The sequence below is a fragment of the Sorangium sp. So ce726 genome (assembly GCF_051521405.1).
In the GTDB taxonomy this organism is placed as follows: Bacteria; Myxococcota_A; Polyangia; order Polyangiales; family Polyangiaceae; genus Sorangium.
The window spans coordinates 5,604,684-5,661,169 of sequence record NZ_CP150349.1 but is presented as its reverse complement, the minus strand read 5'-3'; the positions used below and the strand labels follow the sequence as shown (position 1 = coordinate 5,661,169).

Below are 56,486 nucleotides of genomic sequence, written 5' to 3'. Positions count from 1 at the left end.
TCCGCGAACGTCGTGAGGAGCACCCCGGCGCGCGACGCGCCGATGCCCTTCGCGTAGGCGAGCGCCTGGGCCTCCGCCTTGCCGCTCGCGTCCTGGTGGACGGCGAGGAGCGCCGGGACGCCGCCGCCGGCCTCGAACGTCTCGCGCACCCGGTGGCCAGGGCCCTTCGGGGCGATCATCGACACGTCGACCGACGGGGGGGGCGTGATCGTGTTGAAGCGGATGTTGAACCCGTGCGCGAACATGAGCGTCTTGCCCGGGCCGAGGTGCGGCGCGATCTGCTCGTTGTAGATGCGCGCCTGCGACGTGTCGGGGGCGAGGATCATGATGACGTCGGCGGCCTTCGCGGCCTCGGACACCGTGGCCACCTGCAGCCCCGCGGCCTGCGCCTTGGGCCGGCTCTTGCTGCCCTCGGGCAGGGCGACGATCACCGTGACGCCGCTGTCGCGCAGGTTCAGCGCGTGCGCGTGCCCCTGGGAGCCATAGCCCACGATCGCGACCTTCTTGCTCTGGATGAGCGAAAGATCCGCGTCGTTATCGTAAAAAATCTTAGCCATCTCTCTCTCCTTACAACCGGGACCCGCACCTCGCGGCTCCCGTCCTTCACATCTCGCGCGCGCTCTTTACACCGTCGCTACACCGTCGTCATACCGTCAGGAGGCGCCGTTCTCGGCCGTGCGCACGGGGATCGAGTCGAACCTGGCCTCTGCCTCCTCGGCGCCGCGGGTCATCACGATCATCCCGGTCCGCACCATCTCGATGATCCCGAACGGGCGGAGCACCTCGAGCAGGCCCTCGATCTTGTCGCCGGTCCCGGTGATCTCGATGGTCAGCGCCTCGGGGGCGACATCGACGGTGCGCGCGCGGAACACCTCGCAGAGCTGGAGCACCTGCGCCCGGCTCGTCGCGTCCGCCTTCACCTTGATGAGCGCGAGGTCGCGCGCGACAGAGGCGGTGTGGGTGACGTCCCGGACCCAGAGGGTGTTGACCAGCTTGTAGAGGTTCGCCTCGAGGCGCCGCGCCCCGTCCTCGTCCGCCTCGAGGACCAGGGTCAGGCGCGAGATCCCGGCGATGTGGGTGCGTCCGACGCTCAGCGACTCGATGTTGTAGGCGCGCCGCCGGAAGAGGGACGCGACGCGGTTGAGCACGCCGGGGCGGTCTTCGACGTAGGCGATGAACGTGCGCAGGATGGGTCGATCCATGGATGCCTCTTGAAAGTCCCTCTTGTCAGTGGTGCGCCCGGCTCCGGCCGCGGCGCGCTCGGGCGCGCCCCGCCCGTCCGACGGGCGCACGCTCACGCTGGAGCGCGCGCCCAGGGCGCGTGGGTCTGCTGGCGCGTTCACGGGTCCTCCCCGGTCTCCACGATGGGGCTCGGGCGCCGGATCATGTCGTTCAGGTCGGCGCCGGCGGGGACCATCGGATAGACGCTATCCTCCTGCTCCACGCGGAAGTCGACGACCACGGTGCCCGGCGTGGCGCGGGCGCGCTCCACGGCCCCGGCGATCTCCTCGCGCTTCGTGACGCGGATGCCGGTCAGCCCGTGGGCCTCGGCGAGCTTCACGAAATCCGGGCTGCGCATCGGGGTCGCCGAGTAGCGCCGGTTGTAGAAGAACTCCTGCCACTGCCGCACCATGCCGAGGTAGCCGTTGTTGATGACGGCCACGTGGACCTTGAGCCCCTCCTGCGCGCAGGTCGAGAGCTCACACGCGGTCATCTGGAAGCCGCCGTCGCCCACGACCACCCAGATCTCGTCCTCCGGCTTCGCGAAGCGCGCGCCGATCGCCGCCGGCAGGGAGAAGCCCATCGTGCCGAGCCCGCCGGAGGTGATGAGCTTCCGCGGGTAATCGTGCTTGTAGTACTGCGCTTCCCACATCTGGTGCTGGCCGACGTCGGTTACCACAAGCGCCTTGCCGTCGGTGAGCCGCCAGAGGTCGTGCATCACGTGCGCGGCGTACAATTTATCGTTGTACGGCAATTGTTGAATGTCACGGACCGCCGAGTCGCCCTTCAGCAGGTTGATGCGGTCGACCCACGGGCCCCGGTTGCGCTGCTTGCACCCGGGGATGAGCGACAGCAGCGTGTCCCGGACGTCGCCGATGAGGCCCACATCGACCTTGACATTCTTGTTGATCTCCGACCGGTCGATCTCGACGTGGATCTTCTTCGCCTTCACGGCGTAGGTCTTGAGGTTGCCGGTCACGCGGTCGTCGAAGCGCATCCCGAGCGCGATGAGGAGGTCGGCCTCCTGGATGGCGTTGTTCACCCACGCCTCGCCGTGCATCCCCATCATGCCGAGGCTGAGGGGGTGCTTCGCCGGGAAGCCGCCGAGGCCGAGCAGCGTGGAGGCGACGGGGATCCCCGTCTTCTCCACAAAGGCGAGGAGCTCGCGCGTCGCCTCGGCCCTGACGATGCCCTGACCGGCCAGGATGAGCGGCCGCTCGGCCTCGTCGATGAGGTCGATCGCCTTCTCGATGTCCGTCTGGACGGCGTGCTGCGAGGGGCGGTAGCCGGGCAAGCGGACCTCGCCCTTCGGCGGCTCGAAATCGATCGACGCCTGCTGGGCGTCCTTGGTGATGTCCACGAGCACGGGGCCCGGGCGGCCCGAGCGCGCGATATAGAACGCCTCGCGGAGGGCGGGGGCGATGTCCTCCACGTCGGTCACGAGGTAGTTGTGCTTGGTGATGGGCAGGGTGACGCCCGTGATGTCCGTCTCCTGGAACGCGTCGGTCCCGAGCAGCTTGGAGGACACCTGCCCGGTGATACAGACGATCGGCGAGGAGTCGAGCATCGCTGTCGCGATCCCGGTGACGAGGTTCGTCGCGCCCGGCCCCGAGGTGGCGACGCACACGCCGACCTTGCCCGAGGCGCGGGCGTAGCCGTCCGCCATGTGCGCCGCGCCCTGCTCGTGCCGGACGAGCACATGGCGGATCGGGTAACCGAGGATCGTGTCGTAGGCGGGCATGATCGCGCCGCCCGGATAGCCAAAGACCACGTCCACGCCTTCGCGGACGAGGACTTCCCAGATAATCTGTGCACCGGTTCGTTTCATAATTCCCGACTCCATCGAGTCACGCGGGTGAAGGTGGGGCCCGTGGGGGCGCCTTGGCCGCGGGGTTCCGCCGTTTCTCAGAGGCTCAGCAACTTAGGCGATCGCGCGCTGCAGATCCTCCCGAGGGCCGCCGCCGCTGCTCTCCTCACGGCGGATCGCGTCGAGCACCCTGCGCGCGTCGTCGAGCGACACGACGCGCGAGCTGCTGGGTGCGCTCGCCGGCTTGGCGCGCTGATCCGCGTTGGAGCGCGTGGAGGGCGGGTCAGCATGGAACTCGAACGATGCCTCCGCGGCGTCGCCGTGCGGGCGCGCGCCCTTGAGGTGCGTCGAGGAGCGCTGGGGCGCGCGGACGGCGCCCCCGCTGGCTCGGGCGCGGATCTCGTCGACGAGCGCCTCGAACTCCTCTCGCACGGCGCTCGACGCGACGGGCCCCCCACATCCCGCGGCGACGAGCTCTGCGAGCTCCGCGATGCGCTGGCCGACGGCCTCGACAGAGGCGTCCTCCCGATTCTTCCTCGAATGTTCCTTGCTCACCTGATCCTCCTTCGACGACGGCTGCTCTCCGTGAACCCTCAGGCCGAAAAAACGAAAGCCCCCGGACCATCTCGGTGCGGGGGCCAATCTCCATGCTGTGTCTCAGCTCAGAGCGGCGGCCCGCAACCGTTCCCGACGCGAATCAGCCCGACGACGTCAACTAGGCTGATGAGCGTAGGAATGGCTAGGCCCGCTAGGAGCCCGACGGACACGCCGCCTTCGACGACGACGAACGAACGCGCCGCCGAGGACGCCAACGAAGCGTGGTGCACAACCTTCTCAGCGAGGGTCCCATCGCCGGAGGCGTGGGCGCTGGCGGTGCACATCGGCTTCTGCATGGCGTAGATGCTTCTACCCTACAGAGCTGCTGCGTCGCGTCAAGTTGTTTCTTTACAGATCGCTTGTTTCTGCGGCATTTCGTGCAGTTTTTTGTTCGAGCGCGCGCACGTGAACCGCGTGATGTTCAGCACGAACCGGCGGTGTCCGGGAGCTCGGTCTGCGGTGGCTCGAACGGCGATGCGCTGCGCTCGATGTGCACGAATGCGTCGCTCGAGCGCGACGCCGGGCGAGTCGAGCGAGGCGCGCAAAGCCCGTCACGTGGAGCGCGCGGAGGTGAGGACGCGGTCAGGATGCTGCGGCGCCGGGGGATAGGTGCGCAAACACCGGACGTCGGCTCATGCGCGCCCGAAGTGCAGACTGCTGTCTTGAACTGACTGCCGCCAGATCGCGCGACACACCCATGAACCCGGCATGCAAGCGCATCGCGTCGCGCAGGCGCGCCCTGCCGGTCGAACGGTCTCGCCTTGTGGTCAGCAGCGCCGCCGCGTGGCCTCTCTCGGCACGGTCGGGCTCCTCGCGCTGAGCGGCGCCGCCGCGGCCCGCGCCGATCCTGCGCACCCAGGGGATCCCACGGCGCTCGCCGGCGCACAGCCCGCGCGGCCGTCGCTTCCACCCGCGCCGCCCGCGCAGCCACCTGCTGCGCCGGAGCGGCCCGCCGCTGCGGCGCCCCGGACGCAACCGAGGGCGGCCGCCAACTTCAGCACGTTCCTCGAGCTCCGGAACGATTACTCGAGCGGCAGGAACGGCTTCTTCAACGCAGCCGTGCTCCGGGGGGACTACGCCTTCACCAGGACCTTCTCGCTGCGCGCCGACCTGCCGCTCGCGTACGCGGGCGACATCGAGGGCCAGCGCGACGTGGGGCTCGGCGACATCCTGATCCGGCCGCTCGTCCGCGTGGTCGGCACGCCGCGGTTCGCGCTGGTCCTGGGCACGGATCTCGTCCTCGACTCGGCGACGAAGCGCGCGCTCGGGGCGGGGAAGAACCAGGTGGCGCCCCTCGTGCAGGCGTACGTCCGCGTGGCGCGGCCCGCGCGGCTCGGGGCCCAGCTGCAGCACGCCGTGTCGTTCGGCGGCGATCCGGAACGGAACGCCATCCAGAAGTCAACCATAAGGGAATTCGCGATCATCGAGCTGCCGCACGGGTTCTGGGTGAGCCCGGACCAGGCGTTCACGATCGACCACCGCGGCGCTCACCGCGTCGTGTCGACGAGCGTGCTCGAGGTCGGCGCAGAGCTCAGCGAACGGGTGCAGGTGTACGTCGATCCCGGCATCCAGGTCGACGACCGGGGGGCGGTCGACTGGCTGGTCACCGGGGCGGTGCGGTGGGCCTTCCCGCAGCGAGCGCGGGCGCGCGCAGTCGCGGTCGCACCGGTGCAGCGCGCGGGCACGGAGCAGGCCGCGGGCCCGAGGCAGGCCGCGGGCGCGGAGCAGGCTGCGGGCGCGGGGCAGGCCGCGGGCGCGAGGCAGGCCGCGGGCGCGAGGCAGACCGCGGGGGAGTAGGCGGCTAGCGCCTCCGGCGCCCAAGAGGACGCCCGGCGAGGGCCGCGCGCGTCTCGCGCCCGGGATGGGGTGGGGGCGATCGACGGATCCGGGGTGGCGGACCCTTGACCTGGGTCGTCGTCCCGAGCCTGATCCTCGGTCGCACGCATGCTGTCACGAGATCCGCTGCTCCTGCTCTCCGCGACCCGGCTCGCCGCGCTGATCCGCGAACGCGCCGTGACGTCGGCCGAGGTCGTGGAGGCCCATATCCGGCACATCGAGCGCGTGAACCCGACGCTCAACGCGATGGTGGCGGACCGGTTCGAGGCCGCCCGCGCCGAGGCGCGCGCGGTCGACGCTCTCCTCGATCAGCGCGGGGCCGCGGGCGCGCCGCCGTTCCTCGGCGTCCCGTGCTCCATCAAGGAGAGCTTCGCCGTCGCCGGCATGCCGAACTCCGCGGGGCTCGTCGCCCGCGCCGGCCTGCGCGCGGAGGAGGACGCCGTGACGGTCACGCGCCTGCGCGCCGCCGGCTTCATCCCGCTCGGCGTCACGAACGTGTCCGAGCTCTGCATGTGGATGGAGACGAACAACCGGCTCTACGGCCGGACGAACAACCCCTACGACCCGGCGCGCACCGCGGGCGGCAGCTCGGGCGGGGAGGCTGCGGTGGTCGGCGCGGGCGGCGCGCCGGTCGGGCTCGGCTCGGACATCGGCGGATCCATCCGCATGCCCGCGTTCTTCAATGGCGTCTTCGGCCACAAGCCGACCGGCGGGCTCGTGCCGACCTCGGGCCAGTTCCCGCTGCCGGGCGAGCGAGGGCTCCGCTTCATGACGACGGGGCCGATCGCCCGGCGCGCCGAGGATCTCATGCCGGTGCTCCGCATCCTCGCCGGCCCCGACGCGCGCGATCCGGGCTGTGCGCCGCTGCCGCTCGGCGATCCTGCCTCGGTCGATCTCGGCAGGCTGACGGTGCTCTCCGTCGAGCACGACGGCGTGCGCCGGGTGAGCGCCGATCTCGTGGCCGCGCAGCGGAGGGCGGCGGAGGCGCTCGCCGCCTGCGGGGCGACGGTGATCGAGGCGAAGGTCGACCTCCTCGCACGGGCGCTCGATATCTGGACGGCGATGGTGGGCACGTCCGGGGGCGTCACGTTCCGGGCGTTGCTCGGTGATGGCCGCCCGGTCAGCCTGCCGCGCGAGCTCGCCCGCTGGTCGGTCCGCCGCTCGGCGCACACGTTGCCCGCGCTGGGGCTCACGTTGCTGGAGGCCGTCGGCGGGCTGCTGCCGGCGCGCGTCGAGCGCGCCCTGGAGCTCGGCAAGGCGCTGCGCGCCGAGCTCGTGTCGCGCATCGGCGAGCAGGGCGTGATGCTCTACCCGTCCTATCCGAGCCCCGCGCCGCGGCACTACGCGCCGCTCCTGCCGCCCTTCCGGTGGACATACACCGCGGTGCTCAACGTCATGGAGATGCCGGCGACGCAGGTGCCGCTGGGCCTCAACGGCGAGGGGCTGCCGCTCGGCGTCCAGGTGGCGGCGATCCACGGCAACGATCATGTGACGATCGCCGTGGCGGAGCACCTGGAGCGCTCGTTCGGTGGCTGGGTGCCGCCGTCTCTCTCGTGGTGCCGGCGCTGACGTTCCTGCCCGCGGTCGTGGTATCAAGGCTGCCCCCATGACCAGCGACCGCGCGTACGACGTGATCGTCTTCGGAGCGACCGGCTTCACCGGTCGCCTCGTCGCCGAGTATCTCGCCACCAAGGGCAAGGACGCCTCTGCCCGTGGCGCAGAAGAGCGGCCCATCCGCTGGGCGATCGCTGGCCGGAACGCGGGGCGCCTCGCCGAGGTGAAGGCGGCGATGGAGGCGATCGATCCGGCGTGCTCCTCGCTGGGCGTCATCGAGGCGGCGTCGGACGACGCGGCGTCGCTCGAGCGCATGGCGCGCCAGGCGCGCGTCGTCATCACGACGGTCGGTCCCTACACGGCGCTCGGCGAGCCGCTCGTCGAGGCGTGTATCCGCGCGGGTACCGACTACGTGGATCTCACCGGCGAGCCTGGGTTCGTCGACCGCCTCATCGAGCGCCACCACGAGGCCGCCCGCGCGCGGGGCGTGCGGATCGTCAACTGCTGCGGCTTCGACAGCATCCCGCACGACCTCGGGGTGCTCTTCACGGTGACGAAGCTCCCCGCGGGCGAGCCGATCATGGTGGAGGGCATCGTGCGCGTGCACGGCAGCTTCTCCGGCGGCACCTGGCAGTCGCTGCTCGAGATCATGGCGCACCCCAGCCCCAGGAAGGGCGCCGCGCGCGGGGAGGACGCGTACGGGGCTCGGAAGGTGCGGGGCCTCAAGACGCGCATCCGCTACGAGAAGGGGCTGCGCGCGTGGCTCTGTCCGATGCCCAGCATCGATCCGCTCGTCGTGCTGCGGAGCGCGCGGGAGCTCGACGCCTACGGCCCCGACTTCCAGTACAGCCACAACGTGCAGGTCAAGTCCGGGCTGCAGCTCGTGATGGGGATCGCCGGCTTCGGCGCGGTCACGGCGCTGGCCAAGGTGGGACCGACGCGGGAGCTGCTCCGCAAGGTGCGGAGTCCGGGGGAGGGGCCGAGCGCAGAGGAGCGGGCCCGCAGCTGGTTCCAGGTGACCTTCCAGGGGAAGAGCGCCTCGCGCAAGGTGGTGACGCGGGTGAGCGGCGGCGATCCCGGTTACTCGGAGACGGCCAAGATGGTGGCGGAGTCGGCGCTTTGCATGGCGTTCGACCGCGAGCGGCTGCCGGCGCGCGCCGGGGTCATCACGCCGGTCGTCGCGATGGGGGAGCGGCTCATCGAGCGGCTTCAGGCGGCGGGGATCCGGTTCGAGCTGCTCGAGGGGTGAGCGGCGGCTGGCGGCCGGCGCGGTTTGGTACAATCGCCCCGTGGACCGCGAGACGTGGATCTTCGGTTACGGCTCGTTGATCTGGCGGCCGGCCTTCCGCTTCGAGCAGATGGTGCCCGGGTACATCATGGGGTGGGCCCGCCGCTTCTGGCAGGGGTCCACCGATCATCGGGGCGTCCCCGGGGCTCCCGGGCGGGTGGTCACGCTCATCCCGTCGCCTGGCGCGCGCTGCTGGGGGATGGCCTATCGGGTTGCCGAGGCCGAGCTCGACGAGGTGCTCGGCGCGCTGGACCACCGCGAGAAGGGCGGATATGCGCGCCACGACGTGCCGCTCCACCTAGCGGACGGGGCGGCGGTGCGCGCGGAGATCACGGCGCGGTCGGCCATCGTGTACCTGGCCACGCCGGATAACCCCGATTACCTGGGCGCTGCGCCGCTCCCCGAGATCGCCACGCAGGTGCTCGCGTCGCACGGCCCGAGCGGCTCGAACGTCGAGTACGTCCTGCGGCTCGCCGACGCGCTCGTGACGATGGGCGCCCAGGACGAGCACGTGACCGAGTTAGCGGTCCTCGTCGGCCATCGAGCTCCGCGCCCGGTCGACGTCTAGTTGACCTCGCTGCTCCCGTTCCCGCCCGCGTGATCCGCGACCCCGTTGGTCCCGTCCGCGCCCGCTCCCGGCGGCGTCGAGCCGCCCTCCTCGGCCTCGGTCGCGTCCGCCGCGAACGCCTCGACGGCGACGACCCGCTCGTCCTGGCCGACGTGCATGATCCGCACGCCCTGCGCATTGCGCCCCGTCTCGCGGATCTCGCTCGTCTTGGTGCGGATCATCTGCCCGCGATCGGTCACGATCAGCACCTCGTCGCTCGGGCTCACCATGGCGACGCCCACGACCGGCCCGTTCCGCTCGCTCGCGTCGATGAGGATCACGCCCTTGCCGCCGCGGCTCTGGAGCCGGAACTCATCGAGCGGCGTCTGCTTGCCATACCCGCGCTCGCACACCGCGAGCACCCGGTCGCGCCCGTCGCCGCTCACGCCGAGGCCGACCACCACGTCGCCCTCGTCGAGCTCGATGCCCTTCACGCCCATCGTCGCGCGGCCCGTCGGGCGCACCTGGTCCTCGGGGAAGCGGATGCTCATCCCGCTCCGCGTCGCGATCACGAGCTCGCGCTTGCCGTCGGTGAGCGCCGCCGTGAAGAGCTGATCGCCCTCCTCGATCCGCACGCCGATGATCCCCTTGTCCCGGTAGTTCTCGTACTCGTTGAGCGCCGTCTTCTTGATCTGCCCGCGGCGGGTCAACGTCACCACGAACGTCTCGCCGTCGAAGCTTGGCACCGGCGTGATCGCCGCGACCTTCTCCCCGGGCTCCATCCCGACGAAGTTCACGATCGCCCGGCCCTTCGCGTTCCGAGGCGCCTGCGGGATCTCGTAGACCTTCTTGACGAAGACCTTGCCCTTGTCGCTGAAGAAGAAGACGTACGAGTGCGTCGACGCCACGAAGAGCTGGCTCACCCAGTCCTCCTCGCGCGCCTCCATCCCCACCATCCCCTTGCCGCCGCGGCGCTGCGCCCGGTACGTCGAGGTCGGCGTCCGCTTCAGGTAGCCGGCGTGCGAGATGGTCACGACCATGTCCTCTTCCTGGATCAGGTCCTCCATCTGGATCTCGGCCTCGGCCGGCACGATCTCGGTCCGTCGCTTGTCGCCGAAGCGCGCCTTGATCTCCTCGAGCTCCATCACGATCACGTTCATGAGCAGCCCCATGTCGGCCAGGATCGCCCGGAGTCGCTCGATGGTCTGCGACAGCTCGCCGTACTCCTTCGCGAGCTTCTCCCGCTCGAGGCCGGTCAGGCGCGACAGCCGCATCTCGAGGATCGCCTTGGCCTGCCGCTCCGACAGGAAGTAGTCGCCGCGCGTGTCGGCCTCGGCGCACTCGGGCTCCGGCCGGCCGGCGCGCCGGAGGAACTCGCCGAGCCCCCGGAGCGGCAGCTTCTGCAGGTTCTCCCGCGCGTCGTCCGGATCGCTCGAGGCCCGGATCGTCGCGACGATGCGATCGATGTCGCTCGTCGCCATCCCGAGCCCCTCGACGAGCTCGCGCTGCGACTCGGCCTGCCGGAGCTCGAACCGACAGCGCCGCGTCACGACCTCGCGCCGGTGCTCGATGAAGTGCGAGAGCGTGTCCTTGAGGCTCAACACCGCGGGGCGGCCGTTCGCGATCGACAGGTTGATGACGCCGAACGTCGCCTGGAGATCCGTCAGCCGGTAGAGCTGGTTCAGGACCACCTGCGGGAAGATGTCCTTCTTCAGCTCGACGACGATCCGCATCCCCTCGCGGTCGCTCTCGTCGCGCACCTCGCTGATCCCCTCGATGCGCTTCTCCTTCATGCACTCGGCGATCTTCGCGACCAACCGGGCCTTGTTCACCTGGTAGGGGATCTCGGTGAAGACGAGCTGCTCGCGGTCGCCCTTCATCGTCTTCTCGACCTGGCTGCGCCCGCGCATCGTGATCGAGCCGCGGCCGGTCGTGTACGCCTGCACGATCCCGCTCTTGCCGTAGATGAGGCCGCCGGTCGGGAAATCGGGGCCCGGGACGAGGTGGAGTAGCTCTTCCAGCGTGACGTCGGGGTTGCGGATGATCGCGATCGTCGCGTCGATGATCTCGCCGAGGTTGTGCGGCGGGATGTTCGTCGCCATGCCGACGGCGATGCCGCCGGAGCCGTTCACGAGGAGCTGCGGGAACTTCGCCGGCAGGACGCTCGGCTCGAGCTCCGAGTCGTCGTAGTTCGGGACGAAGTCGACAGTGTCCTTGTCGAGATCCGCCAGCAGCTCGACGGCCATCCGCGACAGGCGCGACTCCGTGTACCGCATGGCCGCGGGCGAGTCGCCGTCGACCGAGCCGTAGTTGCCCTGCCCGTCGATGAGCGGGTAGCGCAGGCTGAAGGTCTGCCCCATCCGGACGAGCGCGTCGTAGACCGCGAGATCGCCGTGCGGGTGGTACTTGCCGAGGACGTCTCCGACGACGCGCGCGCACTTCTTGTGCGCCCCGCCGGGGCCGATCTTCTGCTCGTTCATCGAGTAGAGGATCCGGCGGTGCACCGGCTTCAGGCCGTCGCGCACGTCCGGGATCGCGCGGCCGATGATCACGCTCATCGCGTAGTCGAGGTAGCTCGTCCGGAGCTCGTCCTGGATGCTGACCGGAACCTTCTGCTGGATGTTCGACGTCTCTTCCATGGGGGACCTGCACCCGAGGCGCGGGGGGCGGGCGCGGCGCGCGCTCGGCCCCCGTCGTAGATGCCCATTCCAGCGCGGCTCGAGCGTCGAGCGGAGCGGCAGAACCGGCCCTGGTCTCGATCGACGAGCGACGAGGTGGAATCCGGCCTTCGCCGCCCGCCCTATGACCCACGCTGTTCAGGGGATGCGACGGATGCGTTCAGGTACTCCAAGGGGCAGGCCGGCGCAAAGGGTTTGCCGGCCTTAGAGGGCGTTCCTTCCCGCGCGCGGCGGGCGTGGATCGCGGCCTGCCGCCGGCTCCTCGGCGGACGTCGCGAGGCGCCGGCGAGGGGGCATCAGGGGTGCCGGACAGCGCGGCGGGAGCGCTTGAGCGTCCTGGGCGGGGGGCGCTGGGCAGCGCGGCGCGATCGTGAGGCGGCGTGACGGGGCGCCGGAAGGATCAGGGCTCGACGGAGGTGGGCGGGACGCACGTCCGGACGACGATTTCTACGTCCTTCTCCGCCACGATCGAGCCGGCGCCGTTCGGGGCGTCGGGGCCTGGGCACTCCCACGTCCAGCTCGGAGCGACCGGTTGGCCGTTGGAGCCCAGCATGACGGGGCTCCCGGAGGTCTCGCCGTCTTTGGGCGTGAGCGTCCCGGCGAGCTCCTTGTAGCCATCGATCGTGGCCGTGTACTTGTGCCCCTCGACGACGGACGTGAACGACACGCTCCACGCACAGGAGATCGGCGGCGACGAGGCAAGGGGGGACGGCCCGCCCTCCGCGCTCTCGTCGGTGAGCGTGGCGACATAGCTGCCCATGTCCCCCTTCGCGCACTGGACGTCGCCCAGGAAGGCGAGCGGGTCGATGGTCACCGACGTCCCGAGCTGCAGGTCGTCGTCGCCGTTGGAACCATCGGCGCAGGCCGCGAGCGTGAGCACGGCGAGCGTCAGGGCGCACCGGCCGGACCGGGGTCGCGGGGAGCGCCCGCGCGTGCGATCCGCAGCGAACAACGTTCCGAAACCAGCTCGAGCTCGGCCCATCGGCAGGGGGCACTAGTCCAAGCCGGGGAACGGCGCCACATGAAACGCGGCCCCGCGGCCCGCGGCCAAGCGAGGCCCGCGGGAGGAGGACCCCGGGGACGGAGGCGCCCGCGGGCGAGCTGCCGGACGCGCCGCTCCAGGTTGTGCGAGGCGGCGCCGCGGCTGCGCCCGGAGGCCAGAGCCTGGCCGTTGCAAGGCCTGAAGCCGCCGTGAGTGCGCGGAGTATCGCGCGGCGCCGCGGTGATGAGCTCGCGGAAGCAGCGGGCGCCTGCCCTCTAGGGGAACCGACCCCGCCACGCCTCTTCACGTCGAATCTCGATGACGAGAGGCCGATTCATTCGGAGCAGCGCGACCGTGGCGCGGCCTGTCGGTGTCTTCCCGGCGATCAACAGCTCGCTCGTGACGTCGGAGTGGTCTTCCCAGCGACCCCAGCGAGGGTGGAAGAGGCTTGCGTGGTCGCCCGTGGTCGGATCCTCTCCATGGGTCCTCGCTCCCTTGCGCAGGGAGCACGACACACAGGCGAGCGCCAGGTTCTCCAGGGTGGTCAGGCCACCTGCGTGCCGCGGCTGGATGTGATCGACATGGAACGTGGCCTCCTGGCTGACCTGGGAGAGCCGGCAATACTCGCATCGATCGGCGGCACGCTTGCGGACGCGACGCTGAAGCGCCGCGGGCACGCTGTCGCCGCTCATCGCGTCAGCGCAGGCTCCTTCCGCGATGCGCGGAGGCGCAGCAAGCTGAGCAGCTCGGCGAGATCGACGAGCCCCTCGGCTTCGACGGCCTCATCCGCCGACAGCTTCTCCCCGCGATCCTGCTTGTCCAGGAGCGCCTGCAGCCTGCGATCGACCCCCGCCGGGAGGCGGAGCTGTGCGAGATCGGAAGGGAGCTCCACATCAACGTGGACTGTTGCCGGCGTAGCCATCGTCGAACTCCTCCCTGAACCTAGCAGGTTGGTGCGAGGTCGGCGATCTGCATGAGAGCGGTCCAGGGGAGCTTCCCGCAGCTGTATTAGGGCCCGTCGGAGCCGCCGTTGCCGCCGCTGGAGCCACCGCTGCCGGCGCTGCCGCCTCCGGAGCCGCCGCTGCCGTCGCCGGAGCCGCCGCTACCCGCGCTGCCGCTGTCGGCGCTGCCGCCGCCGGAGCCACCGCTGCCAGCGCTGCCGCTGCCGGAGCCACCGCTGCCGGCGCTGCCGCCGCCGTTCGGGGCGGCCACGAACGCACAGGCCTCGAGCGCCTCCGCCTGTGCGGTGATCACCTTGCAGGGGGTGATCGCGCGGTCCACGCCTTCGGCGAGCGGCGAAGCAGAGCACTCCGCCATGGACGCGACCTTCGCGCTGGCGCAGGCGCGCGCCTCGCCGACGGCGGCGACGCAGGCATCGACCTGGGTAGTCTTCGGGTCTTCAGCGGCCTGGCCGCCGCCGGCGCCGTTCTGGATGCCGTGCAGGCACTGGTCCCAGTAGAACTCGATGCAGGTGTTCACCCGCTCTTCGGCGTCCCCGGAGCCGATCCACTCCGGGCACACGGCGGCCGCCTCACACCGGGCCTGCTCGATCCGCCGGCAGGCGTCGACGCCCACAGCGTCGTTGCCGCAGCTCGGCGCTGTGATGAGGGTCACGGCGCCGAGGCCGAGCAACGCGGCCGCGACCCAGGGCGCGGAGCTCCGCCTCACGGCGGAGAGGACGGCGAGCGCATACGAACCCACCCGGCGGAGCTACCACGCGGCCGCCGGAGGCGTCGAGTTTTCCGGCACACCAGCTGCCCACCCCACCTCATCCGGGGGCGCGAACGGCGACCGGATAAGGCCCGGTCCGATCTATGCTCCCAGGGCCGCGATCACCCTATGGATCCGCCGAGCCTCGCGCAGCTCCGACCCGACACGCCTTTCCATGGGCGGTACCGCGTCGTGCGCCCCATCAAGACGGGCGGGATGGGGGCGGTGTACGAGGTCGTGGACGAGGTCACGGACCGCCGCCGAGCGCTCAAGGTGATGCTCCCCGGCTCCATCCAGGACCCGGCCCAGCGCGCCCGGTTCGCCCAGGAAGCCAAGATCACGGGCGGGATCGAGAGCGACCACATCGTTCACATCTCCGATGCCGGCATCGACGCCGACTCGGGGATGCCGTTCCTCGTCATGGACCTGCTCCAGGGCGAGGAGCTCGCGAGCCTGTCGGCGCGCCGCGGCCCGCTGCCGCCGGCCGAGGTGGTGCTCTACCTGGGCCAGGTCGCGCGCGCGCTCGACAAGATGCACGCGGCCGCCATCATCCACCGAGACCTCAAGCCGGCGAACCTCTTCCTGACGAGGCGGGATGACGGCTCCCCTTGCGTGAAGGTCCTGGATTTCGGGCTGGCGAAGGTCGTGGCGCACCGCAGCATGGCGGACCGCACGGCGATGGTCGGGACGCCCCTCTACATGGCGCCCGAGCAGATCCGCGGCGACGTCGCCGTCGGGCCGAAGACCGACATCCATGCGCTCGCGCATGTCGCCTTCGCGCTGCTCGTGGGCACCCCGTACTGGCTGACCGAGGCCAACGTCCTGCCGTCGGTCTACGCGCTCCTCCAGCGAATGGTGGCGGGGTTGCCTGAGCCGCCGAGCGTCCGCGCCGCGCGGCGCCGCAGCAGCATCCGGTTGCCACCCGCCTTCGACGCGTGGTTCCAGCAGGCGACCGCGATCGACCCGAAGGACCGCTTCGAGCGCGCCACGGCGGCCGTCACGCTGATGGCGGAGGCGCTCGGCGCGCCCGCCCCGTCGACCCCGCCTCCGGCGCCCGAGCGGCCCACGAACCCGCCGCCGTCGTCCCGCCGCGGGGTCGAGAGCCGCGGGGGCGAGACGGACGACCGGCGCGCCAGCTCGCCGTCGGACCCGGGGCCCAAGCCTCCGGAGCCGGGGCCCAAGGCCGGCGAGTCGCGCCATCGTGACGAGGATCTCGCCGCGGTCGTCCACGAGGAGCGGCTCCGGGCTTTCCTGAAGAAGGAGGTGCAGCGCGCCAAGGAGCAGCGGACGAGGCGGCTCTCGCTGCTGCTGCTCAGTGTGGAGGGGCTCCAGGGCGTCGAGGAGGCGCAGGGCCGAGCCGGGGTCGATCGCATCCTCGGCGACCTCGCGCGCATCGTCAGGATCTACGTGCCGGAAGGCGGGCTGCTAGGGCGCTATCGCCGCGACACCCTCGCGATCGTCTGCCCCGGGATCGGCCGGACGCGGTCGTCCGCGTTCGCGAAGGTGCTCGGCGAGAAGGTGCGCCAGCACCGCTTCCGACGAGCGGCCACGACGCCCTTCCGGATGACCCTCCGCATCGGCGTCGCGCACATCGAGGAGGGGGACGCGACGGGGCACGAACTGCTCGAGCGCGCGGCGCGCGGGCTGCTCGAGCGGGGGGAGTGAGCTGAACGAGGGATCGGGCTCCCGGCGGCTCGATGGCCTCGAGCTCCCCTGGCGCGGGGCGCCATCGCGCGCCAGCGTCGCCGCGCCCTCGATTCTTGAAAGTTTCTCGTGATGGGGTGATTCTCGCGGCCATGGCCTCTGCCATGATCCTCGCGGCGGGGCTCGGGACCCGGCTCCGCCCGCTCACGGACGAGATGCCGAAGCCGCTCCTGTGGCTCGGCGATCGGCCGCTCATCGCGCACATCGCCGAGCGGCTCGCCGCGGGCAGCGTCGTTCGCGTCGCGGTGAACAAGTCCCACCTCGCGGAGCGCTTCTCGCGCGACCTGCTCGCGGCGTTCCCTGTGCCCGTCGAGGTCCTGCACGAGCCGGAGCCGCTAGGCACCGCCGGGGGCGTCGCGAACGCGGCGGGCGCGCTCGGCGAGGGCGATGTGGTCATCTGGAACGGCGACGTCCTGATCGACCTCGACGTGGCGGCGCTCTCGGCGGCGCACGCGGCGCGCGGCGCGGGCGCGACGCTCGCTGTCGCGCCGCGGCCGGCCGGGGAGGGAACGGTGGGCGTCGGGGCGCGGGGCGAGGTGGTGCGGCTGCGCGGCGAGCGCTTCGGCGAGGAGATCGCGGGCGGCGACTTCGTGTGCGTCCACGTGATCGGCGAGGCGCTCCGGCGAAGGCTGCCGCCGCGCGGGTGCATGGTGGGCGACGTGTACCTGCCGTGGCTGCGCGAGGGGCGCTCGCTCGCGACGTTCGCGGCGCCCGCCGTGTGGCACGACATCGGCGCGCCTGCCGCCTACCTCGCGGCGAACGCGCGCTGGCTCTCGCAGCGCGGCCAGCGGAGCTACGTCGGCCCGGGGGCGTTCGTCGCGGAGGGCGTGGACGTGGCGGGCAGCGTGGTCGGCGCGGGGGCGCGGGTCGAGGGGGCCGGCGCGCTGCGCGGGTGCGTGGTGTGGCCGGGCGCGCTGGCCCGAGCGCCGCTCGAGCGGGCGGTGGTGACGACGAAGGGGACGGTCGCGCGCGCGGCGGCGTGACGGCGCCGGCGCGGCGGCGCGACCGCCGGCGCACGTTTCACTTGCCGAGGTCGGCGAGCGCGGCCTTCGCGGCGTTGTGCCCGGCCGCGCCGATGACCGACCCGGCCGGGTGCGTCCCCGCGCTGCACGAGTAGAGCCCGGCGAGCCCGAACCGGTAGGGCACGCGATCGGCGAAGCCGAAGCTGTTGTCGATGTGGTGGATGTGCCCCTTCGTGATCCCGAAGTGCCGCTCGATGTCCGGCGGCGCCAGCGTGAACGTCTCCAGCACGAGGTCGCTCATCCCAGGCGCGAAGCGATCGCAGATCGAGAGGAGGTGCTTCACGTAGCGCGGCGCGGCCTCGTCCCACGTCTCGCCGCTCGCGAGCGCGTAGGGGACCCACTGCACGAAGAGCGCCGCGTTGTGGTGGCCCTCCGCGTCGCGCAGGCTCGGGTCGATCGGCGTGTGGAAGTACCACTCGATCGCGGGGAACTCCGGGAGGCGCCCGCTCATCGCGTCGCGGTGGGCCTGCCGCAGCGTGTCCATCACGACGTCCTCGTCCGGCAGGAGGTGGATGGTCGGCCCGAACTGCCCGCGGTCCTCCGGGAGGCACTTGAACGTGGGCAGGCCGGTCAGCGCCATGTTGACCTTGAGCGTCGAGCCGTCCTTCGCGAGCGCGTCGAGCCGCGCCGAGAGCGAGGCCCCGATCGCCGCCTCGCCGGCGAGCGCGCGGGTGCGGTACGGATCGGCGTTCGAGACGACCACCTTCGCGGCGATGCGCGTGCCGTCCTCGAGGAGCACGCCGGACACGGCGCCCCCGGACGACTCGATCCGCGCCACGCGGGCGCCGGTGACGATCGTCGCGCCCTCGGCCCTCGCCTTCTCGGCGAAGAGGCGGGAGATCGTGCCCATCCCGCCCTCGACGATCATCCAGGTCCCGTCGGCGCCGGGGAGGCGGCACATGTTGTGGATGAGGAAATTCATGCCGGTGCCGGGCGATTCGAAGCCGCCCGCGAGCCCCGAGAAGGCGTCGGTCACGGCGTACATCGCCTTGAGGAGGTCGCTCTTCCAGCTGAACCGCGCGAGGTAGTCGGAGATCGTGCCCCGGCAGAGCGCGACGAACGTCTGCCGGAGGGCGGGGCGCACGTAGCGCTCCGCCGTCTCCTCGATGGAGAGCGGCGCCTCGAGCCACGTCGGGGCGATGTCGTCCCGGAGCGCGGCGAGCTCGGCCTGGAGCGCGCTGTTCGCGTCCCAGTCGTCCTGGGAGAAGAACTCCAGGAACTGCCGCTTCATCGCGGCCTGATCCGAGCCGAAGAGCAGGTAGCGCCGGTCCGTGGTCGGGAGGAAATAGTGCGGATCACGCCGCCGGAGCGGGAGGGCGACGCCGACCTCGCGGAGCACCTCGGGCGGGGCGAGCCCGAGCAGGTAGGCGCCGCTCGAGACGCCGAGGCCCGGCGCCTTCCGGAAGGGGTGCTCGGTCTTCACCGCGCCGCCGACCGCGTCCTTCTCCTCGAGCACCACCACGTCGAGCCCGCGGCGGGCGAGGAGGACGGCGGCGACGAGACCGTTGTGGCCGGCGCCGACGATGACCACATCGGCGCGGGCCGGAGCTTCACTGCGTTTCACTGGGCACCTCCAAGCGCTGTGCGCGTCCTCTGCCGCGGCCGGCGCGCCGGCGCTCGGGCCATGGCGCACGAGGTGTTGCACGGATGGTGCGGCGAGGAGAGCCCTTTTCGCGCGCCGTAGCCGGGAGGAGCGCGCCGCGCCGGCCCCGAGGCCGGCCGCACGGCGACCCTTTCCAGCCTGTCCTCGCCCCGGCGCTGGCGCGCGCGTCGCGCCGGCCCGCTCCGTCCTGCCCTGGTCGGGCTCACCCGCCGGAGGTCGTCGTGGGCAACGTGGGCGTGCGCCACGCCGCGGCGACCTCCTCGGCGATGGCGCGCACGGTCAGCGGCGCCGAGCCCTCGGCCTTGTTGTTCACGAGCGTGAAGCTCTCGATGCGCAGCGCCGCGGCCTCGCAGAGGATACGCGTGACCTCCGCGCGCATCTCGGGATCCGGCTCGACCACACGATTGAAAGGGTGGAACCGGCGCTTCTCCGCCTCGTAGCGGCGACCGGGCTTGAGCGAGAGCCGGACGACCGCGAACGGGGCGTTCGAGACGGGCACCACCTCCGCCTGGGCCCCGGGAGACGGCATGTTGCGCCAGTAGCTGTAGGCGTGGGCGACGCCGCGCGCGCCAAGGATCTCCCGGTACTCGCCGGTGAAATAGGCGCGCTCCCTGAGCTCGACCGCGCAGGAGAGCTCGCGCGGCAGCGCGCCGAGGAACGCGTCGAGCCGCTCGAAGAACGCGCGCGGCGGGAGCCGGTGGGGCGGGCCGACCGGGGGTAGCTCGAGCAGCACCGGCCCCGCGTGCGCCCGGAATACCGTGAGCAGCGGCGCGGCGACGCGCGAGAGGAAGAGCGGCACCGAGAGGAAATCCGGGTTCGGCTCGAGGCGAGCGGGGCCTGCGCTGCGCCCCTCGTCCTCGTCCGGCGGGGTCTGCGATCGCTCCAGCGTCTGGGACACGACGGCGTGCTGCGCCTTCGATACGCAGCGGAAGCCGTCCGGCAGCTGCGCTCCGTAACGGCGGAAGTCGCTGTCGGGGACGGGGGCGTAGAAGCTGCGGTCAATTCCGACCGTCGTGAGCAGCGGGTGCCGGGCGTATTCGGCGAGGCCATCGCGCGCGAGCTCCTCCGTGCTCTGCCGCGCGGCGTAGACGAGGCCTTGCCAGCCGGGGAAGCTCCACGAGCTCGTGCCGAGGTGGAGCCCCGGCGGCAGCCGCGTCGCCAGGCGGGCGGCGTCGTCGTAGACCGCCGCCATCGCGTCGCGCTCGCGCGCCGCCTCGGCAGCGGCGGGCTCCGGCGCTGGACCGAACAGCGAGAGCTGCGATGAGTTGGGGCCACGGCGCCCAGGGGAGCGGCTCACCCGGTCGAGTCTACTGCTTCCGGCGCGCTCCGCGACACCGGCCACGCGGGCGGGGACCGCGATCGACTCGTGGAGCGACCCCGTCATGCGCTTCCGAGGGGAGCATCCGGCCCGCCGTGGGGTACAAGCACGTGACGTGCTGCGCCGCTTCGCCCTCGTCCTGCGCGTCCTGGTCTCGACGGCCGGGAAGGACGCCTTCGCGCGCGCCATGCCGCTGTACATGGGCATGGGCCTCGTCGCGGCGGTCGTGTTCGGCGGCAACGGGATGCACCCCTCGCAGCTCACGGGCCTCGCGGCTGAGTCGCCCCTGTTCCGGGTCGCGCTGTGGGGGGCGTGGTTGCTCGTCGGGACGCCGGCGGCGCGCGCGCTGCTCCGCGCTCCGGCGACGTTCTTTCTCCGCGCGCTGCCGGTCCCGCGCCGCGAGCTGCTCTCGGCCCACGCGCTGCTCCTCGCCGTCGCGGAGCTCCCGTGGGTGGCGCTCTGGGCGATCGGCGCCGGCGCGCTCGCAGGCTGCGCCGCCTGCGCCGCGGCGCTCGCGGCGCGCTGCACGCTCCTCGCCCGGCCGCGCGGCGCGCGCGAGCTTGCGGCCCTCGCGCTGCTCGCGGCCGCCATCGCGCTCGGGGCCTCGGCGTTGATCCTGCTCGCGTGCGCCGCGCCCGCGCTCGCCATCGGGCTGCGCGCGGCCGTCGCTCGCGCGCCAGAGGTCCCTGCCGGCCGCGAGCGCTCGATGATCCCACCGGCGGCGCCCGCGCTCGTCGCGCTCTCGCTCGCTTACCTGGCGGCGCTCGTCCGCGGCCACCGCGCGGTGCTCGTGCGGGGCCTCGCGCTCGCCGCGATCGGCGCGCTCGCCGCGGCGGTTTGGGCCCGGAACAGCGGGCGGCTCGGGGGCGGGCCGCTCGCCGCGGCGTCGCTCGTCGCGCTCGCGCCGGTCGCGCTCTGTGCGGGCGCTGGCCTCTCCGGTCCGGCCCTCCGCGAGGAGCGGCGGCTCGCGTGGCTGCTCGACGCGTGCGGCGCGGCGGCCGGGCTCCGCGCAGGCGCTGTCGCCGCGGCGGTGGCCGCGCCGCTCGTCGCGCTGGCGCTCGCGCACGGCGCGGTGGTCGGCGCGCTCACCGGCGCGGCGCCCTCGGTGACGCTGCGCCTCGTCGGCGGCGCAGGGCTCGCGGGGCTGCTCCTCGCCGCGATCGCGCTCGGCTGCGTCCGGTGGTCCGTGCGGCAGGACGGCCGCGACAGCAGCCGGGTGCTGCTCTCGGTGCTCGCCGCGATCGCGGCGTCGATCGCGGCCTCGTGGACGCTGGGCGAGCTCGCGCTCGCGGCCTTCGCTCCGGCGGCCGCGCTGCTCGCAGGGCCCGCAGGGGCGCGCTGGCTCTCGCCGCGCCGCGGGCGCGGCGTGGCGGCAGGAGAGGGGAGGGCGCCGTGACGCTGGAGGCGACGGGGATCCACAAGCGGCTCGCGGGCAGGGACGTGCTCTCGGGCGTCGACCTCCGCTGCGGTCCTTCGGAGGTGGCTGTCGTGATGGGCGATAACGGCGCCGGCAAATCGACCTTGCTGCGGGTCGTCGTCGGGTTGCTGGAGCCCGATCGCGGCGCCGTGACGCTCTCGGGGGAGGCCGTCCACGGCGCTGCGGCCTCGGCGCAGCGCCGGCTCGGCTACGCGCCCGACGCGACCGAGGCGCTGCCCGATCTCCAGGTCGCGGAGCTCTGCGCGCTCGTGCGCGCGCTCAAGCAGGCGCCGCCGCTCGACGGGGCGTGGCGCGCGTGGATCGAGCGGCTCGGCGCGGCCGCCTTCTATCGACAGCGGCTCTCCGGGCTGTCGTTCGGTCAGCGCAAGCGCGCGCTCCTGCTCGCGGCGCTGGTGGGCGATCCTTGGCTGCTCGTGATCGACGAGCCGACCAACGGGCTGGACGCCGAGGGGGCGCGCACGGTGCTGGAGCTCATCGAGCAGCGCCGCGCGGAGGGGAAGGCGACGCTCCTCACGACGAACGACGCGGCCTTCGCGGCGGCGATCGGGGGGCACATGCGCCGGCTGAACGGAGGGCGGCTCGGCGCGGAGTAGGCGACGCCTCGGTCCGTGAGGCGCGGCGCCTCCGGACGCCACCTACCGGCCGGGCTGCCCCTCCTCGCGGTCCGAAGGGTGAGGCAGCAGCCGCAGCACCCGCGTCTCGCGCTGCTCGCGACCTTCGAGGTCGAGCGACGTGGGGACCAGGTACCGCGCGAGCTCCTCGACCGCCTCCGAGGGGCAATAGGCGCGCCCGGGATCGCCGACGATCACCGCGGTGGCGTGCGCGGCCTGGCGGCGCAGCCACGGGAGCACGCGGTCGACCATCGCGCGCTCGTAGCAGACGTCGCCCGCCACGATGACGTCCCATGCGGCCGTCGCGGCGCTCGCCGTGAGATCCTCGGTGAGCATGTCGACGGTGACGCCGTTCATGTCTGCGTTCAGCCGGAGCGCCGCCGCGGCGAACGGATCGATGTCAGCGGCGCTCACGCGCGCCGCGCCGGCCAGCACCGCGGCGATCGCGACGACGCCGCCGCCAGAGGCGAGGTCGAGGACGCGCTTGCCCGAGACCGTCGCGGGATGATCGAGCAGGTACCGCGCGAGCGCCTGCCCGCCCGCCCACGCGAACGCCCAGTACGGCGGCGGCACGCCCGCGCGCGCGAGCGCCGCCTCGGTCGCGTGCCAGAGCGGCGTGACCTCGGTCGCCAGGTGGAGCCTGACCTCGGGGACGAACGGCGGGCAGGCGACGGCCGTCTCGCGCGCGACGAACGCCGCGGCGCGCTCGGCGGCGGAGGCTGCCTCCGCGTCGGTGTCGGGCTGCGGCGCGGGCGCGAGCTCCCTCGTCACAGCGCCTCGAAGATCCGGAGCGGCTCGGCAACGCGCGCCGCCCACGCCGCCTCGTCGTGCGCGGCCCCCGCGTGCCAGGCGTAGAACACGCTCACGCCCTCCGCGTAGGGCGACCCTGCCCTCGTAAGGACCCGCCGTAGCTGGAGGTTCTCGCAGTAGTTGTCCGTCGCCGTCGGGTCGTCGTCCTCGACGCCGTCGCCGTCCTCGTCGAGGCAGCGCCCGTCGCCGCCCGAGTCCACGTAGAGCGTCGCCACGGGCTCCGTGTGCGCCGCGTACCGCGCGATCATCGTCTCGTGGTGCACGCCCGCGCCGATGCTGCCCCAGCCCATGGTGCCGGAGAGGCTCGCGGCGAACGCATACTCGCCCCGGTGGCGCTCGGCGGCGTGGAAGCTGACGAGGCCGCCGAGCGACGAGCCCATGATGCCGATCGGCCCCGGTTCCCCATAGCGCGCCCTGATCAGCGGCCGGACCGTGTCCCGCAGGAAGTCGGCGTACGCGTCGCCCAGCCCGCCGATCAGCGCGCCGCCGTCCTCGATGCGATCCATGACGTGGGTGTACTCCGAGATGCGCGCCGCCGTGCTGTCGATGCCGACGACGAGCACTCCTGGCGGCGCATGGTCCTGGAGATGCCAGCCGCCCGCGGGGCCCGCTGGATCGAAGAGGTTCTGGCCATCGTGGACGTAGAGGACCCGATCCACGGCGCCCTCCGGGACCCACGCGCGCACCGTGCGCGGAGCCATCGCCGCGTCACCGACGCCGAAATGGCGATCGAGGTGCGCGCCTCCAGGCTCGACAAGGCTGATCTCGCCGAACTCGTCGTACGTGGCGGAGCGCGACCAGGGATCGGCCGCCCACGTGGTCCGGTCCGTGAGCTTGTAGCGATCACCCGCGGGCACGTTGAGCACGATCCAGTGGAAGCCGGCGTCGCTCGTCATCTCCGCGCCGGTCCACCCGTCGTGATCGCCCGCGAGCAGGCGCAGCCGCTCGCTCGTCGAGACGAAGAGGTGGCCGCCATCCACGGGGACGGGCCAGCCGGTCCGCGCCGCGTGCGCGAGCAGCGCCGCGTCGCGGTCCGCCCTTAGCTCGGCGAGGATCGTCTCGACCGCCGCCTCGCCAGCGCCGCTGCCGGCGTGTCCGCCCGCGCCTGCCGCGGCGCCGCCGGCCGACGCGCGCGACGAGCCGGCCGCCTCCGCGGCGTCGCTGCAGCCGGCGAGCGCGACGAGCGCGGAGGACGCCGCGCCCGCACGCGCTGCCGCGCGCCGGACCGCCGCGCCCCAGCCCCGCGCGGCCATCGCTACCGCTTCGCGACCCGCGCTTCCGCGGCGCGCAGCGTCGTCTCGAGCAGCGAGGCGATCGTCATGGGGCCGACGCCGCCGGGCACCGGCGTGATCCAGGCGGCCCGCTCCCTGGCGGCGTCGAAATCGACGTCGCCCACCAGCTTGCCCGCGTCGTCGCGGTTCATGCCGACGTCGATCACCGTGGCCCCTTCCTTGATCCAGTCGCCGCCGATGAGCTTCGCCTTGCCCGCCGCGGCCACGAGGACGTCGGCCTCGCGGCAGAGCGCCTTCAGATCGCGCGTGCGCGTGTGGGCGATCGCGACCGTCGCGTGCCGCGCGAGCAGCAGCTGCGCCATCGGCCTGCCGACGAGGTTGCTCCGCCCGACCACCACCGCGCGGGCGCCGGCGAGCTCGACGCCCGCCTCCGCGAGCAGGCGCATGCAGCCGACCGGCGTGCACGGCGCGATGCCGCCCGGGCGGCCCATCGCGAGCAGCCCTGCGTTTACCGGATGGAGGCCGTCGACGTCCTTCGCGGGATCGATGGCATCGAGCACGGCGTGCGCGCGGATGTGCGCCGGCAGCGGCAGCTGGACGAGGATCCCGTCGACGGTGTCGTCCGCGTCGAGCTCCGCGACGCACGCGAGCAGCTCGGCCTCGGTCGTCGCGGCAGGGAGCGTGCGGAGCCGGCCTCGAATGCCGACCTCGTTCGACATCCTCTCCTTGCTCCGCGTGTGGGTCACGCTGGCCGGGTCCTCACCGACGAGCACCACCTCGAGGCCGGGGGACCGACCGTGGGCGGCCGCGAAGCGCGCCACCCCCTCCCGCACCTCGTCGCGGACCTTCTGCGCGATCGCCTTGCCGTCCAGGATCTTCGCCGCCATGGCCGCGGAGCTTAGTCCAGCCGCGGCCGTCGCGGGGGCGCTGCCCGCGGCGGCCCACGGAGCGATCGTGAGGACGGCCGGCTCACCGCCTCACGCCACGCGATCTTCCGGTTGACCCGTACGTCCAGCGTCTCTAGCCATGATCTGTGGACGCGCTGCACACCGATCTCTACCAGCTGACCATGGCGGCGGGCTATTTCCACCGCGGCATGGCCTCGCGCGTCGCAACGTGCGAGCTCTTCGTGCGGCGGCTGCCCCGGCACCGGCGCTTCCTCGTCGCGATGGGCCTCGCACGGGTCGTGCGCTACCTCGAGGAGCTCCGCTTCACCGAAGAGCAGATCGCCTACCTGAGCGCGCTGCCCGCCCTCGCGGACGCGATGACGCCGGCGTTCTGCAGCTACCTGCGGGACTTCCGCTTCCACGGCGACGTCTGGGCCATCCCCGAGGGGACCGCGTTCTTCGCGAACGAGCCGGTCCTGCGCGTCACGGCGCCGCTCATCGAGGCGCAGCTCGTCGAAACGTTCGCCCTGTCCGCCATCAACCACGCCACCGCGATCGCGTCGAAGGCCGCGCGCGTCGTCCTGGCCGCCGGCGACGCGGGGGTCATCGAGTTCGGCACCCGAAGGGCACACCCGGACGCGGCGATCGACGCGGCGCGGGCCGCGTACGCCGTCGGCTGCGTCGGCACCTCCAACGTCGAGGCCGGGATGCGCTTCGGCATCCCGGTGCTCGGAACGGCGGCGCACATGTGGACCATGGCCCACCCGACGGAGCAGGCCGCGTTCGAGGCCTACGTCGCCGTCTTCCCGAGCGCGGCGATCCTGCTCGTCGACACCTACGACACGCTCGCCGGCGCGGCGCGCGCCGCGGCGATCGCGCGCGACAAGCTGAGGGGGGTCCGGCTCGACTCCGGCGATCTCGCCACGCTCAGCGTGGCCGTGCGCAGGATCCTCGATGGCGCAGGGTGCACGTCGGCGAAGATCGTCGCCTCGGGCGATCTGAATGAGCACCGCATCGCCGAGCTCCGGCGCGCCGGGGCGCCCATCGACCTCTACGGCGTCGGGACGGACCTTGTGACGTCGATCGACGCCCCGGCGCTGGGCGGTGTCTACAAGCTCGTGGAGATCGGCGACGTCGAGCGCGGCGCCGGCGGAGAGCGCACGCCGATCGCGAAGTTCTCGGAAGGGAAGGCGACCCTGCCCGGCGCGCACCAGGTGCACCGCTTCCGTGATCGAGCGGGGAAGCTCGCCCGCGACGTGATCGCGCTCGATGGCGAGCCGATGAGCCCCGACGCCGAGCCGCTGCTCGAGCCCGTGATGGCGCGCGGCGCCCGGGTCGCGCCGCCCGATGGGCTCGACGCCGTCCGGCTGCGCGCGCGCGCGCAGCTCGCCGGGCTCCCGGAGGCGCTCCTCTCCATCGACGACGAGCCCGAGCCGGGCGCGCCCTTCGCGGCCGAAGTGTCGCCGCGGCTCCGCGCGCTCGTGGAGGCGGTGCGCGCCCGCGTCGTCTCTGGCGCAGGACAGCGGTAGCGAGCGAGACCCCTGGCGTGCGCGGCCGCGAGAGGCCGCGCGCCCCCCACGACAGGAGACGACGACATGGCGAGCGGTAAATGGCCCCGACAATCTTCGCCCCCGAGGGTGTTCGTCGACGTCGACGTCCAGCGGGACTTCTGTGAGGAGACCGGCGCGCTGTACGTGAAGGGCTCGCCGAACGCGCTGTTTCGGAGGCTCACCGAGCACGCCGTCGCGCACGGGATCCCCATCGTCGGCTCGGTCGACTCGCACGCGTGGGACGCGTGGGAGTTCGCGTCGAACGACACGCCGGCCCCCGAGGGCGGCAAGCCTGGCTTCCCTGACCACTGCGTGAAGGGGACGCCGGGCTGGCTGAAGGTCGAGGGGACGCTGCCGCCGCGCTACCGCTTCCTCCCCAACGTGGAGCGCGCGCCGATCGACGTCGCGGTGCGCGAGCTCGCGGCCGGCAGGAGCCACGCCGTCTACTTCGAGAAGGAGGTCTACAGCCTCTTCGCGAACCCGCTCGCCGAGGCGTTCCTGCGCGAGCTCGCCGCGGCGCTCGGCGACGCACCGGAGCTCGTCGTCTACGGCGTGGCGACCGACTACTGCGTCCGCGCCGCCGCCCTTGGCCTCGCGCAGCGCGGCTACCGCACGGTGCTCCTGACCGACGCCGTCGCCGGCATCACCGACGCCGGGGTCGCCGCCGCGCTCGCCGAGATGCAGGCCGCCGGCGTCACGCTCACGACGTCGTCGGCGCTGCTCTTCTAGGTAGGATCCAGCGGATCGCGCGGCGAGGCTGAGCGGGCAGCGCCGCCGGGCTCCCGCGGCGATCGCGTCAGCGGCCTTCCGACGAGCCGGTCGTGTCCGGGATGCTCGGCTCGCCCTGGGCGCGCAGGGACCCGCAGAGGTCCACGAGCGGCTGCGGCTTGTCGAAGTGCCACCCCTGCGCGTAGTGGATGCCCATCGACGTCAGCAGCTCGGCGATCTCCTGGTTCTCGACCTGCTCGGCGACGGTCTTGATGCCGAGCGTGTCACCGATGCGGTGCACCGACTCCACGATCGCGCGGTGGAGCGAGTTGTCCTTCAGATCGCGGACGAACATGCCGTCGATCTTGACGTAGTCGACCGGCAGGCTCTCCAGGTAGCCGTACGACGCGTGCCCGCTGCCGAAGTCGTCGATCGCGAACCGGCACCCCATGGCGCCGAGCTCCTGCATGAACCACAGCACCTCGCCGAGGTTGGCGAGCGCCGCCGTCTCGGTGATCTCGAAGCAGATCTTGCTCGGCGGCACCTGCGCCCGGTGCAGCTGCTCGACGAGGAAGTCGAGCAGGCCCTCGCGCAGCAGCGAGACGCCCGACAGGTTGATCGAGCACGTGTCGAGGCGCCTCAGCGCGTGCTGCGGCAGCGCGCCGATGAGCCGGAACGCCTGGCGCGCGACGTAGCGATCGATCACGTGGATCAGGCCGCTCTGCTCCGCCGCCTGGATGATGCCGACCGGCGAGTAGAACCGGCCGTCCTCGCCGAGCTGCCGCACGAGCACCTCGAAGTGCGCGCCGCGGGGGGTGTGCGCCGCGCCCGGCTTGATGAGCGGGTGGATGCCCTGGGAGTAGAGCCGGAGCCGCCCCTCGGCGAGGTGGCGCTGCAGGCTCGCGACCCACTGCATCGAGCGCCGGCTCGTCGTCATCTGCTGGTCGTCGAGGTAGACCTGCAACCTCCCGCGCCCGTTCTCCTTCGCGATCCGGCACGCGTGATCGGCGGCGCCGAGCACGTCGACGGCCCGCTCGAAGTGCGGGGTCAGCACCACGAGCCCGATGCTCGCGCCGATCGAGAACGTCTTCTCTGCCCACCCGAACCGGAACTCGAGCAGGCAGATCTGCAGGTCGCGCGCGATCCGCTCCGCTTCCCGCTCGCTCTTGTCCGCGAGCAAGAGGACGAACTCGTCGCCGCCGATCCGCCCGGCCGCGTCCTTCGGGCCGACGATCTCGTGCACGCGCGTCGCGACCCACTGGAGCAGATCGTCGCCCGCCTCGTGCCCGCAGGTGGCGTTCACGAGCCGGAAGCGATCCAGGTCGATGTAGCAGAGCGCGTACGGCGTGTTGTTCGCCCTGCAGTCGTTCAGCGCCTCCTCGATGCGATCGATGATCGCGTACCGGTCGAGGAGCCGCGTCAGCGCGTCGTAGCGGGGCTTGGCCGGGTGGATCGGCAAGGGCCCCGGCGCGCCGAGCTCGCGGAAGAGGATGAGCTGTCCGGGGGCGGGCGGCGGCGGCCTCGAGTCGCGCTGGCTCTCGCGCGTGGGCCGCCCCGTGAGCGTGCCGATCGTGTGGACGACGGGGATGACGGAGCCGTCGCGGCGCTCGAGCAGCGCGGTGTACCGCGCGGACGTCGGTCGACTCGCCGCAGCTGCCTCTGGCGCGGCGAGCGGCGCGCCCGGCGTGCGCAGCGCGCCCTCGTCGATGATCACCGGCGCGAGCGGCGCCACCGGCTCGCGCCGCGGCGTGAGCGCGGGCGTCGCAGCGGCCTTCGCCGGCACGCCCTCGTCGAACAGCTCGGTCATCTCTCCGACGTCGATGTCCGGATCTCCGCTCGTCGTCCCCGCCGCCGGGATCAGCCGGAGCACGCGATCGAGCAGCGCGCCGCGCGCCTCGACGATCGACCAGCCGGTCAGCCGCTCCGCTGCTCCGTTGACGCGCACCACGCGCTGCTCGGCGTCGACTTCGATCAAGCCGACGTCGAGCTCGGACAGCCACGACGCGAGCTGCTTGTCCGGCGAGCCGCGGTGCGCGTCCGAGCGATCGAACGCGGCGTGCAGGCTCGACTCCGGCCGGTCATCGATCTTTGCCACCACCCCGTTATGGTAGTTGTATTCCCGGAGAAGCGGACTTCTTAAGCGCCGACGGCGAGGAAACTCGACGGTCGCAGACCCCCCTTCGAGGTAGGCTCGGGTCGTGGTGGTCACGAGGCGAGCAGGCGCTCCGGGCAGACGTGGGCGCCGGCGCAGGTCGCACGTTCCTCCGACGCCGTACGCGCTCGACCGCAGGGACGACAAAGGTAGGTTTTGACACAATGCGTTGTTGCGCTGGGTCGAGATCGGGCGGCGGAGCGGCGTGCCCGTCGCTCCAGGTGGGGGGCTGAGGCGGCCATGGGGATCGTCCTGTTCGGCCTCACCGGCGGCCTGGGATCCGGCAAGAGCACGGTGGCGGCTCATTTTCGCGCGCGGGGGCTTCCGGTCATCGACGCCGACGCGCTCGCCCGCGAGGTGGTTGCGAAGGGAACCGAGGGGCTTGACGAGGTGGTCCGCGCCCTGGGCCCGGAGGTGGTCTCGCCGGACGGCTCGCTCGATCGCGCGCGCGTTGCCGCGGTGGTGTTCGCCGATCCGGACAAGCGCCGCCAGCTGAACGCGATCGTGCACCCGCGCATCACGGCGCTCACGCTGGAGCGCGCCGCCGAGCTCCAGGCGCAGGGCGAGCCGCTGGCCTGCTACGAGGCGGCGCTCCTCGTAGAGAACGGGGTCGCCGATGCGTTCCGCCCGCTCGTCGTTGTCGCCGTGCCCGAGGCGGTCCAGATCGCCCGCGCGGTGGCGCGGGACGGCGCGACCGAGCACCAGGTGCGCGCCCGGCTCGCCGCGCAGCTCCCGCTCGCCAGCAAGGTCGCCGTGGCCGACTACGTCATCGAGAACTCCGGCGATCGCGCCGCGACCGAGCGGCAAGCCGACGAGGTGCTCGCCTCGATCCGGGCGAAGCTCGGTGTCGGTCCCAGCGCCGCGCGCCAGGGATCGGGCCAGGGTCCCTGACGCGGCCTCCGCTGGACCACTGACTTGATGCGCAGTGCCTGGCGTGGAAACCTCGCAAGCGGCCGATGACGTCGTTCAAGTCGAAGCTCGCGCGGCTCGGGCCGCTCCCGGCGGAGCGGCGCGGCGCTGCGCCGCTCGCCCCCGCGTCGGCGTCGCTCGACCGCGGTCCCGCCGTGGACGGCGCCGGCCCCTCCGATGCCCCTCCCGCACCGCCGGACGCGGCGTCGGGTCCGAGCGAGAACGCGCCGGCCGCGGTGGCGTCGGCCGCGGCGTCTGCATCGCCCTCCACGGGCGTCGCTCGACCGTCGCTTGACGATCTGCGCGAGCGCATCTCCCGCATCGTCGCCCGAGGCGCGCCGCCGACCCCCAGGGCCGATCCCGCGCGCGGCGAGCTCCCCTTCCATGTCGAGCAGACGCCCGGGGGGCCTCTCTATGCGAGCCGCACCCGCTCGCTCGCGGCGGCCCGCGTCGGCCGCGCGCCGCTCGTCGCCGCGCGCGACGCCGATCCGGCCATGCTCGCGCTCCTCTCGCTCGATCCGGCGCTCGCCGGCTGCGACGTGCGGCGGGCGCTGTTCCTCGACACGGAGACCACGGGCCTCGCAGGCGGCACGGGCACCGTGCCGTTCCTGATCGGCCTCGCCTGGTTCGACCCCGGGGCGGACAGAGCGGGGCCGCTCGGCGAGCCTTCGTCCGACGGCTTCGTCATGGAGCAGCTCCTCCTGCGCCGCCTCGGCGAGGAGGAGCCCATCCTGCGCCGCCTCGCCGAGCGCCTCGCCGAGGCCTCGATGATCGTCACGTACAACGGCAAGGCGTTCGACATGCCGCTCCTGCGCGCGCGCTATGTGATGAACCGCCTGCCGCCGCCGCCGGAGCTGCCGCACCTCGATCTCGTCCACGTCGCGCGCCGCATCCACAAGGCCCGCTTGAAGAGCCGCACCCTCATCGCCCTCGAGCACGACGTGCTCGGCCGGGTGCGCGTCGGGGACGTGCCCGGCGGCGAGATCGTCGCGTGTTATGCCCACTTCCTGCGCACCGGCGACGAGGAGGCGCTGCTCGGCGTCGTCGAGCACAACGCCGCCGACGTCCTCGCGATGGTCGCGCTGGTCGGCCTCTACGGCGAGCCGCTCGGCAGCCTCGCCGCCGGCGATCTCGCCGGGGTGGCCGCGACGCTGCGGCGGGCGGGCGCGCTCGATCGCGCGGCCGAGCTCGCGGACGCGGCTGTCGAGCGCGGCGGCGGCGCGGTCGCGCGGCGCGCTCGCGGCGACATCGCGAAGGCGCGCGGGGACAAGGCGCGGGCGCTCGCGGACTACGAGGCGCTCGCCGCCGAGATCGACGACCCCTCGGTGCGCCTCGAGCTCGCGAAGCTCTATGAGCACCACGTGCGCGCCTTCTCCCGCGCCCTCGAGCTGGCCGACCAGGGCACCGCGGAGCCCGAGCCTGCGCAGGCCCGCCGCCGGGCCCGCCTGCAGCGCAAGGTCGATCGCAGCGCTGCAGCGCTCGCGCTGCCGTTCGGGCAAGCCGCGGGCGCGGTCGAGGGCGCTGCAGCGCGCCCGTGCTCCGAGCCAGCGGCGCCGCGGCGCGAGGGCGAGGAGTGAGCGGGCATCCACTGCGCCCACTACCTCCTCGCTCCCCCGCGAGGCGCAGCGCCTCGTTTGGGCGTCCAGGCGAGCCGATCGAGAAATCCATCGGTCTGGCTTCTCGCCAGCGCGCGCGTGGGCTAGGGTGGGGGCGATGATTACCGTCGGCTGCGCCGGTTTTCCCGTCCCAGCGACGCGCTATTTCCGCGAGTTCATGTTCGTGGAGGTGCAGGAGACCCATGTGTCCCTCCCGGGACCTGGAACGATCCGGCGCTGGCGGCGCGAAGCTCCAGGCGGCTTTCGCTTCGCCCTGCTCGGTCCGCGCGAGATCGGGCAGGAGGGATTTCGGGATGGCAAAGTCATCGAGACGGCGCTCAAGAGCATCGAGGCGGTCGCGGACGAGCTCGAGGCGAAGCTCGCCGTCTTCGTCGGCCCCCCGGAGTTCACGCCGACGCGCGCGAACAAGGCGATCCTGCGCGACTTCCTCGTCAACGTGAAGAAGCGCTTCGAGCGCGTCGTCTTCGAGCCTCCGCCGGGGTGGGATCCGGATGAGTGCGACGAGCTCACCCAGGAGGTCGGCGCGCTCGCCGCGCGCGATCCGCTGAACGCGGGGCTCTCGCGGCTGAAGGTGGCCTACTACCGCCTGCACGGTCCCGCGGGGCACAAGTCGCGCTACGAGGATCCGGCGATCGAGCGGCTCGCGGAGATCGCGCGCGGCGCGAAGCACGACGACGCGACGTACGTGTTCACGAACGTCGACATGTTCGCCGACGCGAAGCGCTTCAAAAAGGCAATGAAGCTTTAGAGAGGCGGTCACCCGCTTCGGATACGGGCCCATCTCGACGTTTTCGGTGCTCAGCGTACGTGAGTACGCTTCCGCGCCGAAAACGCCGATCTGGGCCCGTCTCCTGTGCGGGTGACCGCCTCTCTTGGGTCGCTCCAGCGCGGGCGGCGTCGGCGCGTAACGTTCGGATGCGCGCAGGTCAGCTTTCGCCGCGCCGGAGCTGTCGGCGCTTCGGCCGCGTGAACAGCGCCATGGCGGCGCTCACGGCCGCGGCGACGTACCACGGGATGTCCTTCACGGTCCCGTAGACGGTCTGCGCGCGCATGAACCGGGCTTCGCCGAGGAGCGACTGCTCCTTGAACGTGTCGCTGTGCGCGACAACCCGCCCGACCGGGTCGACGATCGCGGAGACGCCGCTGTTGGTGGCGCGCACGAGGTAGCGGCGGTGCTCGATCGAGCGCATCTTCGCGAGCGCGAGGTGGATCCACGGCTCCGTCGAGTTGCCGAACCAGGCGTCGTTCGTGAGGTTGACGAGGAGGTCGGGGTCGCCCTGGGCGACCAGCTTGTTCACGAAGTGCGGGAGGATGTCCTCGTAGCAGATCATCGTCGCGAGCTTGTGGCCGTCCCACTCGAGCGGAGCGAGCGACGTGCCGGGGCTGAAGCGGCCCGAGTTCGGCGACAGCTTGTAGAGGTACGGGACCATCTCGCCGAACGGGAGGTACTCGCCGAACGCGAGCAGGTACTGCTTGTCGTATCGACCGAGGATCTCGCCGTCCTTGCCGGCCATGAGCGCGGTGTTGAAGCTCACGCCGCGCTCGTTCCGGTCGGCCGGTAGCCGGTGGATGACCGTGCCGACCACCGTCGGGACGCCGAGGCGGCCCGTGAGCGACCGCTGGACCTCGCGCTGGTAGGCCGACTCGCGGAAGGCTTGCGGCACGCCCGCCTCGCTCCACACGACGAGCTCCGCGCCCTGCTGCGCGAGCTCCCGGGTCCGACTCACGTGGATCTTGAGCGCGTTCCGGCGGTCGAAGAGCGCGAGGTTCGGCTGGACGATCCCGATCTTGATCGGCTCGGCCGCCGCGGCGGCCGCGTCCACGGCGCGGATCCGGAGCACGCCATACACGGCGGCGAGGGCGGGGGCGGCGATCCCCACAGCGAGGACCGCGCGGTTCAGCGGGCGACCGCGCCGCGGCGGGCCGGCTTCGCCCGGCGCGGGGCTCTGGGGCGCGCGATCCAGCCAGAACGTGACGAGCTCGGCGATCGCGAGGTTCGCGGCGACCAGCACCAGGCCGACGAGGTAGGGGCCGCCGAGATCCGCGACCTGGCCCATCACCGGCGCGTTGTGGACCGAGGCGCCGTAGTACCAGGGGAAGAGCAGCGGATAGACGAGCTCGCTCGTCACGAACGCGAGCGCGAAGGCCACCGAGCCTGGCCATCCGCGCGCCTCGGCCCGCCCGTAGAGCCAGCCGCATAGGGCGATCCTCCCGGCCTGGTAGCCGCAGAGGATGGCCATGAAGAGCGCGCAGAGGACCGTGGGGAATCCGCTGAACACCCGCAGCATCTCGAGCAGCCAGTAGAAGCCGGTCATCGTCATGACGAAGCCGGCGATCCAGCCGAGCAGCGCCGCTCGCCCGGGCGTCTGTCCCCGCAGCGCGACGATCAGCGGGACGAGGCCGAAGAACGAGATCGGCCAGAGATCCATCCCAGGAAACCCGAGGAAGTAGAAGAGCCCGCTGAGGGCCGCGAGCGCATAGGCGAGGCGCGCGGGCAGCGCGCGCGCTGCGCTTCCTGCGCTCGCGGGGGGGTCGCCCGCGCTGCGCGGCGCGCCCGGCAGCGGGAGCCTGGCGGTCTCTCCACCCCCGGGGTCTGCGACCGCAGCCTCGCTCTCTTGCTGGTGCGCGGTCGTCATCGGGAGCGCCCGAGGAAGGGAAGGCAGCGCGGCGTCGTGACGGCGGCGCGGTGGAACCTGGAAGGGCCGAGCATGGCGGCCCCCGTATTGAAGGGATGCTGCCCCTCCGTCAACCCGCTCGGCGCGAGCCAGGCAACCCGCTCGGCGCGAGCCAGGCAACCCGCTCGGCGCGAGCCAGGCAACCCGCTCGGCGCGAGCCAGGCAACCCGCACCGCAAACGAGCGCTGCGAGCGGACGATCCCGGCGCTGGGCGCGCCCGCGCAGCCTGGCAGGCGGTGGAAGTTCGCGCAGAACGTGCCTGAACCCCCGCGATCGCGACTACTATGCGCACGCAGAGCCCATGTCGAAGATCCTTCACATCGAGGACGATCCCGCGAACCGCCTGCTCGTCCGCAAGCTGCTCCAGAACGCGGGCTACGAGGTCCTAGAGGCCGCCGACGGGCTCGAAGGGGTACGTCTCGCCTGTACGCAGCATCCCGACCTCGTCCTCGTCGACCTGAACATCCCGGGCCTCGATGGGTTCGAGGTCACCCTGCGCCTGCGCGGCGAGGCGTCGCTCGCCGGCGTACCCATCGTCGCGATCACCGCGGAGGGCGACCGGGACACGAGCCTCGCCGTCGGCTGTGACGGCTTCCTCCAGAAGCCGATCGACGCGCGCTCCTTCCCGTCGATCATCGCCCGCTACCTCAGCGGCGCGCGCGAGGAGCTCCCCGCGTCCCAGGGGCCGCTCCGCCTGCGCGAGCAGAGCCAGCGCATCGTCGCCCACCTGGAGCAGAAGGTCGCCGAGCTCTCGCGCGCCAACGCCCGGCTCCGCGAGCTCGACGCCGCGCGCACCGAGTTCTACCGCAACATCTCCCACGAGCTCGCGACCCCGATGACCCCGATCGTCGGGTACGTGAAGCTGCTCGCCGACGAGGAGCTCGGCCCGCTCAACAAGGCACAGAAGAAGGCGCTCCTCGCGATGGAGGACTGCGTCCGCAGGCTCCGCTCGCTCATCGACAACCTCCTCGACGTCACCGGCATCGAGACGGGCCGGATGCGCTTCATGCACTCCGAGTACGATTTTCTCGACACCACGCGGCGCGCCCTCGCCCAGGTCGCCGACCGCTTCGCCGAGGGGAAGGTGCAGCTCGTCGAGGATCTTCCGCGCGGCCCGCTCCCCGCGTGGGGCGACGCGGGCCGCCTGCAGCGGGCGATGATCCAGCTGTTCGAGAACGCGGCGAAGTTCACGCCGGCCGGCGGCACCGCGGGCGTGCGGGTCACCGTGCTCCAGTCGGGGCACTACGAGCTCTGCGTCGCTGACACCGGGCCCGGGGTCAAGGCGGACCGCCAGTCGCGCATCTTCGAGCCGTTCTACCAGGTCGACGGCTCGGCCACGCGCGCCTACGGCGGCGTCGGCGTCGGGCTCGCGATCGCGCGGCGCACCGCTCGCGGGCTCGGCGGCGACGTGCGCGTAGCGTCTCCCAGCAACGAGATCATCGAGGGCGAGACGCTGACCGGGGCCGCGTTCTACCTGACGGTCGCCCGGCGAGCGCCCTTCCAGGACGATGGCAGCTCCCCCGGCCGGATCGGCCCGCCCTCGTCGCCTCCCACCGATCCCTCGTCGTCTATCTGATGCACCCGGCCGCTCGCGCCATCTACCTCGACTGGAACGCCACGACGCCGCCGCACCCCGAGGTCCTGGCGGCGATGCAGTCCGCGGCCGAGGTGGCCTGGGCCAACCCCGCGAGCGTCCACGGACCAGGGCGTCGGGCGCGCGCGTTCATCGAGCAGGCGCGGGAGGCGGTCGCCCGGCTGACGGGCTTCGACGCGCGCGACGTGATCCTCACCTCGGGCGGCACCGAGGCCAACAACATCGCGCTCTGCCACGCGTTCGACGAGCGATCCGGGGCGCTCGTCGTCTCGCGGATCGAGCACCCGTCGGTGACCCGCGCCGCCGAGGCGCTCGCCGGCCGCGGCGTGCACGTCGCGTGGATCGATCCCGAGCCGTCCGGCCGGGTCGCGCCGGAGGCGATCGCTGCCGCCGTGGATCGAGCGGCGGCCGTCGCGCCCGTGCGGCTCGTGAGCCTCCAGGCGGTGAACCACGAGACAGGGGTCATCCAGCCGATCGCTGAGGCGGCCGCGATCGTCCACGCCCGCGGGGCGCGCCTTCATGTCGACGCCGTCCAGGCGGTGGGACGCCTCCCGCCGGAGGCGTGGGCCGGGGCGGATCTCGCGTCGGTCGCGGCCCACAAGCTCCGCGGGCCGAAGGGGATCGGCGCCCTCGCGGTCCGGCCGGGCATCCGGCTCCGGCCCGTCCTGCTCGGAGGCGCCCAGGAGCGCGGGTTGCGGCCCGGGACGCAGGACCCGCTCGCGGCGGCCGGCTTCGCCGTGGCCGCCCAGCGCGCGATCGGCGGTCCTGCCCGCTACGCAGCGCTCGCCCCGCTCCGCGATCACCTCGAGGCCGAGCTCGTCGAGATCGGACGCGCGGCCGGCGCGACGCCGATCCGCAACGGGGACGGCGACCGCGCCCCCCACGTCTCGAACCTCTCCTGGCCCGGCTGGCGCGGCGACGAGCTCTGCGCCGCGCTCGACCTGGAGGGCGTCGCCGTCTCCAGCGGCTCGGCCTGCAGCGCCGGGACCGCAGAGCCCTCCCCGGTCCTCACGGCGATGCTCGGGCCAGAGCGCGCGGCGTCCGCCGTGCGCTTCTCGATCGGCGAGGACACGACCGAGGCCGAGCTCATCGAGGCCGCACGGCGCGTGGCCCGCGTGCTCTCCCGCCTGCGATCGCTTCGAGCCGGAACCTGAGCCGATCCCGTCGCTTACCGGGAACCCGTCGATTCTTGAACCATCCCTCGAGCCATTCCGAATAAGCGCGCAGAGAAGGATGAGTCCACAGGGGTATCTCTTCGCAGTGATTGAGCTTTTTGAGGGGGCTGTGGATTCTTTGAGTCGATCCATTGAATGGATCGAATCGGTCGCCTTGCTGTGAGCCTGTTCAGCGTTCGGCGCGATGCTCGACTTCGCTTCAGGTCTTGTTTGTATCTGTACGAATTTATTGTCAATTTTGTTGGTGAGAAAGGTCGGCCTGCGGCGCTGCTCGGCGACCTCGCGGCGCGCGCTCACGCCGGCTCCGGACGCATCGATCGAGGGCGGTCCTGGCCAGCTCTCGGGTGACCTCGCGCTCGACGTGCGGTGGTGCTGCCAGAGGCCACGTCGCGGCGCGCGAGCGCGCTGGTGAGCGGGACCTGGAAGTGCGCCGCGAGAGGCCGAGCGCGCTGTCCGACTACACGCTCGACGCGCGGCGCTGCCGGACGACTTCGTAGAGAGCGATCGCCCCTGCGACCGAGGCGTTCAGCGAGGCGATGGGGCCGGTCATGGGGAGCCGGGCGACGTGCTGGCAGACGCGGCGGACCGCGCGGCGCGTGCCCTTGTCCTCGGCGCCGATGACGATCGCGACAGGGCCGGTCAGGGGCAGCTCGCCGAGCTCCACCGGACCCTGGGCGTCGAGCGCGATCGCGGCGACGCCTCGGGCGGCGAGCGCCTCCAGGGCATCGGGCAGCGAGGGGACACGGCACAGCCTCGCGTGCTCGATCGCGCCCGCGGACGCCCGGAAGGTCGCCGGGGTGAGCGGCGCCGAGCTGTGCTCGGGCCACAGGATGGCCCGGGCGCCCAGGGCGACGGCGCTGCGGATCACCGCGCCGAAGTTCTGCGGGTCCATCACGCCGTCGAGCGCCACCGTGATCGTGCCGACGCCGGGCTGGCCCTCTTCGATGACCGGGATGGCGTCGACCCCGACGATCTGGAGCTCGGGCGCCGAGGCCACGGCCCCCTGGTGGCGCCCGCCGGCGCTGCGGCGATCGAGCTCGTTGCGGGGCGCGCGCTCGGTCGGGATGCCCTGGCCCTCCGCGAGGCGCGCGAGCGCGTCGAGCTTCGGGCCGCCGTCGCGCTGGACGAGGACCCATCCGACGCGCGCGCCGTGCGCGCGGATCGCCTCACGAACCGGCTGGAGACCGTAGACGAGGCGGCTCACGTCAGCGCGGAGGGTGGAGCGTGTGCGCGATCTCCTGGACGATCGAGCGCGCCGTGGCGATCGGATCGGCCGAGTCGCGGATTGGCCGGCCGACGACGAGGAGATCTGCGCCGGCCGAGATCGCGGCCGAGGGGGTGGCGATGCGCTTCTGATCATCACCTTGCGCGCTGCCTGCGCCTCCACCGAGGCGGATGCCCGGCGTCACGATGAGCTCGCCCCGCCCGAGCGCCTCCCGCAGCGCGGGCACCTCGTGCGGCGAGGCGACGAACCCGTGGATGCCGGCGCCGCGCGCGAGCTGCGCCAGCCGGACCACGTGCTCGGACGAGCTCCCCTGCACGCCCTGCGCGGCGAGATCGCCATCGTCGAGCGACGTGAGCACGGTGACGGCGAGCAGGATCATGTCCTGAGAGCGCGCCGCCTCGTGGGCCGCGCGCCTCAACATCTCGGCGCCGCCGGCCGCGTGCACGGTCAGGTACCGGACCCCGAGCGCGGCGGCGCTCGCCACCGCCCGCGCCACCGTCTCGGGGATGTCGTGCAGCTTCAGATCGAGGAAGACGTCGAGCCCGAGCGACTTGCCGATCTCGACCGCCCTCGCCCCCTCGCGGACGAACAGCTCCAGACCGACCTTGAGCACGCCGATCGAGGGGGCGATGCGGGTCGCCGCCGCCCTGGCCTCATCGAGGTTCGCGTAGTCAAGCGGGTAGACGAGCCTGCGGCGCGCCTCGTCGAGCGAACCGCCGCCGAGGCTCGTTCTCTGTCTGACGGAGCTGAAGTTGGCCATTCGGGGACCCCGTTCCGCGTCAGAGGCAGCTGCAGAGCGGATCGCCAGGGGCACAGTTGCAGGGCGCCTTGGCGCCGCCGCTCGCCGGCGCGCCGCCCGCGGCCGGGCGTCCGCCGCCGCCGCCGCGGCGCAGCTGCTCCTGCTTCTGCTGCTCGGCCTCGAGCTGCTTCTGCAGGGCGAGGCGCGTCGCCTCGTCCTTGGCGGTCGCGAGCTGATCGCGCAGCCCGGCCATCTTGCCCTCGGACTCCTTGAACTGGGCCTCGAGGCGCTTGTTCGCCTCCTCGAGCTCGCGGGCCCTCGCGGCCTCGGCCTGGATGCGCGCCTCGTTCTTCTGCGCCGAGTCGACGGCGACGACCGTGACGATGCCGATCACCAGCACGCTGGCGATGGCGCCGCCGATGAGGAGCTTGCGCAGCTTCTTCTTCGACTCGTCCTGCTGCAGCGCCGCGAGCGAGCGCTCGTGGTGCTGCTGCGCGGCCATCGCCTCGAGCCGCGCCTTCTGCTCGGCCTCGACGCGCGCCTTCTCGATCTCGGCCTGCCGGATCGCCTCGAGCCGCGCAGTCTCCTCGCGGGACCGGCGCTCCTCGCTGCGACGGCGCTCCTCCTCGGTGCGGATGCGCTGCTCCTCGGCATCGCGCGCGGCGCGCTCCGCCTCGACGCGCGCCTTCTCGGCGGCGGCGGCGGCGGCGGCCTTCTGGGCCTCTTCGCTCTTGATGCGATCCTCCTCGAGGTTCATCAGCTCCTTGAGCGAGAACAGGACCGAGCTTTCCTTCTGTTCCGACATGACCTCGTGGCTCCTTCGATCGAGCGCGTGCGGTTTGGCTACCAAGGGGCGGTGCGGGGACCTGCAGGTCGCCCTCGGGGCCACCGAGCAGGACGATTCTGACCCGCAGAGCGGCTTTGACGCAATTATTCGCGAACGCCACGACCCTCGTGATGTCGAGGCGCCGCGGAGCCGCCAGCCAGAGTATCGCCGTGGTGCACCGCAGGTACCAGCGGAAATCGTTGCGCTCCGTCCCTTCCACCTCACCTCCACGTCTTCACCTCAGTCACCTCGGCCACCTCGGTCACCTCGGTCACCTCGGGTGCCCTCGGTTCTCCTTGGTCCTCCTTGGTTCACCTCCGTTCTCCCCGGTTGTCACCGCGCGCCTGCGCCGTCGCCGGACGAACTGGTCCGTCGCCGAGGGCGCCCAGGGCATCATGGAAGAAGGGACAGCCCGAGGGCGGGCACCGTCGCTCGCAACGGCCCCGTTGGATTCTCGGTGGCTCTCCGGTAGCGTCGCGCGCCCATGGCGAAACTCATCAAGGCGCACATCACCGGTACGGTCTGGAAGATCGAGGTCAAGCCGGGCGACGCGGTCGAAGAGGGGACCGTCGTCGTCATCCTCGAGTCCATGAAGATGGAGATGCCCGTCGAGGCCGAGGAAGAGGGGACGGTCGAGGAGATCCTCGTCACCGAGGGGGCTGCCGTCACGGAAGGCGCCCCGCTGATCAGGCTGGCCTGATCGGCTGTCAGGGGCGGCGGGGGCCCGACCGTCCACGGACGTACATCGCGCTCACGCCCGGGTCATCGGCTCGGCGCGCGGCGGCGCTCTCTCGCAGGACGCGCGCAGCGCCGCTCACTCGCGCCAGAAGAACTTCCAGGGGTTGTGCTTGAGATCTCGCGCGAGCTCCTGCAGGTCGTCGAACAGCTGCTCATCCATCACGAGCGCGCCGACCGTCCCCTTGCCGCGCTTGACGTGGGCGAGGACCTCCTGGGCGTCGGCGGTCGCAGCCCTCGCCCTGCCCGCGATCTCGGCGATGTCATCGAGCGTCTTCCTGATCTTGACCTGCTCCGTCTCGCCGCCCACGGTCGTCGAGAGGCGGCGCGCGTTCGCCAGCGTCTCGCGCGCGTCCGCCATGAGCGGCGGCAGATCGCGCGCGGCCGTCCCCGTCAGCTGATCGGTGTTCGCGAGGATGCGGTCGATCTGCGGGTTGTTCACGTACCGCTGCCGGGCGTCCTTCACGAGATCGGTGCCGTCGACGCTCATCTGCTCGACGTTCTCGGCGATGCGATCGAGCCGATCCTGGTTCCTGTGCATGAAGTCGCCGGTGCCCTTCAGCGTCTTCCGGAGCCCGTCGAACGCCTCCCCGACCTCTTCGCGGTGCTCGCGCATCGCCGAGACCGTCGCGTGCAGGAGCTCGTAGCCCTCGGCGAGCAGCATGTCGAGGCGCGGCGGATCGAGCCCCCGGACGACGGCGTTCGGGGGGATCACCGGGCGATCGGTCGAGCCGGGTTCGATCGCGAGGAACTGCTCGCCGAGCACGCCCTGCGTGGTGACGTAGAACGTGGCGTTGTCGTGGATGCTCTGCTGGTAGCGTTCCTCGAGGCGCAGCTGGATTCGCACGAGCGGCTCGCGCTTGCCGTCCTTGCCGAGCTTGCCGCCGCTGAAGTGGATCTCGCTCAGCTTGCCGACCTCCACGCCGGCGATCTTCACCGGCGCCCCGGTCTGGAGGCCGCCCGGGTTGTCGAACTCGACGTAGATCGAGTACTTCGGCTGGAAGTTGACCCCGCCCATCACGAGGATGAACGTGGCGAGGAGCCCGAGCGCCGTCAGGATGAGGATCCCGACCTTGACCTCAATCGATCGCGGGCTTGCCATGAGTTCGTTATCTTCTCCGATCTGACGGCGGCCGGGTGAGGGAAATAGGCCAGGATCCGCCTGCCGCAGCGCGATATTCCAGCGGGCGGCGTGACGCTTCGCGCAGCCATTGCTTTGACGCAACCGCGCTTCTCCTCGTTTCGCGCTTCTCCTCGTTTCTCCTCGTTTCTCCGCTCCATCCCCAGACCGCGATGATTTCGTTTCGAAATGTCAGAAAATCCTTTGGCCCCAAAGATGTCCTCAAGGATGTCTCGTTCGACGTCGAGGACGGCGAGGTGTTCTTCATCATCGGGCAGTCGGGGGTCGGGAAGAGCGTGCTCATCAAGCACCTCGTGGGGCTGCTCTATCCGGACGGCGGGGAGATCTGGCTGGACGGAGAGGAGGTGAGCCGCTTCGACGAGGCCCGGATGTACCCGGTGAGGATGAAGTGCGCGATGGTGTTCCAGCACTCCACGCTGTTCGACTCGATGACGTGCGCCGAGAACGTCGCGCTCCCGCTTCGCAAGCACAAGGGGCTCAGCCCGAAGGAGGCGCTCGTGGAGGCGCGGCGGCGGCTCGAGCAGGTGCATATGCGCGAGTTCGGGGACCGCTTCCCGCCGGAGCTCGGCGACGGGATGCGCAAGCGCGTCGCCATCGCCCGCGCGCTCACGCTCGACCCGCGCTACGTGCTCTTCGACGAGCCGACCACGAGCCTCGACCCGGTGAGCGCGCGGCGCGTCGACAAGCTGATCCGCGAGCTCAGCGACACGCTCGGCGTGACGAGCATCGTCGTGAGCCACGACCTCGTGAGCATCTTCACGATCGCTGACCGCATCGTCATGCTCTATCAGGGCCTGGTCCGCCTGCTCGGGGATCGCGCGGCATTCCAGGGCTCGCCCGACGCGGTCGTGCAGCAGTTCATCACCGGCAGCGCCGAGGGGCCGATCGAGTGAGGCGCCGGCGCGGCGCGGCGGGGTCGCCGGTCTAGCGGAAGATCAGGAAAGCGGCGGCCGAGATCAGCATGTTGAGCACGATGACCGCGAGCGAGGAGTTCACGACCGCGCGCGTCGTCGCCCAGCCCACGCCCTCGCTGCCGCCGAAGGTCGACAGCCCGGAGTGGCCGGAGACCACCGGGATCGCGGCGCCGTAGGCCACGCACTTCGCGAGGCCGGTCGCGAGATCACCCGCGTCGACGAGGCTGACGTTCATGAACGTCTCGGGGCTGACATCGAACATGCTGTACGCGGTGACCATCCCGGTGGCGAAGGAGACCGCGGCGCTCCAGACGATGAGGCACGTGGTCATGAGGACGCTCGCGATGAACCGCGGCTTGATGAGGTAGTCGATCGGATCGGCCGCGCACATGCGGAGCGCGTCGACCTGCTCGGTCACCACCATCGAGCCGATCTCGGCGGCGATGCCCGCGCCGACCCGCGTGGCGAGCATCAGCGCGGCGATCGACGCGGCGAGATCGCGGACGAGCAGCTCGAGGTACGTCGCGCCGAGCATGGTCAGATCCGGGATGACCCGCTTCGCCTGCTGGCCGGCCTGGAAGACCATGATCATCCCGATGAAGCCCATCACGACCGTCAGGAAGAACAGCGATTTGTTGCCGATCTCGTACATCTGGAGGAGCACCGCGCCCGGCTCGCGGCGTCCCTTCGCGCAGTAGTAAAGCGTCCTTACAAATACCGAGTAGAGCTCACGTGCCGACTGGTACAGGGACAGCGCGGCTGCGCCGAGCGCGGCGACACCGGACGGCTCCGGCGCGAGATCCCTGAGCTCGCTCGAGGGCGGGCCGGCGCTCGGGCGATCATGGGAGCTCTTGTCCGGGGAGGGCATGCGCGGCGCCGCCGATCAGTCGAGCGTGAACGAGACGAAGTAGTCGAGGATGAAGATGCCGGCGGCCGAGGCGACGACGGTCGCGTTGACGGCGCGGCCGACGCCGGGCGCGCCGCCGGTCACGCCGAGGCCGTACTGGCAGCTCGAGAGCGCGAGCACGACGCCGAAGACGACGCTCTTGACGAGGCCGCTCATGACGTCGCCGATGTCGAGCAGCCCGCTCGTGAGGCCGTTGTAGAAGACGGCCGGGGCGACGCCGAGGAGGAGGTCGCCGGTCAGCGCGGCGCCGAGCAGGGCGAGCGCGTCGGCGAAGATCACCGAGAGGAGCAGCGTCAGCACCATCGCGAGGAAGCGTGGGGCGATGAGGAAGCTCACCGGGTCGATCGCGAGGACGCGGAGGGCGTCGATCTGCTCGGTGACGACCATGGTGCCGAGCTCGGCGGTGTTGTTGGCGCCGACGCGGCCGTTGATCATGAGCGCCGTGAGCAGCGGGGCGATCTCGCGGAGCGTGCCGAAGCCGGCGCCCCAGCCGAGCAGGCCGTGCGCGCCGAAGCGCTCGACCAGCGGCGCCGCCTGGATGACCATGATGGCGCCGGTGAAGAGGGCGGTCACGACGACGATGGGCATCGACTTGACGCCCATCCTGTAGAGGTTGCGCATGAACTCGGCGCCGTCGACGCGGAGCGTGGCCACGCGCGCCGCGATCTTGCCCGCGAGCACGGCCATGCCGCCCACCGTGGCGGCGATCTGGAGGAACGAGCCGCCGAGCTGGTGAACGCCGGAGGGCTCCTGGGCGATCGGCGCGCGCGGCCGCCTCAGGGGCGGCGTGGGCGGCGCGCCGGACGAGGCGAGCGCGCCGCCGCCGTGAGCGCGCGCGGCGGTGCCTGGGCCAGCAGGAGACGTCATGGGAGACGGGAGCTTAGCCCAAGGCCCCCGGGGAGCGCGGGCGATCTGGCGTCCCGAGAGGCCGACGCCTGCGAGGTCGAGACCGCTACCCAAACAGGAGATCGTCCTCTACCTGAAATGTGCCCGCCTCGCCCCGAGGCCGCCTCGTGCGGTGGCAAACGCGCGCTCCTGCGCGCAATGCCGGCGCGCCTCCCGCCGGAGGAGCGCGCCGGCCCGGAGGCGGGCTGTCGGCGACGATGTCCGGCCCTTGGTGGAGCGAGCCTGGTGAAGAGCAGAGAAGCAGATGTGATGTCCCCTCAGGAGAGCGCAGGCGCGTTGGCGGGCGAGATCCGGACTGGCCTCCTCGACGACGGCCGGACGTTCGCCGTCCTCTCGGCGGCGACGTTCGCGCTGAAGGCGATCTTCGTGAAGCTCGCCTACGCCGCGCACCCCGTCGACGCGGTGACGCTGCTCGCGCTGCGGATGGGCATCGCGCTGCCGTTCTTCCTGTGGCTCGCCCGGAGGGAGCGCGGCGCCGCCGAGGGGCCCCTGACGCCCCGCCTCTGGGGAGGTGTGCTGATCGTCGGGTTCCTCGGATATTACCTCTCCAGCCTGTTCGACTTCATCGGGCTCACGTACATCAGCACCGGCCTCGAGCGGCTGATCCTGTTCGTGTATCCGACGCTCGTCCTCCTGATCGGCGCGGTGTGGCTGAAGCAGCCGGTGCACGGCAAGGCCTGGGCAGCGCTCGCCGTGTGTTATCTCGGCCTCGCGGCGGCCGTCTGGCACGATCTCGAGCAAAGCGGGGACGTGCGGGTCGTCGCCATCGGCGGAGCGTGGGTGTTCGCGAGCTCGGTGACCTACGCGCTCTACTACCTCGGCGTCGGCAAGCTCGCCTCCAGGGTCGGCTCGACGCGCCTCGCCGCGTACTGCGGGGCGGCCTCGTGCCTGATGGTGCTCGCGCACTACGCGGCGACGGAGAGCCCGGCCAGGCTGGGCGAGCTGCCGGCGTCGGTGTGGGGGTACGCGGCGGCGATGGCGACGATCAGCACGGTGCTCCCCATCGTGCTGCTCGCCGCCGCCATCCGGCGGCTCGGCGCGGGCCGCGCGGCGACCTTCTCGACGCTCGGCCCGGTGCTCACGATCGCGTTCTCCTGGGTCATCCTGGGCGAGCCGGCCACGTGGCAGCAGGTCGCTGGGCTCGCGCTGGTCGTGGGCGGCGTGACCTGGCTCGGCAATTCGAAGTGAGCAGCGCGCCCGGGCCGCGCGGCGCGGCGCGCAGCGCCCGCCGCGAGGTCACCCGTCGTGCGCCGCGGGGCGAGGCCCTGGTGAGCCGCCGCCGAAGAGCTCGCTCCGGACGCGCTCGCGCTCGCGCTCGACCTGCTCGGTCGTCGCGCCCAGCCGCACGAGGAGGCGCTCGGTCATCGAGAACGCGACCTCCGCCTCGCCGGTCACCACGACGTCCGCGCCCGCCTTCTTCAGCGCGGTCACCTCGCGAAGGTAGAAGGCGCGGGCGAGGACGAACAGCCGCGGGTTCACGCCCTTCGCCTGCTCGATCACCCCGTCCCCAGGCGCGCCCGCCGCCGTGAACAGCAGGCTGTCCGCCGTCCCGACCCCGGCCCGCTCGAGGATCTCCCGCTGCGTGGCGTCGCCGTAGATCGCGCGGATGCCCTGGTCCTGCAGCTGCTTCACCGTGTCGAGGTTCAGCTCGACGACGGTCGGCGCGATGCCGTTCTCCCGGAGCAGCCGCGTCAGCGTCTTCCCGACCGGGCCGTAGCCCACCACGACCGTGCGGTGGGCGTGCTCGTCCACCGGAGCGGCCTCGGCCTCTGCGGCGTCGCGCCGCAGGAAGAGCGCCGACGTCCATCGCGCGAGGCGATCCCGGAGGCCGAAGAACACCGGGTTCAGCGTGATCGACACGATGGCGGCGACGACGAGCACCTGCTCGGCCTCGACCGGGAGGACGCCGAGCTTCTTGCCGACCGCCGCGAGGATGAACGAGAACTCCCCGATCTGCGCGAGCGAGAGGGCCACGGCGAAGGCGGTCTGGAGGGGGCGGCGGAGCAGCACCGTCACCGCGAGCGCGGCGAGCGGCTTGCCGATCAGCACCACCGCGAGCGTCGCCGCCGCCAGTTGCCAGCCCGCGGCGAGCTGCGCCGGGTCGAGGTGCATCCCCACCGAGACGAAGAACAGCACGGCGAACGCGTCGCGCATCGGGAGCGCTTCCGAGGCGGCGCGCGAGCTGAAGTCGGACTGGGAGACGACCAGGCCGCCGAGGAAGGCGCCGAGCGCCATCGACGAGCCGAAGAGCTTGGCCGAGCCCACGGAGACGCCGAGCGCGACGACGAGAACCGTCAGCGTGAAGAGCTCCCTCGAGCCGGTCTTCGCCACATACCCCAGCAGCGCGGGGATGACTCGCTGTCCGACGATGAAGACGAACGCCACGAGCCCGGCGAGCTTCAGGACCGCGAGCACCACGGACGCGGCGATGCCCGACGCGCCCACGCCTGCGTCGCCGCCCACCACGGCGGGGAGCAGCACAAGCACCAGCACGGTGAAGACGTCCTCGAGCACGAGCCAGCCGACGGCGAGGTGGCCAGCGGGGGTGTGCAGGACGTCGTTGTCGCTGAGGACCCGCATGAGCACGACGGTGCTCGCCACGGAGATGGCGACGCCGAAGACGACCGCCGCGCCCCACGTCCAGCCCGCGGTGCGGCCGACCAGGGCGCCGAGCGCCGTGGCGACCGCGATCTGGATGAGGGCGCCGGGCACGGCCACCTTGCGCACGGCAAGGAGCTCGCGGACGTGGAACTGCAGGCCGACCCCGAACATCAGCAGGATGACCCCGATCTCCGCGAGCTGGTCCGCGAGCCGCTTGTCCGCCACGAACCCCGGGGTGAAGGGGCCGACGAGGATGCCGGCCAGCAGGTAGCCCACGATGGGGGACAGCCTCAGGCGCTGGGTGATGAAGCCGAGCGCCAGGGCTGCGGTCAGCCCGCCCGTGATCGTGAGGATGAGGTCGAGTTCGTGCGGCATGTCCGGGTCTAGCGCTTTCCGTCGCCAGCCGCCGCCTCGCCGTGCGGTGTCGCCGGCGATCTCGCGCGCGGCCTGGGCCGCGCTCGCCTGGGCCTATACGCCCACGACGCCGATGGCCTCATACGCCTCGATGATGTGCGGCTCCTCCTTGGCCTTCGCGATCCACGCCTGCATCGCGGGCAGCCCGAGGATCGACGCCACGTAGCGCCGGGAGACTGCGTCGAGCTCGACGCCGTACGTGTCGAACCGCGTCGCGACCGGCGCGTACATGGCGTCCGCCGCGCTGAAGCGCCCGAACAGGAACTCGCCTCCCTGGCCAAAGCGCGATCGGCAGTCGTTCCATATCGCCTGGACGCGCGCGATGTCCTCCGACGCCGCGTCGGTGAGCGCCACGCCCTGGATCTTCCGCCGCACGTTCATCGGCAGCGCGGTGCGGAGCGCGGTGAAGCTGCTCGCCATCTCGGCGCTCACCGATCGCGCGATGGCGCGCGCGTCGCGCGCCTCCGGCCAGAGCTTCGCCGCGGGGAAGATCTCCGCCGCGTACTCGGCGATCGCGAGCGACTCCCAGATCGTGAGCGCCCCGTGCTGCAAGGCCGGCACCTTGCCCGACGGAGAGTAACGCTGGATCTCCAGCGTGCGCGTGCCCGGTGGCCGGAGAGGGATCACCACCTCTTCAAAATCGGCGCCAGCCTGCTTCAGCAGGAGCCAGGCCCGGAGCGACCACGAGGAATAGGTCCTGTTCCCGAGATAGAGGGTGAGCTCAGCCATGCGCGGAGTCTACCACCGCGGTCGACCCGCGCGGCGGCGGCCGCGTCGACCGCGCGCTCACCGCGCTCGTCGCGCCAGCTCGCCCCCGAACACCTCGCTCGCCAGCGCCTCGACCGCCATCCGGACCGCCTCGTCGCTCGTGTGGCGCACCCTGAAGCCCAGCGCCGCCAGCTTGCCAGGATCCATCCGCGATCGCGGCACGTCACCAGGCCACCCGCGCTCGCCTCCCTGATACCGGATCACCGCGTCCGGGTAGGGCGACGCCGCCACGCACAGCTCCGCGATGCGCGAGACGCTCGTCGCGTCCTCGGGCGCGAGGTTGTGGATGTTGAGCCGCTCCCTGGCCTGATCGAAGCCGAACAGGATCCCCTCCACGCAGTCCCGGACATCGAGGTACGGCTTCGACTGGCGCCCATCGCCGAGCACCTCGAGCTCCGTCCGCCGATCGCGCAGCTTCTTCAGGAAATCGAGCGCCGCGCCGTGCGTCCCGCGCGGCCCGACGACGTTGCCGAAGCGGTAGATCCACGCCGTGAGGCCGAAGCACTCGACATAGGCGCTGATGAGCGCCTCGCCCGCGAGCTTGCTCGCGCCATAGAGCGAGATGGGCAAGGCGCCGAGATCGCCCTCCGCGCAACGGCGCGCGGTGTCGCCGTACACCGTCCCGGAGGACGAGAAGATCAGCCGGCCGACGGCCGTCCGCCGCATCGCCTCGAGCACGTTGTACGTCGCGATGGTGCCCTGATCGAGGTCGAGGCGCGTCCGCGCGAGCCCCCAGCGCGCCTCGGGGTTCGCCGCGAGGTGCACGACGAGGTCGTGGCCCGCCATCGCCTCGGTGAGCCGCTCCAGATCGAGGGCGTCGGCCTCGACGAGCGTCGCGCGCCCGGAGGCGAGGTGCGACGCCACGAACGCGCGGCGCCCGACAGAGAGGTTGTCGTAGATCGTCACGGGGCCGCGCTCGACCAGGCGATCGGTAAGGTGGCTCCCGATGAACCCGGCGCCGCCGACGACGAACGATCTGAGCTCCGTCATCACGCGCCTCCCGCGATTCCCGCGATTCCCTCGACCAGGCGCTCGATCCGCGCCGCGAACTGGAGGCGATCCTGGGTCACGAGGCGGAACGGCAGATCGTGGATCCGGAGCGGCCACTCGAGGCCGGTGATGCGCCCGCCCGCGCCGCGCACGAGCTCGACGAGCTCGCCCGGCGTGAAGTACGTGCCCCGCACCTCGACGCCGGGCGCGGCGTTCCCGGCGAGATCCATCCAGAGCAGCACGCGCTCCGAGACCGGGCCGAACCGGAAGTGATCCTTGAGCGCAACGACGCGCGACGCGACCCGGAGCGCCTCGGCGAGCAGCGCGCCGGGGCGCACGGCGTGGTGCAGCACGTCGGAGAGGAGCACCGCCTCGAACGCCGCGTCGGGGAAGGGGAGGCGCTCGCCGTCGTAGCCGATGACCGGCAGCGCCGCCCCGGGACGCGCCTTCACGTCCACGCCGACGACGCGGAGCGCCCCGACCAGGCGCGCGACCTCCAGCGCGACCGTGCCGTCGCCCGCGCCCACGTCGATCAGCGACGCCGCAGGGCCCACCTGCGCGGCGAGCGCCCGCGCGACGCGGCCCACGCGCGGCACGTGGACCAGGCGATGGTGCAAGGAGAACAAGGCGCGCTCGAGGACCGTCATCGTGCATCCGAGCCCCGGCGCCGCCCGCGCCGGAGAGCCGCGCCACGCTAGTCGAGCGCTCGAGGACCGGCAACGCCCGGCGCCGGACCCGCGCCGCCGGAGGCCGAGGCGGCCTGGTGAGCGCGACGAGCTCGGACGCCGCGGCATGGCAGGACAGCGACGATATCGCGAGATAACGACGTCTCTCGAGGGCGCTCCTCAGGGCGCCCTGGGCTCCGTGCCCGTCGCGCCGTCGCGCCGCCGCCGCGCTCCGCCGCGCGTGGCAGGGCCGCACAGCGCAGTTCTCGTTACGCCCGACCCGAAAGGGCGGCTGCTCTGAAACAACCACTCTTCCATGGTCTGCGACAATGACGGTCCGTGGCGCGCGCCGCCCTCCGTTCTCTCACCGCTCACGCTTGACCGATTCGCGTCATCGAACATAGCTGATCGATGATCGGAGCGCGCGGGAAGGGGTTTGTGAGGTGCGGTGGTTGCCGGCTCGTTCTGGCATCTCTCTGGTTCGCCATTTCAGGGTGCAGCGGAGAGACTGGAGACAAGGAGGCGGGCCAGGACACTGCCCCTCCAGACGACTCGGAGCCAGGCGAAGCGACGTTCGCGCCGGAGGAGGCCACGGAGCTCTGGTTCGTGGAGTTCGAGCGAGCGCCGGTCGAGAGGGACAGCGGGGGCGACCGCGTCAAGGGCCTTATCGAGGAGGAGCGGGAGCTCTTCCGGCGAGCTGCCGCGGCGCGCGGGCTCCGGTACAACCAACGATTCTCGTTCGAGGAGCTCTGGAACGGCCTCTCCGTCCGGGTCGCGCAGGAGAGCTCCGCCGCGCTCGTGGACATGCCCGGGGTCAAGGCCGTCTACCCCGTGGTGCCGGTGGAGCTCGACACAACGCGCGCCGCGCCGACGGTCGACCCGGACCTCGCCGTCGCAGGCGAGATGTCGGGCGCGGACGTCGTGCGCCGAGAGCTCGGCGTGACCGGCGAGGACATCCGCGTCGGCGTGATCGACAGCGGCATCGATTACCATCACCCCGATCTCGGAGGCTGCTTCGGCCCGGGCTGCCGCGTCGCGTTTGGCTACGATTTCGTCGGCGACGATTTCGTCGCCGGCGACGCGACCAAGCCGCCCGTGCCCGACGGAGAGCCCGACGATTGCCTGGGCCATGGCACGCACGTCGCCGGGATCATCGGGGCGAATGGGGTCGTGCAGGGCGTGGCCCCGGACGTGACCTTCGGCGCTTACCGCGTGTTCGGCTGCCGCGGCGGCTCGCGCGCGGACATCATCCTCAGCGCGATGGAGCGGGCAGCCAGCGACGGCATGCACGTCATCAACATCAGCATCGGAACGCCGTTCCAGTGGCCTGATTACCCGACGGCGACGGCGGCGAGCGCGCTCGTCGGGCGCGGCGTCGTGGTCGTCGCGTCGATCGGCAACAGCGGCGAGAAGGGGCTCTGGGCCGCGGGCGCGCCCGGCGTGGGCGAGGCGGTCATCGGCACAGCGTCCGTCGACAGCACGCGCGTCACCACGCTGTCGTTCACCGTCGCGCCGGGCAACGCCGTGATCGGCTACATCCGTGGCACCGGGAGCCCGCCCGCGCCGCTCTCGGGGAGCGCCGCCCTCGCGCGCACGGGGACGACCACCAGCGCCCGCGACGCGTGCGCCGAGCTCCCCGCCGGCAGCCTCGCGGGCCAGATCGCGCTCGTCCGGCGCGGCGGCTGTTCGTTCCACCAGAAGGCCGCGCACGCGCAGGCCGCGGGCGCGATCGGCGTCCTGTTCTACAACGACCGGCTCGGCGCGATGAGCCCGTCCGTGGAGGGCGACGATCCGATCACCATCCCGGTCGTGGGGATCGCGCAGGCCGACGGCGAGCTCCTCAACGCGCGCCTCGACGCGGGGCCCGTGACTCACAGCTGGACCCATCGGGCCGTGGCCGCGCGGAACAGCACCGCGGGCCTCGTCTCCCGCTTCAGCTCGCACGGCCTGAGCGCGGCGCTGTCCTTCAAGCCCGATCTCGCCGCGCCCGGCGGCACGATCTATTCGACGGTGCCGATCGAGCAAGGCTCGTATGACACGCTCAGCGGGACGTCGATGGCGGCGCCGCACGTGGCCGGGGCCGTCGCGCTCCTGCTCGCCGCGCGCCCGGAGCTGTCCGCGGCGCGCGTGCGCGACGTCCTTCAGAACACCGCGGTCCCCGCGCCGTGGAGCGGCGATCTGGGCGCCGGCGTGCCGGAGAGCGCCCACCGGCAGGGCGCAGGGGTGATCCGCGTCGACCGGGCGATCCGCGCGACCACCATGATCAGCCCCGGAAAGCTCTCGCTGGGAGAGAGCGAGGCCGGCCCCGCCGTGCGCACGCTGACGCTCGAGAACTCGAGCGGGCACGACGTCACCTACGACCTGTCGCACGTGCCCGCGGCGTGCGCGATCGGGGGCGACCACTGGGCGCCGGCGAGCGCCACGGCCGGCGCCGCGCGCGTCGATTTCAGCGCCGCGAGCGTCGCGGTGCCCGCCGCCGGGAGCGCGACCGTCTCCGTCACCGTCACGGCGAGCGATGCGCTCGCGGAAGGCGGCCTGTTCGGCGGCTACCTCGTGTTCACGCCGCGGGGCGGCGCGGCCGACGGCCTGCTGCGGGTGCCGTATGCGGGCTTCAAGGGCGATTACCAGAGCCTGCCCGTCCTCAAGCCGTCGGGTTTTGGGGCTCCATGGCTCGGCAAGCTGAGCGGGACGCGCCTGACCCAGCAGCCGCGCGGCGCGGCCTACACGCTGGAGTCGGAGGACATGCCGTATGTGGTCGTCCACCTCGATCACGGCGCGGAGCTCCTGACCCTGGACATCGTCGACGCCGCCACGGCGAAGCCGTGGGGGCGCGCGCTGATGCTGTCCCACGTCGGTCAGAGCGCGTCCGCGACGGCGGTCACGCGGTACGGATGGAAGGGCACGACGAAGCTCGACGGGAGGCTCACCGTCGTCCCGAACGGGGATTACCTGATCAAGCTCCGCGCGCTCCGGGCGCTCGGCGATCCGGACAACGAGGCGCACTGGGAGACGTGGACGTCGCCCGTCATCACCCTCAACCGGTCGTGACGGGTCCGATCATGGCGCCTTGTAGACGAGCACCGGCCAGAGCCGGCGGACGACGCGCACGAGGTCGCGTTGCGCCCGCATGACCGCGCCGATGTCCTTGTAGGCCGAGGGCGCCTCCTCGCGCAGCCGGTCCGCGAGCCGGTGATCGAACCACACGCCCTCGGCCTCGCGCAGCAGCTGCCGCGCGCCGATGCGGCGGCGCGCCTCGCCCCGCGGCAGCGCGCGCCCGGCGCCGTGCGCTGACGAGCCGAGCGCCTCGGGGTGGCCGCGCCCCTCGACGTGGAAGCTCGGGCTCCCCATCGACCCGGGCACGACGCCGGGCTCCCCCTCGCGGAGCCCCATGGCGCCCTTACGGTGCACCCACAGCGCACGTCCGCCGTGCTCCTCGCGCCGGACGTGGTTGTGATCGACCTCGATGCGCGACGACGCGTCGGCGTCGACGCCGAACAGCTCGGCGAAGAGCGCAAGGGCCTCGGTGACCATCCGCGCGCGGCTCGCCCGCGCGTACCTCGCGGCCCAGGCTGCGTCATCGAGGTACGCGCGCCCGGCCTCGCTGTCGGCGTCGAGGAAGCGGACGCCCGACGGGTCGCGCGCCGCGGGCGCCTCGTGGTGCGCCCGGATCGCCGGGCCCATGGCGCGCGAGCCGCTGTGGAGGAGCAGCCACAGCGCGCCCTCCTCGTCGCGTTGCACCTCCAGGAAATGGTTGCCGCGGCCGAGCGTGCCGAGCTCCATCCGGCCCTCGCGGTGCTTCATCGCCTCGAGGCGCGGCGCGCCGAGCCGCGCCTCGGCGAGATCGCCGGGCAGCGGCGGGGCGCCGGCGGCCGGGCGCAACAGGTGGGGGACGCGGCGGCACAGCGCGGAGAGGAGCTGCGCCGCGCGATCGCGATCCGCGAGCAGATCGGCGTCCGCGCGGAGCCGCAGCGCGACCATGCCGCAGCCGATGTCGCCGCCGACCGCCGCCGGCAAGAGGCGACGGGTCGTGGCGGTCACCGTGCCGACGCACACGTCGTCGGCCACGTGCGCGTCGGGCATGACCGCGATGTGGGCGACATCGTCGGTGCGCGCGAGCCGCGAGAGCGACGCGCTGAGCGCCGCGCTCGCGCCGTCCGGGAGCCACGCGGAGATGCGCGCGCTCACGGCTCTCCCTCCGGTGGCAGCACCTGAAACGCGAGCGTCGGCGCGCGCTTGCGGGTGATCGCCCCCGCCACCTCCGTGCGCAGATAGCCCGCCACCTTCTCCAGCCGCGCCGCCACCACCTCCGGCGGCGCGCCACGCCTGACCTGCACGACCACCGCGAGCCGGCTGGCGTCTGGCGCCGGCTCCACACCCATCACCCAGACGTCCTGGAGGACGTCATCGCGGAGCGCGGCGAGCGCGTCGCTCACCGCCTCCTGCACCTGACGGCAGAGCTGGCGCTCCTTGCGCTGCGCGCTCCGCGCCGCCGTCCCACCGAACAACGAACCTGCATCCACGACGGAGCGCGCGCGTTCGCGGCTCCGCGATCGATCTTTGCCCATGCCATGCTCCCGAGGGCGCGGCGACGCACCTACGCGTCGGCCGCGCGGTTCCAGCGACACGCGAGATGAGCTCGGGGATGTGAGCCTCGCTGGCGCGCTCAGCGGCGCGTCAGGCCGAGGCTCGTCGATGCAATGGGGTGTATGGCGGGCCTCCTTCGCCGCGTAGGGTGCACGAGCGAGGGCCGAGGCGCAAGGCGCGCCCTGGCTGCGCTCCCGGCGGGGGTGCAGCCAGGGTGCGCCCGCTTGTGGCCGGCGCGTGGCCGGCGGCCCGCGCCCGGCACACCGAGGGCGCTACGTGGCCTGGCGATACATCGGCGCGGCGCACTGGCGCTCGGCGGCCCTCGCGATGTCGCGGAGCATCTGGGGCATGAGGAACCTGTTGAGGGGCCTCATGAGGGCGTCCCAGAAGAACAGCCGCCGCCGCGTCCGCGTGTCGGTCGCGCGGATCCGCAGCTCGTACGAGAGCATCGTCCGACGCTGGCCGTAGGGCGTCACGACGTAGCCCCCCACCATCTTGATGTGCCCGGGGCAATCGAACGCCTTGAACTCGGCGGGAGTCCGCCTCGTGAACAGGCTCTCTGTGTCCTTCAGGCGCGAGATCGCGCCGATGGCGATCTCGGAGCCCTCGTTCTCTGCCAGCTTGATCTCGCCGTAGTCCTCGACGTTCAGGAGCGTCATCCGCGCGCGCGCGGGCAGCGGCGCGAGGCGGAGCCGGCGCCGGGCACGCCGGATCTCGGCCACGCGGAGCGCGAGGGCTGCGCGCAGCAGGAAAGAGCGGCTCCTCGCCAGATCCAGCCGCTTCAGCGTGGCGTACGTCACCTCCGGCGTCGCCATCACCACGATCTCGTGATTCGCGACGATATCGGCTTCCGGCAGGAAGTACTCGAGCAGCGTGGGGCAAGCCCCGGAGCGCTGCTGGCCCTGGCCCTGGGACGAGACACCCGTCATGGCCTGTCCGTCTCCCTGCCGGAACTCACCCTGTTCTGTTGATATGGTCTGCATGGTGAACTACCCCCTGCGGTGATTCATTGGGGTAGTCTCGACGGATCGCCAGTGATCGCGCTACATGGCCTGCTGGCGATGATGCGCCGGCGCCGCGCACTGGTACTTGGCGACCCTGGCGACGACGCGGAGCATCCGGCGCATGACGAGCCTCCCGAGCGGCGCCGTCAGCGCGTCCACGAGGAACAGCCGCCGCCTCGTCCGCGTGTCGGTCGCGCGGATGCGCGTCTCGTACGCGAGCAGCGTCTGGCGCTGGCCGTAGGGCATCACGACGAAGCTCGCCGCCGCCTTGAAATGACCGGGGCAGTCGAACGACTTGAACTCGGCGGCGGTCCGCCTCGTGAACAGGCTCTGCACGCTGAACAGGCGCGCGATCGAGCCGATGACGATCTCGGATCCCTCCTTTTCGGCGAGCTTGGACTGGCCGTGATCCTCGATGTTCTGGAGCGACATCCGCACGCGCGCCGGAAGCGGCGCGAGGCGGAGCCTGCGCCGGGCGCGCCGCACGGCGGCCAGGCGGAGCGCGAAGACCGCGCGCAGCAGGAGAGAGCGGCTCCTCGCGAAATCCACCCTCTTCAGCGTGGCGTACGTCACCTCCGGTGGCGCCATCACCACGATTGCGTGGTGCATGACGATATCGGCCTCAGGCAGGAATGTTTCGAGCAGCGTGGGGCTGGCGCCGGAGCGCTGCGGACACTCGTGCGAGGCATCCGTCGTGGCTTGCTCTCCGCCCTGTCGGCTCTCACCCTGTTCCGTCGAGATGGTCTGCATGGCGAACTACCCCCTGCGGTAGTTCATTGGGCAGCCTCGACGGAACGCCAGCAGGGGACTCCTGCTCTCGACTCAGCCCTTCGCGCGCCGGGA

At 72.2% G+C, this 56,486-nt stretch carries 51 protein-coding genes (2 of these 51 cut by a window edge); 19 read left to right on the top strand and 32 right to left on the bottom strand.

All coding sequences use genetic code 11. The features are described from left to right. The 5 genes from ilvC to WME79_RS21055 form a co-directional block, all read right to left on the bottom strand. Positions 1-557, bottom strand: partial view of a ketol-acid reductoisomerase gene (ilvC, locus tag WME79_RS21075; RefSeq protein WP_437538434.1) — the 5' portion only. 457 nt of this gene lie to the left of the window's left edge; the window shows 557 of its 1,014 coding nt (coding positions 1-557); its start codon is at positions 555-557; its stop codon lies beyond the left edge, outside the window. Between the two features lie 96 nt (positions 558-653). Then, a complete protein-coding gene (gene ilvN, locus WME79_RS21070; protein ID WP_012236361.1) occupies positions 654-1,202 on the bottom strand; it encodes an acetolactate synthase small subunit in 549 nt (182 codons plus the stop codon). 137 nt (positions 1,203-1,339) lie between these two features. Next, positions 1,340-3,049 (bottom strand): biosynthetic-type acetolactate synthase large subunit, encoded by a 1,710-nt coding sequence (gene ilvB / locus WME79_RS21065; protein ID WP_437538433.1) that lies wholly within the window; start codon positions 3,047-3,049, stop codon positions 1,340-1,342. A 93-nt stretch (positions 3,050-3,142) separates the two neighbouring features. Then, positions 3,143-3,583, bottom strand: a complete 441-nt coding sequence (locus WME79_RS21060) for a hypothetical protein (protein WP_437538432.1) — start codon at positions 3,581-3,583, stop codon at positions 3,143-3,145. A gap of 107 nt (positions 3,584-3,690) precedes the next feature. Continuing rightward, positions 3,691-3,921 carry a hypothetical protein gene (locus WME79_RS21055; RefSeq protein ID WP_437538431.1) on the bottom strand — a complete coding sequence of 77 codons (231 nt, stop codon included), beginning with the start codon at positions 3,919-3,921 and terminating at the stop codon, positions 3,691-3,693. Between the two features lie 412 nt (positions 3,922-4,333). Here WME79_RS21055 and WME79_RS21050 point away from each other — a divergent pair, with 412 nt between their 5' ends. From WME79_RS21050 to WME79_RS21035, 4 genes are all read left to right on the top strand, one after another. Beyond that, the gene (locus WME79_RS21050; RefSeq protein ID WP_437538430.1) at positions 4,334-5,422 is read left to right on the top strand and encodes a hypothetical protein; all 1,089 of its coding nucleotides are present in this window, start codon (positions 4,334-4,336) and stop codon (positions 5,420-5,422) included. A gap of 147 nt (positions 5,423-5,569) precedes the next feature. After that, positions 5,570-7,030 (top strand): amidase, encoded by a 1,461-nt coding sequence (locus WME79_RS21045; protein ID WP_437538429.1) that lies wholly within the window; start codon positions 5,570-5,572, stop codon positions 7,028-7,030. A gap of 37 nt (positions 7,031-7,067) precedes the next feature. Then, positions 7,068-8,264, top strand: a complete 1,197-nt coding sequence (locus tag WME79_RS21040; protein WP_437538428.1) for a saccharopine dehydrogenase family protein — start codon at positions 7,068-7,070, stop codon at positions 8,262-8,264. 40 nt (positions 8,265-8,304) lie between these two features. Then, a complete protein-coding gene (locus WME79_RS21035; RefSeq protein WP_437538427.1) occupies positions 8,305-8,871 on the top strand; it encodes a gamma-glutamylcyclotransferase in 567 nt (188 codons plus the stop codon). Here the strand turns inward: WME79_RS21035 and gyrA are convergent. The 5 genes from gyrA to WME79_RS21010 form a co-directional block, all read right to left on the bottom strand. Further along, positions 8,868-11,489, bottom strand: coding sequence for a DNA gyrase subunit A (gene gyrA, locus WME79_RS21030; protein WP_437538426.1), 2,622 nt, complete (start codon positions 11,487-11,489; stop codon positions 8,868-8,870). The two genes, WME79_RS21035 and gyrA, sit on opposite strands and share 4 nt — an antisense overlap. A gap of 439 nt (positions 11,490-11,928) precedes the next feature. Next, entirely contained in the window at positions 11,929-12,408 is a 480-nt protein-coding gene (locus tag WME79_RS21025; RefSeq protein WP_437538425.1) for a hypothetical protein, read from the bottom strand. Positions 12,409-12,785: 377 nt separating this feature from the next. Further along, positions 12,786-13,202 carry an HNH endonuclease gene (locus WME79_RS21020; protein ID WP_437538424.1) on the bottom strand — a complete coding sequence of 139 codons (417 nt, stop codon included), beginning with the start codon at positions 13,200-13,202 and terminating at the stop codon, positions 12,786-12,788. Continuing rightward, complete coding sequence (locus tag WME79_RS21015; protein WP_437538423.1) at positions 13,199-13,432, bottom strand: hypothetical protein; 234 nt, start codon at positions 13,430-13,432, stop codon at positions 13,199-13,201. The genes WME79_RS21020 and WME79_RS21015 overlap by 4 nt, the downstream gene beginning before the upstream one ends. A gap of 86 nt (positions 13,433-13,518) precedes the next feature. Next, positions 13,519-14,211, bottom strand: coding sequence for a hypothetical protein (locus WME79_RS21010; protein WP_437538422.1), 693 nt, complete (start codon positions 14,209-14,211; stop codon positions 13,519-13,521). 138 nt (positions 14,212-14,349) lie between these two features. Here WME79_RS21010 and WME79_RS21005 point away from each other — a divergent pair, with 138 nt between their 5' ends. Together WME79_RS21005 and WME79_RS21000 are read left to right on the top strand one after the other, a co-directional pair. Continuing rightward, complete coding sequence (locus WME79_RS21005; RefSeq protein WP_437538421.1) at positions 14,350-15,885, top strand: protein kinase domain-containing protein; 1,536 nt, start codon at positions 14,350-14,352, stop codon at positions 15,883-15,885. A gap of 131 nt (positions 15,886-16,016) precedes the next feature. Further along, positions 16,017-16,907 (top strand): nucleotidyltransferase family protein, encoded by an 891-nt coding sequence (locus WME79_RS21000; protein ID WP_437538420.1) that lies wholly within the window; start codon positions 16,017-16,019, stop codon positions 16,905-16,907. A gap of 37 nt (positions 16,908-16,944) precedes the next feature. On the opposite strand, the gene WME79_RS20995 is transcribed toward WME79_RS21000, so the two are convergent. Both WME79_RS20995 and WME79_RS20990 read right to left on the bottom strand, forming a co-directional pair. Next, the gene (locus tag WME79_RS20995; protein WP_437538419.1) at positions 16,945-18,510 is read right to left on the bottom strand and encodes a phytoene desaturase family protein; all 1,566 of its coding nucleotides are present in this window, start codon (positions 18,508-18,510) and stop codon (positions 16,945-16,947) included. 241 nt (positions 18,511-18,751) lie between these two features. Then, entirely contained in the window at positions 18,752-19,933 is a 1,182-nt protein-coding gene (locus WME79_RS20990) for a DUF72 domain-containing protein (protein WP_437538418.1), read from the bottom strand. A gap of 49 nt (positions 19,934-19,982) precedes the next feature. Here WME79_RS20990 and WME79_RS20985 point away from each other — a divergent pair, with 49 nt between their 5' ends. Further along, the gene (locus tag WME79_RS20985) at positions 19,983-21,263 is read left to right on the top strand and encodes a hypothetical protein (protein ID WP_437538417.1); all 1,281 of its coding nucleotides are present in this window, start codon (positions 19,983-19,985) and stop codon (positions 21,261-21,263) included. After that, the gene (locus WME79_RS20980; protein WP_437538416.1) at positions 21,260-21,898 is read left to right on the top strand and encodes an ATP-binding cassette domain-containing protein; all 639 of its coding nucleotides are present in this window, start codon (positions 21,260-21,262) and stop codon (positions 21,896-21,898) included. The genes WME79_RS20985 and WME79_RS20980 overlap by 4 nt, the downstream gene beginning before the upstream one ends. A 42-nt stretch (positions 21,899-21,940) precedes the next feature. Here the strand turns inward: WME79_RS20980 and WME79_RS20975 are convergent, their stop codons facing one another. From WME79_RS20975 to folD, 3 genes are read right to left on the bottom strand one after another with little or no spacing between them, the layout of a single operon-like run. Then, positions 21,941-22,687 (bottom strand): class I SAM-dependent methyltransferase, encoded by a 747-nt coding sequence (locus WME79_RS20975; protein WP_437538415.1) that lies wholly within the window; start codon positions 22,685-22,687, stop codon positions 21,941-21,943. Beyond that, positions 22,684-23,979 carry an alpha/beta hydrolase gene (locus tag WME79_RS20970; protein WP_437538414.1) on the bottom strand — a complete coding sequence of 432 codons (1,296 nt, stop codon included), beginning with the start codon at positions 23,977-23,979 and terminating at the stop codon, positions 22,684-22,686. The genes WME79_RS20975 and WME79_RS20970 overlap by 4 nt, the downstream gene beginning before the upstream one ends. 2 nt (positions 23,980-23,981) lie before the next feature. Then, a complete protein-coding gene (folD, locus tag WME79_RS20965) occupies positions 23,982-24,845 on the bottom strand; it encodes a bifunctional methylenetetrahydrofolate dehydrogenase/methenyltetrahydrofolate cyclohydrolase FolD (RefSeq protein WP_437538413.1) in 864 nt (287 codons plus the stop codon). A gap of 146 nt (positions 24,846-24,991) precedes the next feature. On the opposite strand from folD, the gene WME79_RS20960 reads away from it, so the two are divergent. Then, the gene (locus tag WME79_RS20960; protein ID WP_437538412.1) at positions 24,992-26,374 is read left to right on the top strand and encodes a nicotinate phosphoribosyltransferase; all 1,383 of its coding nucleotides are present in this window, start codon (positions 24,992-24,994) and stop codon (positions 26,372-26,374) included. A 66-nt stretch (positions 26,375-26,440) separates the two neighbouring features. Continuing rightward, entirely contained in the window at positions 26,441-27,124 is a 684-nt protein-coding gene (locus WME79_RS20955; protein ID WP_437538411.1) for a cysteine hydrolase family protein, read from the top strand. 67 nt (positions 27,125-27,191) lie between these two features. Here WME79_RS20955 and WME79_RS20950 read toward each other — a convergent pair whose 3' ends face one another. Next, the gene (locus tag WME79_RS20950; protein ID WP_437538410.1) at positions 27,192-29,198 is read right to left on the bottom strand and encodes a putative bifunctional diguanylate cyclase/phosphodiesterase; all 2,007 of its coding nucleotides are present in this window, start codon (positions 29,196-29,198) and stop codon (positions 27,192-27,194) included. Positions 29,199-29,495: 297 nt separating this feature from the next. Between WME79_RS20950 and coaE the strand changes: the two genes are divergently transcribed. The 3 genes from coaE to WME79_RS20935 all read left to right on the top strand — a co-directional run bounded on the left by coaE (position 29,496) and on the right by WME79_RS20935 (position 32,528). Next, positions 29,496-30,146: a dephospho-CoA kinase gene (gene coaE / locus WME79_RS20945; protein ID WP_437538409.1), complete on the top strand. Its 651-nt coding sequence runs from the start codon at positions 29,496-29,498 to the stop codon at positions 30,144-30,146. A gap of 65 nt (positions 30,147-30,211) precedes the next feature. Then, positions 30,212-31,741: a ribonuclease H-like domain-containing protein gene (locus WME79_RS20940; protein WP_437538408.1), complete on the top strand. Its 1,530-nt coding sequence runs from the start codon at positions 30,212-30,214 to the stop codon at positions 31,739-31,741. A 136-nt stretch (positions 31,742-31,877) separates the two neighbouring features. Continuing rightward, positions 31,878-32,528 (top strand): DUF72 domain-containing protein, encoded by a 651-nt coding sequence (locus tag WME79_RS20935; protein ID WP_012236337.1) that lies wholly within the window; start codon positions 31,878-31,880, stop codon positions 32,526-32,528. A 178-nt stretch (positions 32,529-32,706) separates the two neighbouring features. On the opposite strand, the gene lnt is transcribed toward WME79_RS20935, so the two are convergent. Continuing rightward, entirely contained in the window at positions 32,707-34,416 is a 1,710-nt protein-coding gene (gene lnt, locus WME79_RS20930; protein ID WP_437538407.1) for an apolipoprotein N-acyltransferase, read from the bottom strand. A 340-nt stretch (positions 34,417-34,756) separates the two neighbouring features. On the opposite strand from lnt, the gene WME79_RS20925 reads away from it, so the two are divergent. Both WME79_RS20925 and WME79_RS20920 read left to right on the top strand, forming a co-directional pair. Beyond that, a complete protein-coding gene (locus WME79_RS20925) occupies positions 34,757-36,031 on the top strand; it encodes a hybrid sensor histidine kinase/response regulator (protein WP_437538406.1) in 1,275 nt (424 codons plus the stop codon). Further along, positions 36,031-37,203, top strand: a complete 1,173-nt coding sequence (locus tag WME79_RS20920; protein ID WP_437538405.1) for a cysteine desulfurase family protein — start codon at positions 36,031-36,033, stop codon at positions 37,201-37,203. The genes WME79_RS20925 and WME79_RS20920 overlap by 1 nt, the downstream gene beginning before the upstream one ends. 478 nt (positions 37,204-37,681) lie before the next feature. On the opposite strand, the gene WME79_RS20915 is transcribed toward WME79_RS20920, so the two are convergent. Genes WME79_RS20915 through WME79_RS20905 form a run of 3 tightly spaced genes read right to left on the bottom strand, consistent with a single transcriptional unit; the run spans position 37,682 to position 39,993 of the window. After that, the gene (locus WME79_RS20915; RefSeq protein ID WP_437538404.1) at positions 37,682-38,428 is read right to left on the bottom strand and encodes a TrmH family RNA methyltransferase; all 747 of its coding nucleotides are present in this window, start codon (positions 38,426-38,428) and stop codon (positions 37,682-37,684) included. 1 nt (position 38,429) lies between these two features. Then, the gene (gene pyrF, locus WME79_RS20910) at positions 38,430-39,209 is read right to left on the bottom strand and encodes an orotidine-5'-phosphate decarboxylase (protein WP_437538403.1); all 780 of its coding nucleotides are present in this window, start codon (positions 39,207-39,209) and stop codon (positions 38,430-38,432) included. Between the two features lie 19 nt (positions 39,210-39,228). Beyond that, a complete protein-coding gene (locus WME79_RS20905) occupies positions 39,229-39,993 on the bottom strand; it encodes a hypothetical protein (RefSeq protein ID WP_437538402.1) in 765 nt (254 codons plus the stop codon). Between the two features lie 505 nt (positions 39,994-40,498). Between WME79_RS20905 and WME79_RS20900 the strand changes: the two genes are divergently transcribed. After that, positions 40,499-40,714, top strand: a complete 216-nt coding sequence (locus tag WME79_RS20900; protein ID WP_437538401.1) for a biotin/lipoyl-binding carrier protein — start codon at positions 40,499-40,501, stop codon at positions 40,712-40,714. Between the two features lie 114 nt (positions 40,715-40,828). On the opposite strand, the gene WME79_RS20895 is transcribed toward WME79_RS20900, so the two are convergent. After that, a complete protein-coding gene (locus WME79_RS20895) occupies positions 40,829-41,851 on the bottom strand; it encodes an MlaD family protein (protein WP_272099388.1) in 1,023 nt (340 codons plus the stop codon). 191 nt (positions 41,852-42,042) lie between these two features. Between WME79_RS20895 and WME79_RS20890 the strand changes: the two genes are divergently transcribed. After that, positions 42,043-42,783, top strand: a complete 741-nt coding sequence (locus tag WME79_RS20890) for an ABC transporter ATP-binding protein (RefSeq protein WP_437538400.1) — start codon at positions 42,043-42,045, stop codon at positions 42,781-42,783. Between the two features lie 31 nt (positions 42,784-42,814). Here WME79_RS20890 and WME79_RS20885 read toward each other — a convergent pair whose 3' ends face one another. Together WME79_RS20885 and WME79_RS20880 are read right to left on the bottom strand one after the other, a co-directional pair. Further along, positions 42,815-43,672: an MlaE family ABC transporter permease gene (locus tag WME79_RS20885; RefSeq protein WP_437538399.1), complete on the bottom strand. Its 858-nt coding sequence runs from the start codon at positions 43,670-43,672 to the stop codon at positions 42,815-42,817. 15 nt (positions 43,673-43,687) lie between these two features. Beyond that, the gene (locus WME79_RS20880; RefSeq protein WP_437538398.1) at positions 43,688-44,578 is read right to left on the bottom strand and encodes an MlaE family ABC transporter permease; all 891 of its coding nucleotides are present in this window, start codon (positions 44,576-44,578) and stop codon (positions 43,688-43,690) included. 288 nt (positions 44,579-44,866) lie between these two features. Here WME79_RS20880 and WME79_RS20875 point away from each other — a divergent pair, with 288 nt between their 5' ends. Then, positions 44,867-45,805: a DMT family transporter gene (locus WME79_RS20875; RefSeq protein WP_437538397.1), complete on the top strand. Its 939-nt coding sequence runs from the start codon at positions 44,867-44,869 to the stop codon at positions 45,803-45,805. A gap of 48 nt (positions 45,806-45,853) precedes the next feature. Here WME79_RS20875 and WME79_RS20870 read toward each other — a convergent pair whose 3' ends face one another. The 4 genes from WME79_RS20870 to WME79_RS20855 form a co-directional block, all read right to left on the bottom strand. Next, the gene (locus WME79_RS20870; protein ID WP_437538396.1) at positions 45,854-47,593 is read right to left on the bottom strand and encodes a cation:proton antiporter; all 1,740 of its coding nucleotides are present in this window, start codon (positions 47,591-47,593) and stop codon (positions 45,854-45,856) included. 93 nt (positions 47,594-47,686) lie between these two features. Continuing rightward, positions 47,687-48,361 (bottom strand): glutathione S-transferase family protein, encoded by a 675-nt coding sequence (locus tag WME79_RS20865; RefSeq protein WP_437538395.1) that lies wholly within the window; start codon positions 48,359-48,361, stop codon positions 47,687-47,689. Positions 48,362-48,418: 57 nt separating this feature from the next. Beyond that, positions 48,419-49,390 carry an NAD-dependent epimerase/dehydratase family protein gene (locus WME79_RS20860; protein ID WP_437538394.1) on the bottom strand — a complete coding sequence of 324 codons (972 nt, stop codon included), beginning with the start codon at positions 49,388-49,390 and terminating at the stop codon, positions 48,419-48,421. Then, a complete protein-coding gene (locus WME79_RS20855; protein WP_437538393.1) occupies positions 49,390-50,037 on the bottom strand; it encodes a class I SAM-dependent methyltransferase in 648 nt (215 codons plus the stop codon). Before WME79_RS20855 ends, WME79_RS20860 begins: the two co-directional genes overlap by 1 nt. A gap of 429 nt (positions 50,038-50,466) precedes the next feature. Between WME79_RS20855 and WME79_RS20850 the strand changes: the two genes are divergently transcribed. Continuing rightward, complete coding sequence (locus WME79_RS20850) at positions 50,467-53,103, top strand: S8 family serine peptidase (RefSeq protein ID WP_437538392.1); 2,637 nt, start codon at positions 50,467-50,469, stop codon at positions 53,101-53,103. 9 nt (positions 53,104-53,112) lie between these two features. Here WME79_RS20850 and WME79_RS20845 read toward each other — a convergent pair whose 3' ends face one another. The 5 genes from WME79_RS20845 to WME79_RS20825 form a co-directional block, all read right to left on the bottom strand. Further along, the gene (locus WME79_RS20845) at positions 53,113-54,240 is read right to left on the bottom strand and encodes an RtcB family protein (protein ID WP_437538391.1); all 1,128 of its coding nucleotides are present in this window, start codon (positions 54,238-54,240) and stop codon (positions 53,113-53,115) included. Continuing rightward, positions 54,237-54,560, bottom strand: coding sequence for a ribosome-binding factor A (locus WME79_RS20840; RefSeq protein WP_437538390.1), 324 nt, complete (start codon positions 54,558-54,560; stop codon positions 54,237-54,239). Before WME79_RS20840 ends, WME79_RS20845 begins: the two co-directional genes overlap by 4 nt. Before the next feature lie 351 nt (positions 54,561-54,911). Next, a complete protein-coding gene (locus tag WME79_RS20835) occupies positions 54,912-55,622 on the bottom strand; it encodes a hypothetical protein (protein WP_437538389.1) in 711 nt (236 codons plus the stop codon). Positions 55,623-55,682: 60 nt separating this feature from the next. Further along, on the bottom strand, positions 55,683-56,252 hold the full coding sequence (locus WME79_RS20830) for a hypothetical protein (protein WP_437538388.1): 570 nt from the start codon (positions 56,250-56,252) through the stop codon (positions 55,683-55,685). A gap of 213 nt (positions 56,253-56,465) precedes the next feature. After that, positions 56,466-56,486, bottom strand: the end of a protein-coding gene (locus WME79_RS20825; RefSeq protein WP_437538387.1) for a 3-deoxy-7-phosphoheptulonate synthase class II. The gene runs 1,353 nt beyond the window's last position; 21 of the gene's 1,374 nt are visible here — the last part of the coding sequence; its start codon lies off the right edge, out of view — the gene reads right to left on this strand; the stop codon is at positions 56,466-56,468.

Coding starts and splice junctions, on each gene's coding strand:
- WME79_RS20940 (WP_437538408.1), top strand. CDS start 30,212: ATGACGTCGTTCAAGTCGAAGCTCGCGCGGCTCGGGCCGCTCCCGGCG.
- ilvN (WP_012236361.1), bottom strand. CDS start 1,202: ATGGATCGACCCATCCTGCGCACGTTCATCGCCTACGTCGAAGACCGC.
- WME79_RS20935 (WP_012236337.1), top strand. CDS start 31,878: ATGATTACCGTCGGCTGCGCCGGTTTTCCCGTCCCAGCGACGCGCTAT.
- WME79_RS20850 (WP_437538392.1), top strand. CDS start 50,467: ATGATCGGAGCGCGCGGGAAGGGGTTTGTGAGGTGCGGTGGTTGCCGG.
- WME79_RS20900 (WP_437538401.1), top strand. CDS start 40,499: ATGGCGAAACTCATCAAGGCGCACATCACCGGTACGGTCTGGAAGATC.
- WME79_RS20855 (WP_437538393.1), bottom strand. CDS start 50,037: ATGACGGTCCTCGAGCGCGCCTTGTTCTCCTTGCACCATCGCCTGGTC.
- folD (WP_437538413.1), bottom strand. CDS start 24,845: ATGGCGGCGAAGATCCTGGACGGCAAGGCGATCGCGCAGAAGGTCCGC.
- WME79_RS20920 (WP_437538405.1), top strand. CDS start 36,031: ATGCACCCGGCCGCTCGCGCCATCTACCTCGACTGGAACGCCACGACG.
- WME79_RS20955 (WP_437538411.1), top strand. CDS start 26,441: ATGGCGAGCGGTAAATGGCCCCGACAATCTTCGCCCCCGAGGGTGTTC.
- WME79_RS21020 (WP_437538424.1), bottom strand. CDS start 13,202: ATGAGCGGCGACAGCGTGCCCGCGGCGCTTCAGCGTCGCGTCCGCAAG.
- coaE (WP_437538409.1), top strand. CDS start 29,496: ATGGGGATCGTCCTGTTCGGCCTCACCGGCGGCCTGGGATCCGGCAAG.
- WME79_RS20860 (WP_437538394.1), bottom strand. CDS start 49,390: ATGACGGAGCTCAGATCGTTCGTCGTCGGCGGCGCCGGGTTCATCGGG.
- WME79_RS21055 (WP_437538431.1), bottom strand. CDS start 3,921: ATGCAGAAGCCGATGTGCACCGCCAGCGCCCACGCCTCCGGCGATGGG.
- WME79_RS20865 (WP_437538395.1), bottom strand. CDS start 48,361: ATGGCTGAGCTCACCCTCTATCTCGGGAACAGGACCTATTCCTCGTGG.
- WME79_RS21015 (WP_437538423.1), bottom strand. CDS start 13,432: ATGGCTACGCCGGCAACAGTCCACGTTGATGTGGAGCTCCCTTCCGAT.
- pyrF (WP_437538403.1), bottom strand. CDS start 39,209: ATGGCCAACTTCAGCTCCGTCAGACAGAGAACGAGCCTCGGCGGCGGT.
- gyrA (WP_437538426.1), bottom strand. CDS start 11,489: ATGGAAGAGACGTCGAACATCCAGCAGAAGGTTCCGGTCAGCATCCAG.
- WME79_RS21000 (WP_437538420.1), top strand. CDS start 16,017: ATGGCCTCTGCCATGATCCTCGCGGCGGGGCTCGGGACCCGGCTCCGC.
- WME79_RS21045 (WP_437538429.1), top strand. CDS start 5,570: ATGCTGTCACGAGATCCGCTGCTCCTGCTCTCCGCGACCCGGCTCGCC.
- WME79_RS20870 (WP_437538396.1), bottom strand. CDS start 47,593: ATGCCGCACGAACTCGACCTCATCCTCACGATCACGGGCGGGCTGACC.
- ilvB (WP_437538433.1), bottom strand. CDS start 3,049: ATGAAACGAACCGGTGCACAGATTATCTGGGAAGTCCTCGTCCGCGAA.
- WME79_RS21050 (WP_437538430.1), top strand. CDS start 4,334: ATGCAAGCGCATCGCGTCGCGCAGGCGCGCCCTGCCGGTCGAACGGTC.
- WME79_RS20875 (WP_437538397.1), top strand. CDS start 44,867: ATGTCCCCTCAGGAGAGCGCAGGCGCGTTGGCGGGCGAGATCCGGACT.
- WME79_RS20905 (WP_437538402.1), bottom strand. CDS start 39,993: ATGTCGGAACAGAAGGAAAGCTCGGTCCTGTTCTCGCTCAAGGAGCTG.
- WME79_RS20890 (WP_437538400.1), top strand. CDS start 42,043: ATGATTTCGTTTCGAAATGTCAGAAAATCCTTTGGCCCCAAAGATGTC.
- WME79_RS20925 (WP_437538406.1), top strand. CDS start 34,757: ATGTCGAAGATCCTTCACATCGAGGACGATCCCGCGAACCGCCTGCTC.
- WME79_RS20835 (WP_437538389.1), bottom strand. CDS start 55,622: ATGCAGACCATATCAACAGAACAGGGTGAGTTCCGGCAGGGAGACGGA.
- WME79_RS21005 (WP_437538421.1), top strand. CDS start 14,350: ATGGATCCGCCGAGCCTCGCGCAGCTCCGACCCGACACGCCTTTCCAT.
- WME79_RS20880 (WP_437538398.1), bottom strand. CDS start 44,578: ATGACGTCTCCTGCTGGCCCAGGCACCGCCGCGCGCGCTCACGGCGGC.
- WME79_RS20830 (WP_437538388.1), bottom strand. CDS start 56,252: ATGCACCACGCAATCGTGGTGATGGCGCCACCGGAGGTGACGTACGCC.
- lnt (WP_437538407.1), bottom strand. CDS start 34,416: ATGACGACCGCGCACCAGCAAGAGAGCGAGGCTGCGGTCGCAGACCCC.
- WME79_RS20895 (WP_272099388.1), bottom strand. CDS start 41,851: ATGGCAAGCCCGCGATCGATTGAGGTCAAGGTCGGGATCCTCATCCTG.
- WME79_RS20990 (WP_437538418.1), bottom strand. CDS start 19,933: ATGACGGGGTCGCTCCACGAGTCGATCGCGGTCCCCGCCCGCGTGGCC.
- WME79_RS20885 (WP_437538399.1), bottom strand. CDS start 43,672: ATGCCCTCCCCGGACAAGAGCTCCCATGATCGCCCGAGCGCCGGCCCG.
- WME79_RS20970 (WP_437538414.1), bottom strand. CDS start 23,979: ATGGCCGCGCGGGGCTGGGGCGCGGCGGTCCGGCGCGCGGCAGCGCGT.
- WME79_RS21040 (WP_437538428.1), top strand. CDS start 7,068: ATGACCAGCGACCGCGCGTACGACGTGATCGTCTTCGGAGCGACCGGC.